21 protein-coding genes are annotated in these 53,767 nt (G+C 70.8%); 10 read left to right on the top strand and 11 right to left on the bottom strand.

Annotated elements, in window-relative coordinates:
- Both EEJ42_RS49745 and EEJ42_RS50505 read right to left on the bottom strand, forming a co-directional pair.
- Window positions 1-1,233: ABC transporter ATP-binding protein (locus EEJ42_RS49745; RefSeq protein WP_148082257.1), on the bottom strand; the 1,233-nt coding region annotated here is incomplete at its 3' end.
- Window positions 1,230-1,436: a hypothetical protein gene (locus EEJ42_RS50505; RefSeq protein WP_148082256.1), complete on the bottom strand. Its 207-nt coding sequence runs from the start codon at window positions 1,434-1,436 to the stop codon at window positions 1,230-1,232. The genes EEJ42_RS50505 and EEJ42_RS49745, both read right to left, overlap by 4 nt.
- Before the next feature lie 1,294 nt (window positions 1,437-2,730).
- Between EEJ42_RS50505 and EEJ42_RS51590 the strand changes: the two genes are divergently transcribed.
- Both EEJ42_RS51590 and EEJ42_RS49730 read left to right on the top strand, forming a co-directional pair.
- Complete coding sequence (locus tag EEJ42_RS51590; protein WP_184503646.1) at window positions 2,731-3,579, top strand: DUF4097 family beta strand repeat-containing protein; 849 nt, start codon at window positions 2,731-2,733, stop codon at window positions 3,577-3,579.
- A 654-nt stretch (window positions 3,580-4,233) separates the two neighbouring features.
- Window positions 4,234-4,749, top strand: a complete 516-nt coding sequence (locus tag EEJ42_RS49730; protein ID WP_123108738.1) for a hypothetical protein — start codon at window positions 4,234-4,236, stop codon at window positions 4,747-4,749.
- Window positions 4,750-4,806: 57 nt separating this feature from the next.
- Here the strand turns inward: EEJ42_RS49730 and EEJ42_RS49725 are convergent, their stop codons facing one another.
- The 6 genes from EEJ42_RS49725 to EEJ42_RS49700 form a co-directional block, all read right to left on the bottom strand.
- The gene (locus EEJ42_RS49725) at window positions 4,807-6,003 is read right to left on the bottom strand and encodes an NAD(P)/FAD-dependent oxidoreductase (RefSeq protein WP_123108737.1); all 1,197 of its coding nucleotides are present in this window, start codon (window positions 6,001-6,003) and stop codon (window positions 4,807-4,809) included.
- A 9-nt stretch (window positions 6,004-6,012) separates the two neighbouring features.
- A complete protein-coding gene (locus EEJ42_RS49720) occupies window positions 6,013-7,206 on the bottom strand; it encodes a cytochrome P450 (RefSeq protein ID WP_123108736.1) in 1,194 nt (397 codons plus the stop codon).
- Between the two features lie 41 nt (window positions 7,207-7,247).
- Complete coding sequence (locus EEJ42_RS49715) at window positions 7,248-8,444, bottom strand: cytochrome P450 (RefSeq protein ID WP_221179515.1); 1,197 nt, start codon at window positions 8,442-8,444, stop codon at window positions 7,248-7,250.
- 157 nt (window positions 8,445-8,601) lie between these two features.
- Window positions 8,602-9,795: a cytochrome P450 gene (locus EEJ42_RS49710; RefSeq protein WP_123108734.1), complete on the bottom strand. Its 1,194-nt coding sequence runs from the start codon at window positions 9,793-9,795 to the stop codon at window positions 8,602-8,604.
- On the bottom strand, window positions 9,792-28,259 hold the full coding sequence (locus EEJ42_RS49705; protein ID WP_123108733.1) for a non-ribosomal peptide synthetase: 18,468 nt from the start codon (window positions 28,257-28,259) through the stop codon (window positions 9,792-9,794). The genes EEJ42_RS49710 and EEJ42_RS49705 overlap by 4 nt, the downstream gene beginning before the upstream one ends.
- A complete protein-coding gene (locus tag EEJ42_RS49700; RefSeq protein ID WP_148082255.1) occupies window positions 28,256-34,303 on the bottom strand; it encodes a non-ribosomal peptide synthetase in 6,048 nt (2,015 codons plus the stop codon). Before EEJ42_RS49700 ends, EEJ42_RS49705 begins: the two co-directional genes overlap by 4 nt.
- A gap of 427 nt (window positions 34,304-34,730) precedes the next feature.
- Here EEJ42_RS49700 and EEJ42_RS49695 point away from each other — a divergent pair, with 427 nt between their 5' ends.
- From EEJ42_RS49695 to EEJ42_RS49670, 6 genes are read left to right on the top strand one after another with little or no spacing between them, the layout of a single operon-like run.
- Window positions 34,731-35,060 (top strand): cupin domain-containing protein, encoded by a 330-nt coding sequence (locus EEJ42_RS49695; RefSeq protein WP_123108731.1) that lies wholly within the window; start codon window positions 34,731-34,733, stop codon window positions 35,058-35,060.
- 16 nt (window positions 35,061-35,076) lie between these two features.
- The gene (locus tag EEJ42_RS49690; RefSeq protein WP_184503645.1) at window positions 35,077-35,616 is read left to right on the top strand and encodes a prephenate dehydratase domain-containing protein; all 540 of its coding nucleotides are present in this window, start codon (window positions 35,077-35,079) and stop codon (window positions 35,614-35,616) included.
- A complete protein-coding gene (locus EEJ42_RS49685) occupies window positions 35,613-36,359 on the top strand; it encodes an RraA family protein (protein ID WP_184503644.1) in 747 nt (248 codons plus the stop codon). The genes EEJ42_RS49690 and EEJ42_RS49685 overlap by 4 nt, the downstream gene beginning before the upstream one ends.
- Window positions 36,360-36,385: 26 nt before the next feature.
- Window positions 36,386-37,357 carry a quinone oxidoreductase family protein gene (locus EEJ42_RS49680; RefSeq protein WP_123108728.1) on the top strand — a complete coding sequence of 324 codons (972 nt, stop codon included), beginning with the start codon at window positions 36,386-36,388 and terminating at the stop codon, window positions 37,355-37,357.
- A 51-nt stretch (window positions 37,358-37,408) separates the two neighbouring features.
- The gene (locus EEJ42_RS49675) at window positions 37,409-37,684 is read left to right on the top strand and encodes a chorismate mutase (protein WP_184503643.1); all 276 of its coding nucleotides are present in this window, start codon (window positions 37,409-37,411) and stop codon (window positions 37,682-37,684) included.
- Window positions 37,681-38,949, top strand: coding sequence for a 3-deoxy-7-phosphoheptulonate synthase (locus tag EEJ42_RS49670; protein WP_123108726.1), 1,269 nt, complete (start codon window positions 37,681-37,683; stop codon window positions 38,947-38,949). The genes EEJ42_RS49675 and EEJ42_RS49670 overlap by 4 nt, the downstream gene beginning before the upstream one ends.
- Before the next feature lie 81 nt (window positions 38,950-39,030).
- Here the strand turns inward: EEJ42_RS49670 and EEJ42_RS49665 are convergent, their stop codons facing one another.
- The 3 genes from EEJ42_RS49665 to EEJ42_RS49655 all read right to left on the bottom strand — a co-directional run bounded on the left by EEJ42_RS49665 (window position 39,031) and on the right by EEJ42_RS49655 (window position 42,903).
- Window positions 39,031-39,807 (bottom strand): thioesterase II family protein, encoded by a 777-nt coding sequence (locus EEJ42_RS49665; protein WP_246098067.1) that lies wholly within the window; start codon window positions 39,805-39,807, stop codon window positions 39,031-39,033.
- Between the two features lie 31 nt (window positions 39,808-39,838).
- Window positions 39,839-42,496 carry a non-ribosomal peptide synthetase gene (locus EEJ42_RS49660; RefSeq protein WP_123108725.1) on the bottom strand — a complete coding sequence of 886 codons (2,658 nt, stop codon included), beginning with the start codon at window positions 42,494-42,496 and terminating at the stop codon, window positions 39,839-39,841.
- A 164-nt stretch (window positions 42,497-42,660) separates the two neighbouring features.
- Window positions 42,661-42,903: an MbtH family protein gene (locus EEJ42_RS49655; RefSeq protein ID WP_123108724.1), complete on the bottom strand. Its 243-nt coding sequence runs from the start codon at window positions 42,901-42,903 to the stop codon at window positions 42,661-42,663.
- A 473-nt stretch (window positions 42,904-43,376) separates the two neighbouring features.
- Between EEJ42_RS49655 and EEJ42_RS49650 the strand changes: the two genes are divergently transcribed.
- Together EEJ42_RS49650 and EEJ42_RS49645 are read left to right on the top strand one after the other, a co-directional pair.
- Entirely contained in the window at window positions 43,377-51,581 is an 8,205-nt protein-coding gene (locus EEJ42_RS49650; protein ID WP_184503642.1) for a non-ribosomal peptide synthetase, read from the top strand.
- Window positions 51,582-51,595: 14 nt separating this feature from the next.
- A partial coding sequence (locus EEJ42_RS49645) for a beta-ketoacyl synthase N-terminal-like domain-containing protein (RefSeq protein ID WP_148082252.1) occupies window positions 51,596-53,767 on the top strand: 2,172 nt, incomplete at its 3' end.

Raw genomic sequence — 53,767 nt, 5'->3', positions numbered from 1 at the left:
GCAGCGGCGGGCGGGGGGCGGCACGTCGGCGCGGGCGTGCCCGGCGAACGCCGGCGCGGCGCACACCAGGACCGTCAGAAGCACGCCGGGCAGGGCGGCGAGCCCGGCCTCCGCGACGTGCGCGGGGAGCAGCGGCGCCGCGGCAATGACGGGCAGGACCTCCCGCCACAGAGACCTGCTGTCGCGCAACTCCTTCCCGCGCGGGGCGTCCGGCGGGTGCGCGGCACGGTCGCTGGGCCGCGGCGGGTCCTGGGAACCGCTGTCAACGAGCGCTGCGAAGACGTCCTCGAGTCCGGGACTGTGCACCGTGAGTCGCCGGGGTTCCACGCGGGCGTCCTCCAGGACGTCGAGGACGGCGCGCATCAGGGCGACGCTGCCATCGCCGGGGATCTGCAGGCTGAGCGCGGTGTCGTCCCGGACGACGGTGTGCATGCGAAACGGCGCGGCGGCGGCGGCGAGTTCGGCTGTGTCGGCGAAGTGCAGACGGATGTGACCGCCAGGGACCAGCCGCAGCAGTTCGTCCTGCGTGCCCTCGGCGACGAGCCGACCTCGGTGCAGGACGCCGATCCGGTCGGCGAGCCAGGCCGCCTCCTGCGGCGAGCAGGTGGTGAACAGGACCGTGATGCCGTCGGCGACGAGATCGCGCACCACGTCCCGCACGATGCGGCGGCCCACCGGGTCGAGACCCGCGGTGGGCTCGTCCAGCAGGACGACGCTCGGATCCCCGGCCAGCAGCATCGCCAGGTCGAGCCGACGCAGCGTACCGCTGGACAGGGCGGCCGCGGGCTCGGTGGCGACCCGTGGCATACCGAGCCGTGCCAGGAGTTCGGCCGCCCGCGACCTGCCGTCGGGGGTCGGCAGCCGGCACAGGGCCGATGCCAGAAGCAGGTTCTCCTCGGCCGTGAGGCGGGTATCCACCCCCGTGGCCCGGCCGAGAAGTCCAACGGCGGTGCGTACCGCGTCGGCGTCCGTGGACAGGTCGTACCCGGCGATGCGTACGTCACCGCCGTCGGCGGCGGTACGCGCCGAGAGGATCCGCACCGCGGTGGTCTTGCCGGCGCCGTTGGGCCCGAGCAGGGCGAAGACGGTGCCGTGGGGAACGTCCAGGTGGAGGCCATCGACGACGGTCGTCCTTCCGTACGACTTCCGCAGCCCCCGGACCTGGATGGCCGAGGGGCCGCCCGGGCCGGGGAGCGGGCGGTGCGGCCCCGTGGCGGCCGCTGCCCGGCTCATGGCGCCCCCTGCTCGGCGCGCGGCCCGGTGCGGAGCGACAGGATCCGCGGTCCGGACACCTCCGGCGAGGGGCCGTCGGGGCCCGGCAGGAAGTGCCGGTTGGTGACGGAGCGGAACGCGCCCGGAGCGGAAAGGGTGTTGAAGGTTCGGGGATATCCGTGGATGTTCCGCACCCCTCGTTCTCCCGATCGCGGAGCAGTCATAGCGCCATGATGACATCATGTGGCGCCATGTCTACCGCCGACCCGCGCCACCCTGGCGCGCACTGCACGGCACCAAGGCGCTGGACGCCCGACCCCCTCTCCGTATCGTGGCTGTGACCTGTGGATACGCCTCGATCGCAGGGCGGTACGGTGAACCGGCCATAGCCTTACGTTGGCTGGAAGACATCGGTGCTCCACCGTACCTGCGGGGCGGCCGAGGTGGAGCTTGGTGACGCCATCGTGGGGCCGTGCCATGCGGGGATGGCGCCGCCGGGGCCCGTCGCGGAGAGCAGACACGAGACGCCCCAGGTCCCGTACGGAGCGGACCCCGGGTCGTCGGGCGACGTGACCAAACCGGTGCGGCCTCAGCCCCCTTGCCGCGCGATCATTGTGGCGTCGTCACCGATGTACATGCCCTCGTCGCGAACCAGGACGGAGTCGCGGCCGTTGACGACGTGAAGCACCGGGTTGTGACACGGAGATGGCACCCCCGTCCGGGTCGACGGCGGAACCCGAGGATCGCCCAGTTGCTCCGGCAGACCGGCACCGGCGCCACCAGGCCACCTCCCCGCCGGACGACCTGACTTTGGCGTCATCGCATCGCCCGATGACACCCAGGGCCTATTCGCTTCCCTCGAACTACCGGGCAGCGCACGAATGCCGCGGGCAATCGACTACCGGGCCGCCGAGACCTATCGGTACACCTCCGGTCCGCCGCTGGACCGCCCTCTGTCTACCCCCACCTGGGACGATGGCCCCCACGTCGCCCCGGCGGAGGCGTGTGACCGGGCTGCCCCACGCCGCGGGAGTGCTCGAACCGACGGTCTTCCCCGGCGGGCACTCCTCCCTCAACTTCCAGGGCGAGGCCCATGCGTCCTTGACCGATTCCGTTCGCTCACAAGGAGTTCCAACCCCCCGCTCGGCGCGGGCATCCCGCTTTTTGGCGCTAATCTGGCACCACATGGCGTCAGCGGAGAATTGCGCCCCGAACTGCGGGGCGCCCCCCACCGGTTCTCTCCCGGCCAGTGCCGGAAGGAGCCCGGACGGTGGGCGACAAGAGACAGACAGGCACAGAACGCGCAGTCCGACGCGACGCGCGCACGGCGAAGGGCGAGGTGCCCGACGTGGCGAGGCTGGGCCAGGATCCGCTGTGCCCCCGCCGGTACGGGCCCGTGTCCCGGTGGCTCGCGCCCCGAGGCCGGAGACGAGCCCCGCGACGAAGCGTGGACCTGTGTCGTTCCGGCTGCCGTCTGCACCAGACCGGCGGCCGCAGACATCCCGAAGGCGGCTCGCCATGCCGACGTTCGACACGCCCGCACCTGTCCGGGTGGTGCTCAGCCTGGTGTTCGGCCAGGTCCGGATCGTCGCGAGTGACCGCGCCGAGACGATGGTCGAGGCGTATCCGCGCGACAGCGACGACCAGGACGACGTGCAGACCGCCGAGCAGCTGCGCGTCGACTACGCCGACGGCCGGCTGCTCGTGAACGTGCCGGAGCCGGGCGGGAGCGGCGGCGCGATCATCGTAGTGATAGCGGTGCCGACCGGATCGAGCCTGCACGGCCGGGGTATGGCGGCGGACTTCCTCGGAGTAGGAGAGCTGGGCGATTGCCAACTCAGCACGGGCCTGGGGCACATCCGGCTCGACCGTACCGGCAGCCTGCAACTGGCCGCCTCCCTCGGAGACATTACGGTCGACCGCGCGGCCGGCACCGTCGAGGCCACCGCGGACCGTGGCGACGTCCACCTGGGACAGGTCGAGGGCGGGGCCACGATCAGCGCGAAGGGCGAGGGCGACGCCACCGTGGGAGAGGTGCGCGGAGTCGCCCGCCTGCATGCCGAGAAGGGGGCCATCAGGATCAGCCGGGCGCACGCCGACGTGGAGGCCCGGACAACCCAAGGCGACATCGACGTCGGCGAGGTGGTGCGGGGGTCCGTGGTCACCGCCACCACGTCCGGCAGCATCCGGATCGGTGTGGCCGAGACCAGCAGCGCCCGCCTGACGCTCGACTCCACCGCGGGCACCGTCTACACGTCCCTCTCGCTCCTGGAGGCGTGCGATCACGCCGACGAGGTCGTGCGCGTCCAGGCCCGGACCGTGATCGGCGACATCGTGGTGAAGCGTTCCGGCGTCGGCGCGGGATGAATCCGATCGCAACCGGGGCACCGCGCTTGCGGCGGCCGGCCTGCTGTCCTGGCGCCGCACAGGACAGCCCACGGCGCGTTTTCTCGGTCGCCGCTGAGGCGGAGGGCGAAGAGGCAGCACTCCGGCGCGGCGGCTGACGGCACCACCAGCTGAGCACTGGACACGATCATGGCACCGATGCCGTCACCGTCGGCTCATCGGTGCCGCCATCGCGGGCTCCGGAGAGGAATCCCCCGCTCTCCGGGGCCCGCGCCTCCACATGGAACGCCGGCGTACGAGGCGGCCCCCTCGTACGCCAGGCCCTGCGCCACACCCCGTCCGGCATTCCTTGTGGTGATCTGGTGGCACTTGTCGGCGTGGACGTCGGGCTCCTCATCGACGGCTGTCGAGTGACTGCGGTTGATCTGTGCGCCGCGGTGATATTCACCGATGGCGCTCCGCGCATGGCGCATAGCTTGGCTCCTCTATGGCGCCATTACGGGCCGCCATGGCGACAGATCACTCGAACGTGCCCGCGTCCAGCAGCCCAATGGGCGCGCAGAGCTGCGGCTGGCCGATCAGAATCTCACTCGTTTCACCTGACCAAAGGGGTCGCGTGCGAATGTCGGGCCGGACAGGTGCCGCGCGGCGCAATGAGTGTGCCATCATGGTTCCATGGAACTACGGGAGTACGTCGAGGCGCTGCGCGACGAGCTGGTGACAGCGTCTACAGCAGGAGATGCCGAGACCCGCGCGGTTGCCGAGCGGCTCATCGCTCCGCTGGAGTCGGCCGTCCGGCTCACGTTGCTCAAGGTTCTGTCGGCCGCCGCCGACGAGATCACCCGGGACCTGTCACCTGGCTCGGTGGACCTGCGCCTCCGTGGGATGGAGCCCAGTTTTGTGGTGACTCCGCCCTCGGACGACGACGGCGGCCCCACCGAGGACGCCACCGACGAGACCGGTGACGCGGCGAGCGACTGGTCGGCCGGCGCACTCAGTGGCGCCGTGGGCGGTGCCACAGCTCGGATCAATTTCCGGCCTCCGCAGGTGATGAAGGAACAGATCGAGGAGGCGGCGTCCAGGCAGGGCATTTCGGTCAATGCGTGGATGGTTCGAGCCTCCGCCGCGGCGCTGGCCAACAGTCGGCGAGCCCCCCGCGGCAAGCAGCAGTTCAACGGCTGGGTGCAGTAACACGTCCACAGGAGACACTGTCATCCACCGATCCCGCCGGACGCCGCTGTGCCCCCGTCACGTCGACGCCAGGAGGTCGAGCAGCTCCGGCGTGACGAACTCATCTGCCGGACAGGCGCCCGACATCGCCGAGAAGTAGCGATCGGTGAATTCGGCGCTGCCCGCGATCACCCGGAGCAACTCGATCTGGTGCCTGCTGGCCGCCAGCGCGGCAGTTGTGAGTGTGTTGCGGTAGTCGGTTATGAGCATGTCATTGCGCTGCACGCCAAACCTGTTGAGCGCACGACTGAGCCACTGCGGGTCGTGCAGTCCGTCACCGACGCAGTCGACGAGCAGCTGAACCTGGCGGAAGGCATCCGTGATGCCCCGTGCGGTGATGGAGTCCTTGTGGTGCCCGGCATCCCCCACCAGCACCCACCCGGGGCCGGCAGCCTTGCGGAAGAAGTTGCGCTGGTCGCCCGTGCCGTGCAGACGCTCGAGCATACGGCCGCCGGCCATCTGCTCACGCAGCTCCGGTGCGGTGTGCTGGACCGCGGCGAGCAACGCACCGAGCCCGTCTCCGCGCAGCTGCCCGAACCGCTGTTGCGGGAAGTACGCACCGACCAGCGTCGCGCCGTCGTTGGTCGGGATGGTCCCCACCCAACTCCCGGGCGCCTCGTGCAGCCGGAACCGCTGCGGCAGGTCGGACCAGTACGTGTAGTAAGCACACGTCAGCTTGGGGTCTTCGATCTCGACGGGCGCGCCGACCTTGGCGGCCACTGTGGACCGCATCCCGTCCGCGCCGATGACCAGGGTGGCACGCACGGTGTATTCGGTTCCGCCCGACCGCACCCGTACCCCGGTCACCCGGTCACCGTCGAAAGTCAGGTCAAGCACGGTGGACTCGTCGCGGAACTCGGCGCCCGAGTCGACCGCGGCCTGCGCCAGGATCGAGTCGAGGAGGTGCCGACGGGGTGCGAACGCGGTCCGCACCCCGTCGACGGCCCAGGAACACCCGTCCAGCCGGACATCCGCCACGGTGTAGCTGGCCCGGTCGATCGGCGGGCACCCGGTGGCAACCACACCGGGCAGCACGCCCCACCGCTTGAGCAGGGCGGCCCCGGGCTGGTGGATGAGCAAAGTGGACAGGGTGTCCCGGGGGAAAGACCCGCGTTCCAGGAGCAGGACCCGGTATCCGGCGCGCGCGAGGAGCATGGCGGCCGGAGATCCGGCAACGCGGGCGCCCACCACGACGACGTCGTATGTGTCGTTCATCGCGGACGTCTAGCGACGCGTGCGCAGCGGCAGGGTCCACACACCGGTGAAGTCCGGTGAGGTGAGGAACTCCGGTGCACGGTCGTGGTCGACACGCAACTCGGCGAACCGCTCGAGCAGGATGTTCAGCGCGACTCGCCCTTCCAGCCGGGCGAGCGGGCCGCCGAGACAGAAGTGGATGCCGTGGCTGAACCCGAGGTGCGGGTTGGGGGTGCGGGAGATGTCGAAGGTGTCGGGATCGGTGAACTGGCGAGGATCCCGGTTCGCGGCCGCGAGCCACACCTCCAGCATCTGGTCCTTGGGAATGCGTGTGCCACCCAGTTCCACGTCGACGTTGGTCGCACGGTAGGCGGAGGCGAGCGGGCTCAGGTAACGCAGCGACTCTTCGATCGCGAGCGGCACCAGGGCCCGGTCCTCACGGACCCGCGCCATCTGGTCCGGATACGCGTCCAGGCACAGCAATGTGTTGCCCAACAGCATGGTGGTGGTGATGTGCCCGGCGAAGAACAGCAGGCTGGCGAAGTTGACCACCTGGTTGTCGGTGAGCCGGTCGCCGTCGACCTCGGCCTGGATCAGGCTGGTCAGCAGGTCTTCCTTGGGGTTCTTGCGCCGGTCGGTGACGTGTTCGAGCAGGTAGTCGTCCATCTTCCGCTGGTCGTCGCGCTGGCTGGCGATCGAGCGGGCCTGCTCGCCATCTTCGTCCTTGGTCTTGATCTGGCCGCGTTCGGCGAGGCTGTCGTCCGCCCACTGCTTGATCAGGTCGCGGTCCTCCCGGGGCGTACCGAGCAGGTCGGCGATGACAATCATGGGCAGCGGGTAGGCAATGGCGTCAACCAGGTCGAACTCGTCGGTGTCCAACTCGTCGATCAACCCGTTGGTCACCTTCGCGATGCTCGACTCCAGATCGGCGACCATCTTCGGGGTGAACGCCCGGCTGACCAGGGTGCGCAGCTTCTTGTGCTCCGGCGGGTCGAGCTGGGTCAGGTTGCCGTCGAAGTCCCACTGGTCGGCTCCGGGCACGAACCTGCGGGCGACGTCGGACGAGTAGGTCGCCGGATCACCCAGCACGCTGACCGCCTCGGGATACCCGTAGATGTGCCACATGCCCGTCTCGTCATCGAACTCGACCGGCTGGCTCGGTCGCTCACCGTGCAGCCACCGATGGCGCGGGTGGACGTTCCACAAGTCAGTGGTGGCGTTCATCGGACTCTCTTCCGCTCGGGAGTTGGTTGGGGGTACGGCGGTCATCCGGTGCGCAGCGGCAGGGTCGCGACCCCGATCGCGTCGGGCAGTGCCATGAACGTGGGCGGATCCGCCGGGTCGATGGAGAGTTCGGGGTATCGGTCGAGCAGCATGTTCAGCGCGATGATGCTCTCCAGCCGGGCCAGCGGGGCGCCGAGGCAGAAGTGGATGCCGTGGCTGAACCCGATGTGCGGGTTGGGGTCACGGGCCGGGTCGAAGGTCTCGGGATCGGTGAACTGGCGAGGATCCCGGTTGGCCGCGCCCACCCAGACCCGCACCAGTCGGTCCGCGTCCACGTGGTGCCCGTCGAGCTCGAACTCCTTGGTGGTAGCCCGGTAGATCGCGGCGACCGGGCTCAGGAAGCGCAGCGACTCCTCGACGGCACCGGGCACAAGGGACCGGTCCGCACGCACCCGCGCGGCGGTCTCGGGGTACGCGTCCAGGCACAGGACCAGGTTGCCGAGCAACGCGCTGGTGGTCGCGTGGCCCACGACGAGCAATTCGTTGGCGAAGTTGAGCACCTGCGCGTCGGTCAGCCGGTCGCCGTCGACCTCCGCCTGGACCAGACTGGTCAGCAGGTCGTCCTTGGGGTTCCTTCGCCGCTCGGCGACCTGTGCGGCCAGGTACTCGTGCATCTCGGGGACGTAGCGGTTGGCGGCCGCAACATCGACATTCTCGTCGTCGACCTCGTCGTCGAGCAGAGCGCTCGCGCTCTGCTCCATCCGGTCGACCCACTTCTTGAACAGGTCACGATCGCTCGCCGGCACGCCCAGGAGCTCGCAGATCACAATCACCGGCAGCGGGTAGGTCAGGGCCCCGACCAGCTCCAACGTGCCCTGGTCGCCCGCCTGGTCGAGCAGCTCGCGGGTGAGCGCGACGATCCGTGGCTCCAGGTCGGCGATCGTCTTCGGCGTGAACGCCCGGCTCACGAGCTTGCGCAGCTTGCCGTGCGCGGGCGGATCGGACTGTAGCAGGCTGCCTTCCTGGACCTTCTCGTCAAGGTCGACACCTTCGTCAAGGAAGAGCCTGCCCACGTCGTTGGAGAAGATCTGCGGGTTGGTCAGCACCTTCACCGCTTCGGGGTAGCCATAGATATTGACACTGCCGTCCTCGTCGAATCGGACGGTGTGTTCCGGCCGCTGTCCACGCAACCACGTGTGGTCGGGACGGATGTCCCAACGGTCAGCGAGAGTGGCCACAGTGCTCCTTGGAGGTTCTGAGTCGGATCTCGTCTGGTCTGGCGTGAAGTCGGGGGACGCCGCCTCCCCTGACGACCCCACGCCGCCATGATGCCATGTTGGCGCAATCATAAAGGCGTTGTTTGCCACAAATGGCGCCAGCTTGGCTTGAGTGGCGTCACCCAACGGCGACAGGCAGGTCCCGGACGCTGATCAGGTCGTGTGAGGGGATGAACGTCGGTGGCGCCTGCGGGTCGAGGCCGAGCACGGGATAGCGGTCGAAGACGATGTCGAGTGCGACGCGGCCCTCCAGCCGGGCCAGCGGGGCACCGAGGCAGAAGTGGATGCCGCGGCCGAAACCGATGTGCGGGTTGGGGTCTCGCGTGACGTCGAAGTTGTTCGGGTCGGTGAACTGGCGGTCATCCCGGTTGGCCGCGGCGCACCAGACCATCACCATCCGCTCGGCCGGGATCCGCTTGCCGGCGAGCTCGGTGTCCGTGCTGGTTGCCCGGTAGACGGCCGAGACCGGCGTCATGAACCGGTGGACCTCCTCGAACGCGGTGGGCACCAGCGAGCGGTCGGCCCTGACCTTGGCCTGCTGGTCGGGGAAGGCGTCCAGGCACAGCACCGAGTTGGCCAGCAGCATCGCCGTGGTGGTGTGCCCCGCGACCAACAGCAGATTGCCGATCTTGGCGATCTGCTGGTCGGTCAGCCGCTGCCCGTCCACCTCGGCCTCCACGAACCGGGTGAGCAGGTCGTCGCGACCGCGCTTGCGGCGCTCGCCGGCGTGCTCGAGCAGGTACTCCGTGATCCGATCCGAGGCCTCAAGCTGGGCTCGAGCGTCCTGAGCCTGCTTCTCCGGGTCGTCGGACAGGTCGAACCGCCCGTTCGCGGCCATCATGTCGTCGACCCACTGCTTGAACAACGGGTAGTCGCCGGCGGGCACGCCGAGCAGCTCGGAGATCACGGTGATCGGCAGCGGGTACGCCAGGTCGGCCACCAGGTCGAACCGATCCCGGCCCTGGAGCTGGTCGATCAGCTCGTGGGTGATCTCGGCGACGCGGGGCTCCAGGTCGGCGACCACCCGCGGGGTGAACGCGTGTGCCGCCAGCTTGCGCAGCTCGCGGTGTTCCGGCGGGTCGAGCTGGAAGAGGTTGCCCTCGGCGAACTCCTCGCCGCCCTCCGGCGCGAACCGGCGGGCCGTCTGGGACGAGTAGACCTCCGTGTCGTTGAGGACTTCCAGCGCCTCCGGATATCCGTAGACGTGCCAGATGTCGGTGGACTCGTCCCGCCACACCGGATGCTCCGGCCGCTCGCCGCGCATCCAGAAGTGCTTGGGGTTCCCGGCCCACTGGTCCGCGAGCAAGGTCATCGGTTCTCCTCCATGGCTGAGATGGACTGAGCGGGCGCCAACGCCGCGGTGATGGCCCGGCAGATCTCGGCGACTGGTCCCGGCAGGTGCATGTCGATGTGCTTGCAGTGGATGTCCTGTTCGCTCACCGTTCCGGTGACGTGCGCCGGCCACAGCCCGGCGTAGGACCCGTCCTTGTCCTCGGTGGCGTTGCAGAACAACACATCGCCCTGGAAGACCGGTGACTGGAAGTCCTTCAGCATCCGCATGTGCTCGATCATGATCGCCGACGTACTGTCCACAAGGGACTGTTTGTCGCCGTTGGGCAACCCCGCCAGCGCGGGCAGGTGACGGCCGAAGAAGTACCGTGCCTCGTCCAGGTCGGGGACCTCGTTGTCGGCGAACCACGAGGCGGGAACGCAGTCGAGCAGGACGAGTGTGGCCACCTGATGTCCCCTGCGCTGGAGTTCGGCAGCCATCGCATGGGCCAGGGTGCCCCCGAGCGAGAGTCCGATCAGGGTGAACGGCCCATCCGGCTGCACGCGCAGGACCTGGGTCACGTAGTCGTCGACCATCTCCTCGATCGAGGCGGGGATCGGAACGTCGGTGAATCCCCTCGCCTGGATCGCGTAGACCGGCCGGTCGTCGGGCAGGTGGTTGATGTAGCCGAGGTACGCCCACGACAGGCCGATCCCGGGGTGTACGAACCACAGCGGCTCGCGGTCGCCGGTGGTGCGCAGAGGCAACACGACGTCGAAGGGATCGCTGTGGCCGTTGGTGTCCGCACCGGAGGTGAGCTGCTCGGCCAGCCCGGCGACGGTCGGTGACTGGAAGACCGCGTGAATCGGAAGGTCGACGCCAAGTGCGGCACGGATCCGGCTGATCAGTCGGGTCGCGAGCAACGAGTGGCCGCCGAGGGCGAAGAAGTCGTCATCTACCGCCACCCTCGGCAGGCCGAGTACCTCGGCGAACAGTCCGGCGAGGGCCTCCTGCCACGGCGTGGACGGCGCGCGCCCGCTGCCGGCAGCGGCGTAGTCGGGCGCCGGGAGCATCCGGCGGTCGAGTTTTCCGTTGGGTGTCAACGGCAGTTCGCCGATGGCCAGCACAGCGGCGGGCACCATGTACTCGGGCAGCCGCTTGCGCACGTGACCACGCAACTCGGTGGCGAGGGCGACGATCTGCCGGGCCCGCACCGGGTCGTTGTACAACGACCTGCCTGGGTCGCCGCCGACGACGGTGCCGGACACCGCCGGCTCCCCCACCGGTCCGGCGGGGAGCAGGACCAGGTCGAAACGCTCTGGCACCGCTGCGGGGACCGCCAGCGCGCTCCAGCCGTGTGCGGCCGCCCACTCGTACGCGTCCGCCGGATCGACGTCACCACCGAAGCGGGCATTCGGCAGCCCGGTGATCCGCACCGGGCCATCGGGCTGCCCCCGGCGGAACCGCTCGGCGTCGGCGAAACCGTGCCAGGGCCGGCTGGGTGCGTCGGCCACGTCCTGGGTTCGCGCAGTGTGCAGCACGACTTCGTAGCGGTGCCGAGTCAGCTCGTTGTGGTGGTGGCCGGGCTTGAGCCGGATGTCGGCCCCCATGTCGTGGGCGCGTGCCCAGTCGTCGAACCAGTCGGGGGCGACCACGAGTTCCCGCTCGGTGAGCACGGCCCGGTCGACCGCGGTATGCACCGCCGACTCGGCCGCCCCCGGGGTGCGGACCCGTGCCACCTCGGCGTGCAACGTGCGCAAGGAGTCCGCGTTGCGCACGTCACCGACCACGATCCGGCCGTTGGGGCGCAACAGCGTGGTGATCTTGTCGAGCACGGTCCGCAGGTACTCGACGTTGGGGAAGTACTGCACCACCGAGTTCAGCACCACGACATCGAAGTGGTCCGTGGGAAGGCCGTCGGTCTCGTCGGCGGCCAGGTCGAGCAGCCGCACGCGGTCGGCGAGCCCGGCACCAGCACACTGCGCACGGAGGCGGTCGATCACCTCGACCGAGAGGTCCGTGCCCCAGAACTCGTCGACGTGGGGTGCGATGCGCGACAGCAGCAACGCCGAGCCGACACCGATCTCCAGAACCCGTCGCGGCGACGACCGCAGCACCTGCTCGACCGCGGCATCCCGCCAGGCCGACATCTCGGCGAGCGGGATCGGCTCCCCGGTGTAGGCGGACTTCCAGAGGGCGAAGTCCTCGCCCCACTCGGCCTGCGTCGACTCCTCGACCGTATAGGCCCGGTCGTAGACCTGCCGCCACTCCTCCACCTGCTCGGCCGCATCGACAGCCGCGCCGGCGGTTTCGGCCGGGACGATGTAACCGACAAGGCGACGGTCGCCTGGCTGGTCCTCCCGAGCGATCACGGCGGCCTGCGCAACGCCCTCGTGCGCGCTGAGCACGGCCTCGATCTCGCCCGGTTCGATCCGGAAACCACGGACCTTCAGCTGGAAGTCGGCGCGGCCGACGTAGTCCAGTTCACCGTTCGCCCGCCGGCGGACCAGGTCACCAGTGCGGTACATGCGGTGGCCGGCGGCGAAGGGATCGGCGATGAACCGCCCCGCGGTCAGCCCTGGCCGACCGAGGTAGCCGCGGGCCAGGCCGAGACCCGCGATGTACAGTTCGCCGACCACACCCGGCGGCACCAGCCGCAGGTACTGGTCGAGCACATAGACCTGGGTGTTGGCAATGGGTGCGCCGATCGAGGGTGCCGAGTCGGTGACCGCCGCACTGGTCGACCAGATGGTGGTCTCCGTTGGGCCGTACAGATTGGTGGCACTGATTCCGGCCGTCCGCAGCACATCGGCGAGCGCGGGCGGCAGCGCCTCGCCCCCGACGAGCAATCGCAGGCCGCGCAGCGCCTCCAGGTCGTGCGCGACGAGCGTCTGCCACAGCGACGGAGTCGCCTGCATGATCGTGACCCCGTGCCGGCCGATGAGGTCCAGCAACGCGCTCGGCTGGGTCACCGACTCGGTGGGCACCATGACGACGGCGGATCCGGCCAGCAGCGGCAGGTACATCTCCAGTCCGGCGATGTCGAAGGCGGCGGTGGTAACCGCGAGCAGCCGATCGTTCGGTTGCAGCGGGAACTCGTGTGCCATCGCCCCGAGGAAGTTCACCAGCGCGACGTGGGGTATGACCACGCCCTTCGGTGTCCCCGTGGAGCCGGAGGTGTAGATGACGTACGCCGCGTTGTCCGGCGCCAGGCCGACGTCTGGTGCGGTGGTGGGGAACCCGGAGAGATCCAGCGCAACGGTCTCGGCATCGACCACCAGCGCCGGGTCGCAGTCGCCGACGATGTAGTCGACGCGGGCGGCCGGGTGCGCCGGGTCGACCGGGACATAACTGGCCCCGGACTTGAGCACGGCGAGCAAGGCCACCGGTAGGTCGAGCGACCGCGGCAGCATCACGACAACGCGGCGTTCGGCGCCGGCACCGTTGCGGATCAGGTAGTGCGCCAACTGGTTCGCGCGGGCGTCGAGCTCGCGGTAGGTCAGCGTGGACTCACCGGAGATGATCGCGACGGCATCCGGCGTCGCCTCCACCCGCTGCGCGAACATCCCGGGCAGGGTGAGCTCGGGCACCGGTCGTTCGGTGGCGTTGTAGTGCCGTAGCAGCAGTTCCAGTTCGTCCGGTGCCAACAGCTCCAGCGACCGCAGGGGTTCCTCCGGTGCGTCGGCCAGCTGGGCGAGCACGCGGCCGAGCCGGGCCGCGATGTCCGTGACCACCTCGCCGCGGAACGCGGAGTCCTGGTATTGCAGGCCGACGCGGAGCACGGGATCAGCGGACGCCACGACGACCAACGGGTAGTGGGTACCGCTGAGCGGGCGGATACCGGCGACGGCGATGCCCGCGGCGTCGGTGGCCTCGCTGATGCCCGCGCGGTCGATCGGGTACGACTCGAACAACACGAGGGTGTCGAACAGCGTGCCCGCCCCGGTGGCGCGCTGGATGTCGGCCAGCCCGTGATGGTGGTGGTCCATCAACGCCGTCTGCCGCTGCTGCAACGTGGTCAGCACACTGGCGAGGGTGTCCGCGTTGGTGGTACGCACCCGGACCGGGATGGTGTTGACGAAGAGGCCGACCATCGAGTCCACGCCCTCCACCACGGGCGGCCGCCCGGACACGGTGGCGCCGAAGATGACGTCGTCGCGGCCGGTCAACGCCGACAGCAGCACCGCCCACGCCCCTTGCACCAGAGTGTTCATCGTGATGCCGAGCTCGGCGGCGCGTCGGGCCAGCTTCCGCGCCCGCTCCGTCCCGAGCGGCACCTCGACCTGCCCCAGCCCGGACTGTGTGTGGTCCTCGCCCGCGGCCAGCAGGGTCGGCTCCGTGACACCCCTCATCTCCTCGGCCCACTGGCGGGCCGCCGCCGCACGATCCTGAGCGGCGTACCAGGCGAGGAAGTCGCGGAAGGGCCGGACCCGGTCCAACGCGCCGGGATCGCCCGAAGACTCGTAGAGCCGCAGCAGGTCGCGCATCAGCAGCGGCAGCGACCAGCCGTCGTAGAGCACGTGGTTCGCGGTGAACACCAGCTCCGAACGCTCGGACTCCATCCGTACCAGCGACATGCGCAACAGCGGTGGCCGGGCCGGGTCGAAACGGGTGGCGTGGTCCTCGGCCAGGAGCTTCTCGAACGCCTCATGCCGCTCGTCGGCGCTGAGCGAGCGCAGGTCGACTTCGGTCCAGGGCAGATCGACGTCGTCGACCACGAGCTGAAGCCAGCCACTGTCCGCATGGGACACGAAGGCGGCGCGCAGGTTCGGGTACCGGTCCAGCAGCGCCTGCCCGGCCCGGCGTAGCCGTTCGGCGTCGACGGATCCGCTGAGGTGGAACACCAACTGCATGTGGTACGCGTCGAACGTCGATTGCGCGAGCATGCTGTGGAACAGCAGCCCCGACTGCATCGGTGTCAGCGGCCATACGTCGCGCAGCCCCGGGTAGCGCCGCGCGAGCAGGTCGATCGCGTGCTGGTCGAGCGAGACCAGCGGCAGGTCCGACGGCGTGAGCCCGCCTGCCCCGGGGTCAGCGACGTGGCGCGCGAGCCCGGCCAGCGCCTCGGTCCACAGGTCGGCCAGCGCAGCCACCTCGGCCCGGGAGAGCAGTCCGGTCGGGAACGCGAACCGGGCGGCGAGCGTCGGGCCGGCCGCGGTCTCCACCACGTACGCGCTGATGTCCACCGTGGCCATGGCCGGTTGGTCGGCGTCGAGATCGGCGAGCAGGCCGAGCGCGTCACCCGCCACCGCCCAACCGGTACCGGATACCTCGCTGTCGGCGGCAACCCTGCCGAGGTAGTTGAACCCGATCTGCCCCACCGGCAGCCGGCTCAGCTCCCGCTCGGTGTCCGGGTTCAGGTAGCGCAGCATGCCGTAGCCGATTCCCTTGTCCGGCAAGGAGATCAGCTGTTCCTTGACGAACTTCACCAGCGCGCCGGCCGTGGGGCCGCCGGCGAAGGCGTCGGTGACGTCGATACCGGTGAGATCGAGCCGGACCGGGAACATGCTGGTGAACCAGCCGACCGTGCGGGACAGGTCGGCGCCGGGAACAACCTGTTCCTCCCGCCCATGCCCCTCGAGGCGGATGAGTGCCGACGGTTCCACGACCCCGCGATCGGCCCGCCACCTGGTCAGTGCCAGCGCGAGCGTGGCGAGCAGTCCGTCGTTGACGCCACCGTGGAACGCGGCGGGCACACGGTTCAGCACCGCCTCGGTGGCCTCTGCCGAGACCTCGACCACCACGCTGTCCACAGTGGCCATGGTGTCGACCGCTGGGTCCAGCGCGCGGGCGCCGAGCAACGGGTCCGGGCCGTCGAGGATCTCCTGCCACAGCGGCATCTCCCCGGCCCGCTCGGCCGCCGCGTCGACCAGCGCATGCGCCCAGCGCCGCACCGAGGTACCGACCCTGGCGAGGACCGGGGTGCGGCCCGCGTGCGCGGCCTGCCACGCGGTGGCGAGGTCCGGCACGAGGATGCGCCAGGACACACCGTCAACCACGAAATGATGCAGGACGATCAGCAGCCGGTCCTTGCCGTCCGCCCGGTCGAACCACACGAACCGGGCCATCTCGCCGGCGACGGGGTCGAGTTCCCCGGTGGCGGCGTCGAGCTCGGCCGTGGCGAGCAACCGCCAGGCGTCGGTGTCCCATGCGGACTCGCACGGCACCCGGCGCAGCAGCGGCGCCGGGTCGACCGAACCCGGTTCGCCGATCACCATGCCGTCGTCCACGAACCGGGACCGCAGTACGTCGTGGCGGTCCAGCACGGCGCGCAGCGCGGCGACCAGCTCGTCCGCCACCACACCGTCGGGCAGGTCCAGGATGACCGACATCGCGAACCTGTTGCGGATGCCGCCGAGCTCTTCGAGGTACCTGGCCACCGGTGGCAGCGGGAGCGGGCCGCTGGCGCCTCCCTCCAGCTCGGCGAGTACGGGCCGCTGTCCTGTACTGCGACGGACGGAAGCGGCGACCGCGAGCTCGGCGACGGTACGGCACTCGAAGACATCCCTCGGGGTGATCTCCACCCCGAGGGCGCTCGCCCGCGCAACCACCTGGATCGAGCGGATGCTGTCCCCGCCGACGGCGAAGAAGTCGTCATCCGTGCCGACCTGGCCGAGGCCGAGGACCTCGGCGTACACCCTGACGAGGATCTCCTCGTCCGACGAGCGCGGGCCGCGGTACTCGGCGGCGACGAACTCGGGCTCGGGCAGTGCGCTCCGGTCGAGCTTCCCGTTGGGGCGCAACGGGAACCGGTCCACAACCATGATCGCGGCAGGCACCATGAACTCCGGCAGCCGGGCGGCGACGAACCGGCGCACCTCGTCACGGGAGACACCGGAGACCAGATCGACATCGGCGTCGAGATCGTCTTGGTGCACTCCTTCCGGGATGACGTAACCGACCAGCCTGGGACGGCTCTGGCCGGCGCCGTACACGGTGACCGCGGCCTGGGCGACGCCGGGATGGGCGGCCAGGGCCGCTTCCACCTCGCCCGGTTCGATGCGGATCCCGCGTATCTTCATCTGGGCGTCACCCCGGCCGACGTACTCCAGGGCGCCGTGCTCGTCCCAGCGCGCGAGATCGCCGGTGCGGTACATCCGGCTCCCCGGCGGCCCGAACGGGTCGGCCACGAACCGGCCGGCGGTCAGCGGTGTCCGTCCGTGGTAGCCACGGGCGATGTCCCCGGCCACGTACAGCTCGCCGACAACCCCGACCGGCACCGGGCGCAGGCCGTTGCCGAGCACGTACGCGCGCATGTTGCCGAGCGGGGAACCGATGCGTATCCCGTCGCCGAGCACCGGGAACGCGGTGGCGTAGAAGCTCTCGGTCTGCCCGTACGTGTTCACCACGCGTACGCCCGGGATCGCCTCGCGCACCTTGTTCACCAGGGCCTCCGCCAGCGGCTCGCCCGCGAAGACGACGGCGCTCAAACTGATCTTCTCCGGCACCTGCTCCAGCAACTCGGCGAACACCGAGGGCACGGAGCTGACGACCCCGCCCGTCCATCCGCCGCGCTCGCCGATCACCAGCACATCGCGGGCGACTTCGACGGTGCCACCGGCGAGCAGCGTGGCGAAGATCTCGAACACCGAGACGTCGAAGTTCACCGAGGTCGCCGCAAGCATCCGGGTGGTCGAGTCGATGCCGACGGCGTCGATGAGCTGGGTCAGCCCGTTGACCACGCCCCGCTGGGTGATGGCGACCCCCTTGGGGGTACCGGTGGAGCCGGAGGTGTACATGACGTACGCGGTGTTGGCCTGCCGCGATGCCACGATCACGCCCGCGCCGTTTGGACGGGGCTGGTCCAGGTGGATGCGGGGGCAGTCGATCGCCGGGAGCACGTGCCCGGTAGCGGTGTCGGTGATCACCAGTGCCGGCCGGGCATCACCGAGGATCAGCTCCAGCCGCGCACTCGGGTACCGCGGGTCGATCGGGAGGTAGGCGCCGCCGGCCTTCCACACCGCCAACAGCGCGACGACAAGATCCGCCGACCGCGGCAGTGCGATGCCGACGACGGTCTCCGGACCGACACCGTGGCCGGCCAGCTCCGCCGCGAGCCGGCTTGCCAGGCTGTCCAGCTCCCGGTAGGTCAGCACGACCTCGTCGCAGTCGACGGCGACCGCGTCGGGGGACAGCGCGACCTGGCGTTCCACCAGCTGCGCAACTGTCAGGTCCGGGACCGGCACGGACGTGTCGTTGAAGGCCACCAGCACGCGGTCCAGGCCGGCGGGTCCCATCAGATCGACGGCACCGACCGGCTGCTCGGGGGCGGCGACGAGGCCGGAAACGAGCCGGACGAAGCAGTCGGCGATGCCCTGGGCAGTGCTTCGGTCGAACAGGTCGGTCGCGTACTCGAGCGCGCCGACGACACCCCGGCCGGGCAGGTCGGCCATGCTGACGAACAGGTCGAACTTGGCCGTGCCGGTCCGTACGTGCTCGAAGCCGACGGTGAGCCCGGGGAAGGTGAAGTCCTCGCGTGTGAAGTTCTGCCAGGCGAACATCACCTGGAACAGCGGTTGGTACGCGGTGGACCGCTCCGGCTTGAGCAACTCCACCAGCCGCTCGAACGGGATGTCCTGGTTCTCGTACGCGGAGAGGGCCCGGTCCCGCACCTGGCGCAGGAGGCCGAGGAAGGTCGGGTTGCCGGACAGGTCGGCGCGCAGCACCCAGGTGTTGACGAAGAAACCGACCAGATCGGTGAGCTGCTCGTCGGTGCGGTTGGCGATCGGCGAGCCGATCGTGAGGTCGTCGCCGCCGCCGAGCCGGGACAGCAGCACCGCCAGCACGCCCTGTAGCGTCATCGCGACGGTGGCGTCGTTGGCCCGGGCCAACGCTTCGACCCTGCGCATCGTGTCCCCGTCCACCGCGAACTCGACGACATCGCCGCGGTGGCTCGCCTTGGGCGGGCGCGGACGGTCCGTCGGCAGTGGCAACGGCTGTGCGATCCCGGCGAGTTCGGCGCGCCAGTAGGAACTCTGCGCCGCCATCAGGCTGTCCGGATCGGACTCGTCGCCGAGCAGTTCGCGCTGCCACAGCGTGTAGTCGAGGTACTGGACCGGCAGGTCGGCCCAGTCCGGTGCCACGCCGTCGAGCCGGGCCTCGTAGGCCGTGGCCAGGTCACGGGCCAGCGGCGCCATGGACGAACCGTCGGTGGCGATGTGGTGGATCACGAGCACGAGTACGTGTTCGTCCGGCGCGGACCGCAGCAGGCACGCCACCACCGGAATCTGGCGTGCCAGGTCGAACCGGTGGTTGGCGGCCGCCACGATGGCGTCGTCGACGTCCTCGGGCAGCACGTCGACGACGGGCACGTCGACGCGGACCCCGGACGCGGGCAGCACCCGCTGGTGGGGAACGCCGTGGGCGTCCTCGACGAAGATCGTGCGCAGGCTCTCGTGGCGTACGACCACGTCCCGCACCGCGGCCCGCAACGCGGCGGGTACCAGCTCGCCGGTCAGCCGCAGCGGGAACGGCGCGTTGTAGGTGGCCGACGGTCCTTCGAACCGGTCGATGAACCACAGCCGCCGCTGGGCGAACGACAGCGGCGCTCGCTCGGGCCGGCTGGCGGCCCGGCGCAGGGCGGGCCGGACCCGGGTGTCCGCCGAGAGGTGGCCGGCCAGCTCGGCGACCGTGGTGGCCTGGAAGACCGTGGAGATCGGGATCTCCACGTCGAAGGCGGTACGGATCCGGCTGACCAGCCGGGTGGCCAGCAGCGAGTGGCCGCCGAGCCGGAAGAAGTCGTCGTCGATGCCCACCCGGTCGAGACCGAGCACGTCCGCGAACAGTGCGCAGAGGAGCTGCTCGCGCGGGGTGCGGGGACCGCGGCCCGACGCCTCACCCGCCTGGTCGGGCACGGGCAGGGCCCTGCGGTCGACCTTGCCGTTGGCGGTCAGCGGAATCTCTCCGACCGCGATCAGGGTGGCCGGCACCATGTACTCGGGCAGCTGGGCCCGCAGGTGGTCGTGTACCTCGGCGACGAGCGCACCGATCCGACGTGCCCTCGCCGGGTTGTTGGCCAGGGTCGGGCGGCCGGCGGGGACGAACCCGCCGGCCAGGGCGCGCCCACGGGCGATGTCCCGGGGGACCAGGACCGCGTCGAAGCACTCCGGTGCCGCGGCCGGGACCAGCGCCACGCCCAGGTCGTGCTCGGTCGCCCACTGCGCGAGGTGCTCGGGATCGACCGCCGCTCCCCCGGCCAGGCCCGACGCTTCGACGTCCCCGGTGAGCCGGGCGTTCGGGATGCCGCTGATCCGCAGCGGACCCCCGTCGTACTGGCGGGCGAGCTCGTCGATCCGGTCCACTTGGTGGCCCCACCGCAGCACCGGCGCGGCGCCGAGGTCGACCACGTCGTCAGCGGCCTTGTGCAGGGTGACCTCGAAGCGGTGCCGGGTCAGCTCGTTGTGCGCCGGCCCGCGCTTGAGCCGGATGTCGGCGACCGCGCCGTGCCGGGTGGCCCACGTGTGGAACCACTCCGGGTCCAGCACCAGCTCCTCGTCCAGCAACACCGCGCGCGCGACGGCCGCGCGGCGGGCGGTGAGCGGCTCTTCGGGATGGCGGGCGTACCGCACACCGGCGTGGAACAGCGACAGCGACGCCGCTGACCGGACGTCCCCCACGATGATCCGCCCGCCGGGGGCGAGCAGGTCCACCGCGTGGGTGAGGACGGCATCGAGGTAGCCGGCATCCGGAAAGTACTGGACGACCGAGTTCACCACGATCGTGTCGAAGTGGTGGGCCGGCATCTCGCCGAGCTGGTCGGCGGCTGCCGCGCGCAGCCGCACCCGGTCGGCGAAGCCCAGGCGCCCGACCTGCTCGGTCAGCCGGTCGATGACGGGCGCCGAGAGGTCGGTACCCCAGAACTCGTCGACCTCCGGCAGCAGCTGGGACATCAGCAGGCCGGAACCGACACCGATCTCCAGCACCCGCCGCGGCGACCAGGCCAGGATCTGATCCACCGCGGCCGCCCGCCACTCCCTCATCTGCGGCAACGGGATGGGCGCCCCGTCGTAGCTGGAGTTCCACCCGTTGAAGTCCTCACCCCAGACGACGTCCGTGTCCGCGTAGAGGTCGTCGTAGAGCTGCTGCCACTCGTCGACCTGTTCGACGGCACCGGCCGCGTCGCCGTCGGCGTCCCCGGGAACCAGGTAGCCGACCAGGCGCCGGTCACCGCCCGCATCCCCGCTCCAGACCACGACGGCCTGGGCGACCTCGCCGTGGGCGAGCATCGCCGCTTCGACCTCGCCGGGCTCGATCCGGAACCCGCGGATCTTGACCTGCGCGTCCACCCGGCCCCGGAACACCAGCTCTCCGCCGGAGCCCCGGGTCACGATGTCGCCGGTCCGGTACATCCGGCCGCCAGCGGGCCCGAACGGGCAGGTCACAAACCGTTCGGCGGTCAGGCCGGGGCGGTGTGCATACCCGCGGGCCAGCCCGGTGCCGCCGATGTACAGCTCGCCCGGCACCCCCGGCAGCACCGGGCGCAGCGCGGCGTCCAGCACGTGGACGTGCATCCCGTCCATCGGTGCGCCAATGGGCACCGGGTCGCGGACGTCGCCCAGCGAACGCATCGGGTGGCAGGTGGCGAACGTGGTCGTCTCGGTGGGGCCGTAACCGTCCACGACGGTCAAACCGGGGCAGGCCCGCATGACCCGCTCGATCGCGGCGGGCTGCACCACGTCACCACCGGTCCAGACCTCGCGGACGCCCGTGAGGCAGGCCGGGTACTCCTCCGCGACGACGCTGAACAGTCCGGCGGTCAACCACAGCGCGGTCACCTCGTGCTCGGCCACCAGCGCCGCCAGCACTGCGGTGTCCAACCGGCCGGGGGGTGCCACCACGACCCGCCCGCCACCCAGCAGCGGGGCCCACAGCTCGTAGGTCGAGGCGTCGAACGCCTGCGGCGAGTGCACCAGCACCCGTTCGTGGGCACCACCGCGGTAGTGCCGGTCGTCGGCCAGCCCGACGACCGCCCGGTGCGGCACGGCGACGCCCTTGGGGACACCGCTCGACCCGGACGTGTACATCACGTACGCCTGCTGGTCCGCGTGGTACTCCTGCGTGGGCAACGGCGCGGCCAGCGCAATCCGCTGCGCCGCGGCGGGTTCGTCCAGCAGCAGCGTGGGACGGTCCCCCTCGGTGAAGAGCCCGGCGAACTCGGCCACCGTGACCACGAGCGCGGGCCGGGCGTCGCGCAGCATGAAGGCCAGGCGGTCGGCCGGGTAGTCGGGATCCACCGGAAGGTACGCGCCACCTGCCTTGAGCACGGCCAGCAGGGCCACGACGAGGTCGGGCGACCGCGGTAGCGCGACCCCGACCACTGTCTCGCGGTCCACGCCCTGCGCGGCGAGAACCGCCGCGAGCCGATCGGACCGAGCGTCCAGTTCTCCGTAGCTCAGCGCGGTGTCACCGAAAACGACGGCGACGGCGTCCGGGGTCGCCATGGCCTGCGCGGTGAACCGCTCCGGGATCGACTGCCCCGCGTCGGCGTCGGCGTCGGCGGTGTCGGTGACCTCGCCGGTCACGTGGCCGTACTCCGCGGTCCCGGGTAGGTCGACCTGGCCCACCAGGGTGTCCGGGTCGGCCACGAGCTGCCCGAGTACCCGCGACACGAGGGCCGCGAAGGTCTCCACGGTCCGGCGGTCGAACACGTCGTGCTGGTATTGCAGGCCAACGCGCAACCTCGGGTCACCGAACGCCATCACCACGAGCGGGTAGTGGGCACCGCTGAGCGGGCTGACCCCGGTGACCCGGATGCCCGCGGCGTCGTTGGCCTCGGCAAGGGCGACTGCGTCGATCGGGTACGACTCGTAGCCGACCAGGGTGTCGAACAGCACGTTCAGTCCGGTCGCCTGGTGGATGTCGAGCAGCCCGTGGTGCTGGTACGCCAGCAGCGCGCCCTGGCGGCGCTGTAGCTCGGTCAGCAGCCCGCGCAGGGTCTGCGCCGGGTGGCATTCGACCCGCACCGGCAGTGTGTTGATGAACAGCCCGATCGTCGAGTCCATGCCGGCCACCTCGGGGGTCCGGCCGGACACCGCGGCGCCGAAGACCACGTCGGAGCGCCCGGTCAGGTAGGCGAGCACCAGGGCCCAGGCACCCTGCACCACGGTGTTCATCGTCAGGCCGAGTTCGCTCGCCAGTCGTTCGAGAGCCTGCGCCCGGTCCGCGCTGAGCGGGACGTCGACCTGGCCGATGCCCGAGGTGGCGGGCCCGTCGGCCGGCTGGGAGACGAGCAGGGTCGGTTCCTCGATGCCGGCCAGTTCCCGTGCCCAGGCCGCCGCCCCGGCCTCGTGGTCCTGCGTGACCAGCCACCGCAGGAAGTCGCGGTAGCCACGCACCCGTGGCAGCCCCGAGCCGTCCCCGCCGGACGCGTAGAGGTGGAGCAGATCCTGCATCAGCAGCGGCACGGACCAGCCGTCGAAGAGCACGTGGTGCGCGGTGAGCACCAGCTCGGACCGGTCCGGGCCGATGGTGACCAGGGTGAGCCGCAGCAGCGGAGCCGCCGCGAGGTCGAAGTGCGTGGCGTGCTCCTCGTCGAGCAGCGCATCGAGGGTCGTCCGGCGCTCGGGCTCGGGGAGTCCGCTGAGGTCGACGTGCCGCCACGGCAGGTCGACCCGGTCCGGCACGACCTGCACCCGGTCCCCTTCCGCGTTGCGGGCGAACGCAACCCGCAGGTTGGGGTACCGGTCGAGCAGCGCCTGCCCGGCGCGACGCATCCGGGTGGGGTCGACGGGGCCATCGAGATGGAACACCAGCCGCATCTGGTACGCGTCGAAGCCGGCGCCCGCGAGCTGCGCGTGGAACAGCAGGCCGGACTGCATCGGCGTCAACGGCCAGACATCGCGCAGCCCCGGATAGCTCCGTTCCCAGGCGGTGATCTCGTGCTGGCTCGCCGAAACCAGCGACAGGTCCGATGGCGTCAGCCCACCGGCGTCGGGCTCGGTCGCGTGCCGCACGAGGCCGTGCAGGGCCTGCTCCCACAGCCTGGCCAGCTCATCGACATCGTCGCCGGTGAGGATCTTCGACGCGTAGTCGAAGCGCGCCAGCAGTGCCGGGCCTTCGGCGGTGTCGGTGACCAGCGCGTGCACGTCGAGCACCGAGAGCGCGGGCATGGCGGGATCGGGCACCGCGACCAGGTCCGTGGTGCCGTCGGCCTGCCGCCAGCCGAGGTCACGCAGGTCCTGGGGCATGTCGGTGGCCGAGTAGCGGCCCAGGTAGTTGAACCCGGCCTGGGGCGACGGGTAGCGCCGCAGGACCGACTCGGTGTCCGGGTTCAGGTACCGCAGCAGTCCGTACCCGATCCCCCGGTCCGGCACGGCACGGAGCTGCTCCTTCACCGTCCGAACCGCTTCCCCCGCCTGCTGGGCACCGGCGAACGCGCCGCGGAGGTCGATGTGGCCGAGGTCGAGCCGGACCGGGTGCATCGCGGTGAACCAGCCGACCGTGCGGGACAGGTCGGCGCCCGGGACGATCTGCTCCTCGCGGCCGTGCCCCTCGACGTTCACCAGCAACGAGGAGTCCGCCGAGTCGCCGCGGCCGCGACGCCACTGGGCCACCGCAATCGCCAGCGCGGTGAGCAGACCGTCCTGGACGTCACCGTGGTAGGCGGTGGGCAGCGTGGTCAACAGGTGTTCGGTGACCGAAGCGGGCACCCGCTGCCACACGTGGCCAACGGTCGCCATCACGTCGACCGCCGGGTCCAGCGGGCGGGAGCCGAGGGTGGTGTCCCGCGCCCCGAGGATCGCGCGCCACTTCGGCAGCTCAGCGACTCGCTGCGGGGAGTTGGCCTCCGTCACCAACGCGTGTGCCCATCTGCGCATCGAGGTGGCGACGGGCGGCAACGAGACCGTGTCGCCGTCTGCCACCTGCTTCCACGCGACGGCCAGGTCTGGCAGCAGGACACGCCAGGACACGCCATCGACGACGAGGTGGTGCAACACGATCAGCAACCGTCCCGCCCCCTCCGACGGGGCGAACCAGACGAACCGGGCCACGCACCCGTCCGCCGGGTCGAGCCTGCCGGTGGCGGCGTCCAGTTCCGCGACCGCGCGGTCGTGCCACTCCTGGCCCCAGGGGCCCTCCCAGTCGACCTTGCTGACCAGGGGCGCCACGTCGACCTCGCCCGGGGCGGTGACCACGAGGCCGTCCGGCACCAGCCGCGACCGCAGCGCGTCGTGGTGGTCGACGACCGCGGTCAGCGTGGCCAACAGTCCGTCCCGGTGGATACCGGCCGGCAGCTCGACGACCATCGACATGGCGAACCGGTTCACGTCGCCGCCGAGGTGCAGCACGTGCCTCGCCACCGGCGGCAGCGGCAGCCGGCCGGTGCCGCCGCCCTCGAGCTCGGCCAGCACGGACCTGTTCTCGATCACCGCGCCCGCCGCCCTCGCCGCGAGTTCCTCCGCCGTCCGGCACTCGAAGACGTCCCTCGGCGTGATCTCCAGGCCGAGTCCCTTGGCGCGGGACACGATCTGGATCGAGCGGATGCTGTCCCCGCCGAGGGCGAAGAAGTCGTCGTCGACGCCGACCCGTTCGAGCCCGAGCACCTCGGCGTAGAGGCCGGTGAGGATTTCCTCGCCGGGCGTGCGCGCAGCGCGGTACTCCCCCGTGCCGAACTCGGGTTCCGGCAGCGCCGCCCGGTCGAGCTTGCCGTTCGGAGCCAGCGGAAGACGATTCAGCAGGACGAAGACCGACGGGACCATGAACTCGGGCAACCGCTCGGCGGCAAACCGGCGCAGGTCCCGCGCGGAGAGCGTGGCCGTCAGGTCCACGTTCAGGTCGCCGAGGCTGTCCACGTCGCCGAACCCCTGGTCGCCGGCGGCGACCGGGACGACGTAGCCGACGAGGTGCTTGCCCGACTCACCCTCGTAGGGCGTGACCACGGCCTGCGCCACCCCCGGGTGTGTGGTGAGCGTGGCCTCGACCTCGCCGGTCTCGATGCGCACGCCGCGGATCTTGACCTGGGCGTCGTCGCGGCCGACGTACTCGTGGACACCGTCGTGGCCGGCCCGGACGAGGTCGCCGGTCCGGTACATCCGCGCACCGGCCGGGCCGAACGGGTCGGCGACGAACCGGGAGGCGGTCAGGCCACCGCGGCCGTGGTAGCCGCGGCCGATGAGACCCGCGACGTAGAGCTCACCGACGACGCCGGGGGGCACCGGCCGGAGACCCGGGCCGAGGACGTAGCACCGCATGTTGCCCAGCGGTGACCCGATGGGGACGGCGGGTCGCTCGCCCGGCTCACCGGTCGCGGTGAACGTCGTGGCGTAGAAGCTCTCGGTCTGCCCGTACGCGTTGACCACCCGCGCCCCCGGCGCCGCGGCGCGAACCCGTCGCACCAGGGAGGTCGGCAGCGCCTCGCCGGCCAACACGATGGTCGCCGCGTCGATGCCGTCGGTCACCTGGTCGAGGACCTCCGCGAGGACCGACGGCACGGTGCTGATGACGTCGCCGGACCAGCCGCCGCGCTCCCCGATGACGAGTCCGTCGCGCACGATCTCGACGCAGCCGCCGACGGAGAGCGGGGTGATGATCTCGAACACTGACACGTCGAAGTTGACCGACGTCGCGGCGAGTACGCGCGACCCCGTGCGCACACCGATGACGTCCGCGAGCCCTCGGACACCGTTGATCACCCCGGCGTGCGTGATCACCACGCCCTTGGGCGCGCCGGTCGACCCGGACGTGAACATGACGTACGCGGCGTTGTCCGGGCCGGCCGAGTCGATCGGACCGTCGTCCGCGGTGTCGACGTCCCGGTCGAGCAGCATCACCGACACGTCCGCCGCGGGCAGCACCGACGCGGTCGCGCTGTCGGTGAGAACCAGCCGCGGCCGTGCCTCGGCGAGCACCGCGCCGAGTCGCCTGCTCGGATACTGCGGGTCGATGGGCACGTAGGCGGCACCTGACTTGAGGATGCCGAGCATGCCGACCACGAGGTCGGCCGTCCGGGGCAGCGCGATGCCCACCAGGTCCTCCGGCCCGATGCCTCGGCCGGCCAACGCGTTCGCCACCTGGTTCGCGCGTGTGCGCAGCTCGCCGTAGGTGAGCGACACGCCCTCGCTGATCACGGCCACCGCGTGGGGATCAGCGTCGGCCTGCGCGTCGACGAGGCCGGGGACGGTGAGTGCGGGGACGGGGGACGTGGTGCCCGCGAACCGCTCGAGCAGCCGGCCGCGCTCGGCAGCGGTCAGGGTGTCCGCGAGGGCCACCGGCAGGTCCGGATCCTGGGTCAGCTGCTGAACCAGGCGCAGGTACCGCGTCACGATGCCGGCCGCGGTCGCACGGTCGAACAGGTCGGTGGCGTACTCGAGATAGCAGCGCAGGCCCCCGGTTTCCGGGTCGGGGAAGAGGTTGAACTCCAGGTCGAACTTGGCCGTCCGGGTTTCGAGCACTTCCAGCCGCGCGGTCAGGTCCGGCAGCTCGATGTCGATCTTGAAGTCGTCCTCCCAGGTGAACATCACCTGGAACAGCGGGTGATACGCGGTGGACCGCTCCGGATCGACCAGCTCGACCAGGCGCTCGAACGGGGCGTCCTGGTTGTCGTACGCGCTGAGGGCCTTGTCCTTCACCAGCTCCAGCAACTGGCCGAACGACGGGCCGCCGGACAGGTCGGCCCGCAGCACCCAGGTGTTGACGAAGAACCCGACCAGGTCGGCGAGCTGGTCGTCGGTGCGCCCGGCGATCGTCGACCCGATGGCAACGTCGGTGCCCGCGCCGAGGTGCTGGAGCAGGGCCACCAGGCCGGCCTGCATCACCATGGGCAGGGTCACCCCGTGCGCCCGGGCCAGTGCTTCGACTGCCGCCAGTTCGGTGCGGCTCAGCGAGCCGTCGACCAGGTCACCGCGGTGGCTGGGTACCGGCGGCCGCGGCTGGTCGAGCGGGAGCCTGGTCGGCTGGGGAATACCGGCCAGTTCCTGGCGCCAGTACTCGGCCTGTCGCGACAGGAGGCTGTCCGGGTCCGTCTCGTCGCCCAGCATCTCCCGTTGCCACAGGGTGTAGTCGACGTACTGGACGGGAAGTTCCGGCCAGTCCGGCGCTTCGGTCCGGACCCGCGCGGTGTAGGCGGCGGCCAGGTCGCGGGCCAGCGGCGCCATCGACTCGCCGTCGCTGGCGATGTGGTGGATCAACAGCACCAGCACGTGCAGGTCCGAGCGGACGCGGAACAACGTCGCCCGCAGCGGGAGGTCCACCGCGATGTCCAGTTCCTGCTCGGCGGCTGACGAGACCGCCGCCTCCAGATCCGGTTCGGCCACGTCGACAACGGGCAGGTCCACAACCGCCCGGTCAACGGGAAGTACTTCCTGGCACGGCACGCCGGCGTCGTCCGTCACGATCAGGGTGCGCAGACTCTCGTGCCTGGCGACGACGTCGTGCAGGGCGGCACGCAGCGCCGGGGCGTCGAGACGTCCCGCCAGGTTCAGTCGAAACGGCACGTTGTAGGTCGCCGACGGGCCCTCGAACGTGTCGACGAACCACAACCGGCGCTGGGCGAACGACAATGGAATCACGACTGGTCACTCCTGTTCATCCGGCGCAGACCTGGCCTGGTGGACTCGTTGGCTTCCTTGACCGCGCGCGCCAGGTCGACGATGGCGGAGGACTGGAAAATGGTCCGGATCGAGATGGTGACGCCGAGCTCCTTGCGGATACGGCTGCTGAGCCGGGTCGCCAGCAGCGACGTCCCGCCCAGTTCGAAGAAGTCGTCGTCGATGTCGACGTCATCGACCTCGAGTACCTCCGCGAACAACGCGCACAGTGCTTCCTCGTGCCGGTCGCGCGGCTCGCGGTGGACGCGCTCCGCCCGTTCCGCCGAGGACAGCGCGGACACGTCGACCCTGCCGTTCGGCAGGCGAGGGATGTACGTCAGCAGGACGACGGCATCCGGGACCATGCAGCGCGGCAACCGATCGGCGGCGAACTCAGCCAGTTCGCCGGTGTCCACACCGGCACCCACCACATATGCGATCACGTGCGGAAGACCGTTTTCGATCCCCGTCACCACGGCGACCTCAGCCACCTCGGGGTGCTCGGCCAGCGCCGATTCGACCACGGGCAGGCTGATCCGCACGCCGCGCACCGTCACCTGTCCGTCGGTACGGCCAACGCGCTCCAGACCGCCGTTCCGCCCGCGACGCACCAGCTCGCCGGTGCGGAACATGCGAGACGCACCCGGACGGAACGGATCCGGGACGAACCACACCGCGGTTGTCGCGGGCCGGCCGTGATAGCCGAGTCCGAGCGCCGGGCCGGCGACGTACAGTTCGCCGACAGCCCCGGGTGGCGCAGGTTGGAGGGTGCTGTCAAGCACGTAGAGCCTCACGCCCGGTAACGGTGGGCCCGGCGAGACGTCATCGGACACCTGCTCATCGGAATCCAGCGAGGGTGTGTTCGTGCAGCCGGTCTCGCTCGCGGCGTACGCGGCTGCGCTTTTCGTCAGATCACCCTGCACGCCGGGCTCGGCGGCGATCTCGACGCCGCCGCCGGCGCACACCGCGCCGAGCACGTCGGCCAGCCACAGGCCGAAGTCGCCGGTGAAGCCGGTGAGCAGGCCCGCTTCCGTCGCGGCCTGCTCGATGCGTGCGGCGAGACCCTCATGGCTGACCGCAACGGTCCGGCGGCCGTCCGGATATCCCCAAGTCGGCAGCAGCGCGGCGACCCGCCCCGGGTGTACCGGTTTCGGTTCACCTGCTCCGGCCGCCGGCGCGGGCAGGTCGGCGAGCACCATGTCCCCGTCGTCGTCCGCGGCCACCAGGCAGCCGCCCGCGCGCAGCACCGCCACCAGTGCGATCACGACATCCAGCGAGGGCGACAGTCGAAGCGACACCGTGGTTTCCGGTACAACACCACGGTCGGTCAACGCCCGCGCCACCGCCGTGGCCCTGTGGTCGAGCTCCCGGTAGGTGAGCGAGTCCTCGGCGCACCGCACCGCGACGGCGTCCGGTGTCCGCGCCGCCCGGGCGGCGAGCAGCGCGGAGACCGTCTTCCCGACGGGTGCGGGATCCTCGGCGACCGGGATCGTCCGCTCGGCCGCGAAGAGGGCGTCCACCGCACCGGAGCGCATCACCGGGTTTTCCGCGATCTGGCGCAGGATCTGGGCGAACCTGGCTGCGATGTCGGCCGCCGCCGCCCGGTCGAACACGTCCCGCCGGTACTGCACGCAGGGCCGCAACGGACTGTCGGGCTCGGCGAACACCATGAGGGCCAACGGGTAGTGGCTCACCGTGAAGGAGCGGATTCCCACCACCTGCAACCCGGCCACATGGCCCGCGGCGGCGATGCCGGTCCGGTCGAGCGGGAACGACTGGAATCCGACCACCGTGTCGAACAACGCTGTCAGGCCGGACGCCTGGTGCAGCTCGCTGAGTCCATGGTGGTGGTGATCGAGCAACGTGGCCTGCCTGCGTTGCAGGTCGGTGACCAGTTCGGCGAGCGTGCGGGCGGGATCGCAGTCCAGGCGGACCGGCACCGTGTTGAGCAGCATGCCCACGATCGCGTCCACGCCGGGCACCACGGGCGGGCGTCCGGAGACGACGGCTCCGAACAGGACGTCCCGCCGGCCGGTCATTTTGGACAGCAGGAGCGCCCACGCCGTCTGGACGAGGGTGTTCACCGTTACCCCGAGCCGCGCGGCACACGTGGTGACCGCCTCGGTCTCCGCCCCGGAGAGCGTCACGTCCACCTGGCCGATGCCCTCGCCGCCGTCGGTCCGGCGTCCGCCGCCGACCAGCGTCGGCTCGTCGACCCCGTCGAGTTCACGCGCCCATGCGGCTCCCGACTCGTTCGGGTCCTGCTCGGCACGCCACTTGAGGAAGTCCCGTTGGCTGCGTGCCCTGGGCAGTCCCGCGGAGCCTGAACCGTAGTGCAGCAGCAACTCCCGCACGATCAGCGGAATCGACCAGCCGTCGACGACCGCGTGGTGTGCGGTGAGCACGAGGTCCGCCACCTCGGGTCCGCTGTGGACGAATGTCATCCGCAGCATCGGCGGCACCACGGGGTCGAAGTGTTCCCGGAGGTCGTCGGCGAGGAGCCGCTCGAACGCGGTCATGCGCGCGGCCTCGTCCATGTCGCCGAGGTCGACCACGCGCCACGGCAGCTCGGCGTCGGCGAGGATGAGCTGGACCATCTCCCCGCGACCGTCGGGGGCGAACACCGACCGCAGGCCCGCGTGGCGTGCCAGCAGTCGCTGCCCGGCCGCGCGCATCCGCGCGGGATCGATCGGCCCCAACAGCCTGAGCACGTACTGCACCTGGTAGGCGTCGAAGCCCGAGTCGACCACCATGCTGTGGAACAGCAGGCCCGACTGCAACGGCGTCAACGGCCAGACGTCCATCAGGTTCGGGTGCCGCTCGGCCCACCCGTCCAGGTCGGCCTGGGTGACCGACACCAGCGGTACGTCCGAGGGCACCAGCCCACAGATGCCCGGGGTGGCCGCGTGGCGAGCCAGTCCCGCCAGCGCGGTACGCCACAAGTCCGCGACTTCCTCCACCTCATGGCGGGCCAGCACGCCCGAGGGGGCGGTGAACATCGCGCGCAGTTGCGGACCCTGCTCCGTGTCGACGAGGCTCGCGTTGATGTCCAGCTCGGCCGGCGCGGGCATCCTCGGGTCCTGACCGGCGTCCAGCTGCGCGAGCTGGGGCACGTCGACCCGGCTCCAGTCACCGGCGTCCGCCGGGGCGAAGCGACCGAGGTAGTTGAAACCCACCTGCGCCATCGGATACTCGTCGAGCACCGCCGCGGTGTCGCCGTTGAGGTGGCGCAGCAGCCCGTACCCGATGCCCTTGTCGGGGACTGCCCGCAGGCGCTCCTTGGCCAGCATGACGGCCCGGCCCGCGGCCGGGCCCCCGGCGAGCGCGTCGGTGACGTCGATGCCGGCGAGATCAAGACGAATCGGGTACACGGTGGTGAACCACCCCACCGTCCGCGACAGGTCGGCTCCCGGTGCCGCCCCCTCCTCCCGGCCGTGTCCCTCCAGCCGGATCAGCACGGACGATTCGGCATCCCCCTTGGCTCGACGTCGCGCGATGAGCGCCAGTGCCAGCGCGGCGAGCAGGCCGTCCATCACTTCACCGCGGAACACCGACGGCACCGTGGTCAGCAGCGCCTCGGTGACCAGGACCGGTACTGTCACCGGGATGTCGACCACGGTGCCGACCACATCGGCCGACGGGTCCAGCCGACGCGTGCCGAGCAGCGGGTCCGGTCCGGCCAGGATCGACCGCCACAGCGGCAGTTCGGCCAACCGTCGCGGATGACGCGCCTCGTCGGCCAACGCGTGTGCCCATCTGCGCATCGAGGTACGCACCTCGGGCAACTCCGGTTTCTGTCCCCTGCGGACAGCGGCCCACGCACTGGCGAGGTCTGCCTGGAGGATGCGCCAGGACACACCGTCGACAACATGGTGGTGCAGAACCACGAGCAGCTTGCCCGGCCGGCCGTCGAACCATACGAAGCGGGCGACGGCCCCCGAGGAGGGGTCCAGGCTCGCGGCTGCCCTGTCCAGCTCCCGCGCCAGTGTCCGGTGCCAGGCCGGGTCGGATTCGTCGACGCCGTCGACCCGGTCGATGGCAGCCGAAACCGTACCGGCGGACGCCACCACGATCTCGTCTCCCACCAGACGTGCCCGCAGCATGTCGTGATGGTCCAGCACCGCCAGCAGGGTTGCGGTCAGGCCCGCCTCGTCGATCCCCTCGGGCAGGGACAACACCATTGCTTGCAGGAAGCGGTCGAATCCCGGGCCCCAGCCCCGGATCCACCGCGCGACCGGCAGCAACGGCATCGACCCGGTGCCGCCACCGTCGAGCTCGGCCAGTGCGGTGGCCGGCGGTGCCGCCGGCCGCGTTGCGGCGAACTCGGCCAGGGCGGCCACCGTCCGCAGCTCGAAGATGTCCCGGGCGCTGATCTGCACGCCGCACTCCCGCACGCGCGAGACCACCTGGATCGACTGGATGCTGTCGCCGCCGATCGCGAAGAAGTCGTCGTCGACGCCGACCTCCTCAAGCCCGAGCACCTCGGCGAACCGCTGCGCGAGCGCCGCTTCCGTCTCGTCGCGTGGCGCCTGGTACGCCACCTGCCGCTGCCGAGGCGCCGGCAGTGCCGCGAGATCGGGCTTTCCGTTGGGGGTGAGGGGGATCCGGTCCAGCGGCACGAACGCCGCCGGGATCATCGGGGCGGGCAGCAGCCGTGCCGCGAACGCGCGCAGGTCGCCGGCTGAGAAGGCCGGCAGCAGTGCGAGGGTGCCGTAGGAATCGCTCGACACACCGGTCGACCGCTCCGCTCGCTCCTCCGGTACGACGTACGCGACGAGCTGCTTGCTCGACCGCGTCTCGCGGGCGACGACCACCGCGTCGGCGACGCCGGGGTGCGCGGCGAGAACGGCCGCCACCTCGTGGGTCTCGATTCGTACGCCGTGGATCTTGACCTGGGTGTCGGCCCGGCCATGGAACACGAGCGTGCCATCCGCCGACCAGGCCGCCAGGTCCCCGGTGCGGTACATCCGGGCGCCGGTCGGCCCCGACACGTCCGGGACGAACCGGGCCGCGGTCTCCCTCGGGTTGCCCAGGTAGCCGCGGGCCAGCAGGGGGCCGGACACGTACAGCTCGCCGACCGTGTCCGGCGGGACCGGGCGCAGCGCGGCGTCCAGGACATGGACCTGTGCACCCGTGATGGGGCGGCCGATGGTCGGCATCCGGCCGTCGGCGATCAGCGGGTCGCTCATGGTGGCGCACACGGTGGTCTCGGTCGGCCCGTAGGCGTTGATCATCTTCCGGCCGCCGGCCCAGGTTTCGACGAGGGTCGGCGTGGTCGCGTCCCCGGCGACCACCAGGCACTCGACGGCGGGCATCGCCCCGGCCGCAAGGGTGGCCAGCACGGGCGGCGGCAGCGTCACGTGGGTGACCTGGCGGGTCGCCAGGGTCTCGGCCAGCGGGCGGCCGGGAGCGAGATCCGCGTCGTCCGCCAGCACCAGCGTCGCGCCGGAGAGCAGGGCCATGCACAGCTCCCACACCGAGGCGTCGAACCCCGGGGAGGCGAACTGGAGCACCCGGCTGCCCTGGGCGACGCCGAGTTGGCCGGCGTGGGCGGCGGCCAACCCGGCGAGTCCACTGTGGGTGACCACCACGCCTTTCGGCCGACCGGTCGAACCCGAGGTGTAGATGACGTAGGCGCTTTGCGTCGGCCGTGGGAACCCCGGCACCGGGACGTCCCCGCCGAGCTCGTCGAGGCTGAGGATCGGCACCGCCACCTCGGGCAGCTCCGTGTTGGCGGACCGGTCCGCCACCACGAGTGTGCAGCCCGACCCATTGGCCATGTATGCGAGGCGCTCGGCCGGGTGTGCGGTGTCCAGCGGGAGGTATGCCGCGCCCGCGCGGAACACCCCGAGCAGCGCGGTCACCCAGTCCACCGACCTGCGCAGGGCAACCGCGACAACGGATTCGGCCCGCACTCCGGCCGCGAGCAGCCCACGCGCTACCTGTTGGGCTCGTTCGTCCAGCTCCCGGTAGGTCAACGACGCGCTGCCGGACTCCACGGCCACCGCGTCAGGCGACGCCGTCACCCAGTGGTCGAACAATTCCGGAAAAGATCGTGCGCCACCGTCAGCATTGGCGCCCAGTTGTCCCACGTTCCCTCCCCCCACGGTGCCTCCCTCAACGATGCAGTGCGGGAATCTCCACGGATTCCCGGTTGACGCCCTGGCGGAGTAGTGAACTCAAACCGTGCAAGTTGACCGCCGAACCCGCTTTACCTAGCGTATGAAAACGACCGCTCAGGCTGTCAAGGAATGCACACCAACGTCCGCCGGTTAGCCAGCGGTTGGCCCCGAAAAGCTTGCCGGGTGTCCTGTTGCCAGGACACCCGGCGGTACGCTTCCCTCATGAATCTGCGGGCGGCACACGCGACCGGGATTACCAGTGCACATCGGGTCGCACTTTCGTCCGCCCATTCTGGCCGTACCACACCTCACCGACCACAGGAGTAATGGAATGGCAGTGACGAAGCACCGTTCGGGCACGTCGGTGATTACCGACATATTCCCGAAGGGGCAGGCCGAGTTCATCCACGGCGACACAATGACGGTCGCCCTCTGGAAGTTCGACCAGGACGGCGGCGTGCCGTCCCACCAGCACCCGCACGAGCAGATCACGCATTGCCTCGAGGGCACGTTGGCGGTGACGGTCGACAGCGAGGTCATCGTGCTCGAGGCGGGCGACTCCGTGGTCATCCCCGGTGGTGTCGAGCACGAGGCACATGCGCGGACCGCCGCCCGGGGATTCGATGTCTTCCACCCGGTACGCGAGGATTACCGACTCTGAAGTGAAGGGAATAGTCGTGTCCAGCAATGATCGCCAGCTACAGGTACACACATTGGGACCGGCCGGGACAAACTGCGAAGCGGCCGCACACTACTACCTCGAACAGCACCACCACAAGCAAGGCCGCGTTTTACTCTACGGCACCCTCGAAAACGCGGTCGATGGCGTGATGACGAACCCGGCCGACAGCGTACTGCTCGGCTGTGTCGTCTACCCGAAGCTGAACGAGATCGTCTTCCGGAACCTCAAGTCGATGTCGTTGCACGAATGTTTCATGATGCCGACCCATCGAATGGTGCTCGCCGCGCGCGACCGTAGTCGGATTCGGACAGTGGTGAGCCACCCCGCGCCGGTCGACCTCATCGAGGACCTCGGCTACGACATCCGGCTCGTGACGAGCAACGCCACGGCAGCGCTGGAGTGCTCCACCGGTGGAGCGGACGCCTGCATCACGACCAGTGTCGCCGCCGAGGCGAACAACCTCGAGGTTATCGAGGACTTCGGCCCGGTGCAGATGGGCTTCAGCATCCACGTACCGCACGGGACCACGCTGTGACGGCGGACACCGACGTCCAGCGGGCAGGCACCAGGGCACCGCTCGACGATACGTACAGCCTGGTTGCGAAAACGGTGCATGAGCACGGCATCTCCACCCCCACGATCGCGGACGTGCTCGACGCGTTGGGAATCACCAACCGCGTGCTGGACTCGCGGCTGCACCGCGTATCAGGGGATGACCGGATGTTCTTCGGCGCCGCGTACACGGTCAGCTGGGTGGCGGTGCGCAAGGGGCCGAGCATCGTCGTCGCCTCGCCGAGCACATGGCAGGAGGTCCGTGACTTCCTGGTGCCCCAGGTCCTCGACGGGCGAGGAATGGTCTACGTCGCGGGCTCCGGGCCGCTGGTCACCGACGCCGCGCTCGCGGGCGGACTGTCCACGACCTATCTGCTCGAACAGCTGCGGTTCGAGGGGATCGTGCTGGGCGGCGCCATCCGCGACCGGGACGTCGTCGAGCAGAGCACCGGTTCGGTCGTCGCGAGCAACTTCGTCCCGACCGACACCCAGGGTGCGTACCGCGTCGAGGCGGTCGGCAGCACATGCCTGATCAACCACGTGCTGGTGCACACGGGCGACTGGGTTTTCTCCGACGGCAACGGCACGGTGGTGGTGCCGGCGGCACGGCTGCACGAGGTGCTGGCCGCGGCCACGGCCACCGGACGCACCGAACAAGACGTCCTGCGGCGTATCCGGGCCGGCGAGCGACTGCCGGCCATCATCGACGAGGTCGGCACCATCTAGCCCCGACACCCAAGAAGGAGGCCGCAATGCGTGCGGTCGCGGTATACCGGCATGGCGGTCCCGAGGTGCTGACACCGACCGAGTGGGCCACGCCGGTCGCCGGTCCCGGCGACGTGCTCATCGACGTCGCCGCCATCGGCGTCAACTATCACGAATCCTACGAGCGAAGCGGGCTCTATCCGCGCGAGCTGCCCTACGTCCCCGGCCATGAGCTGGCGGGCACCGTGGCCGCTGTGGGGGCCGACGTCACCGGCCTCGCGGTCGGTGACCTGGTGGCCTCGGCTGACGTGCCGGTGCCCGGCGCCTACGCCGAACAGGTGGCACTGCCCGCCGACCGCGTCATCCGGGTGCCCGAGGGGGTGAGCGCCGAACTGGCCGCAGCGGTGCTGCTACAGGGGCTTACGGTCCACATGCTCACCCAGGACAGCTATCCCGTACGTCCGGATGAGACGGCCCTGGTGCACGCCGCGGCCGGCGGTGTCGGGCTGCTGCTCACCCAGGTGCTGCGGTCGCTCGGCGTCCGCGTCATCGGCACCGTGTCCACCGCGGCGAAGGAGGAGGCGGCGCGGCAGGCGGGGGCGCACGAGGTCATCCGCTACACGGAGGTCGATTTCGCCGCCGAGGTCAAGAGCCTCACCGACGGCGGTGGCGTGGATGTCGTCTACGACGCGGTCGGCAGGACAACCTTCGAGGGAAGCATCGCCTCGCTGCGTCCACGGGGCACTTTCGTCCTCTACGGACAGTCCAGCGGCAAGATACCGCCCATCGACCTGAGCACCGGCACCCGCGGCTCGATCAAGCTGACCCGCCCGTACCTACCGGACTTCATCGCGACCCCCGACGAACTACAGGCTCGAGGCGCCGCGGTGTTCTCCTGGATACGCCGGGACAACCTCAATGTCCACATCGGACGACTCTATCCACTGGCCGACGCCGGCACCGCACAGACGGACCTCCAGCAGCGCCGCACCATCGGCAAGCTGCTGCTGACACCCTGACCGAGAACCGTGCACACATCTGACCTAGGCAGCAACACAAGGGGGCACAGCGTGTTGGACTCAGGGACCGGAGCACCTGCGGGACTGGACATCCGACTGTCCACAGGACAAGCGCGTACCGACATCGACAACCTCGACCTCGGCATCATCAGCTTGTTGCGGATGCGTCGTGAGGTGTCCCAGCGCATCCAGCAGGCTCGCGTGCAGGCGAACGGGCCGAAGACCGACTCCGATCGGGAGGCCGACATCGCCCGGGTATACCGGTCCTGCTTCGGGGACAGCGGCGACGAAGTCGCGGCCGCCGTCCTCCGGGTCTGCCGGTCGTGACCGCCTCGACGAACACCGCGCTCAGCGGTGCCAACCCACTGCATGTGCCCGTGGAGCACCAGCAGCCGCACTGGCCCGACCCGGACGAACTGGCGGATGTGGTGCGCACACTGGGCAGCCTGCCCGCGCTGGTGTCACCGAGTGACTGCGACGAGCTCCGGCGGCGCCTGGCCGCGGTGGCCCGAGGTGAGGCGTTCCTGCTCCAGGGCGGCGACTGCGCGGAGCTGTTCGCAGGGCCGCTGATCGAGCCGACGAGGGACAAGCTGCGCTGCCTCGCGGACATGGCCGCGGTGCTGGCCTCCGGGTCCGGCCTGCCGTCGCTCACTGTGGGCAGGCTCGCCGGGCAGTACGCGAAACCGCGCTCGATGGGCACCGAGACCAGGGGCGACCGGGTACTGCCCGTCTACCGGGGCGACGCCGTGAACGACCTGCGCTTCGACGCCGAGGCTCGTACCCCGAACCCACAGCGCCTGCTCGCCGCGTACCGGGCCGCGGACCGCGTCCTGTCCGACATCCGGCGGCTTCGCACCAGGAGCCACGCACTGTTCACCGACCTGGGCGGCGACTTCTTCACCAGCCACGAAGCGTTGCTGTTACCGTACGAGACCGCGCTCACCAGGTCAGACCCGGCTTCCGGGCGGAAGTACGGCCTGTCCGGTCACCTGCTGTGGATCGGCGAGCGGACGCGGCAGCTCAACGGGCCGCACATGGCCTTCGTGGCGAGCGTGCACAACCCGGTAGCGGTCAAGATCGGGCCCACCGCGACCCGCACGGACATCGCGGAACTGATCGAACTGATCGACCCGCACCGGGAGCCGGGCCGACTGACATTCATCACCCGCCTCGGCGCGCATGCCGTGCACGACATGCTGCCCCCGCTCGTGGACGAGGTAGTCACTCGGGGTTCACCGGCGACCTGGGTGTGCGATCCGGTGCACGGCAACACCTTCACCGCCGCGGACGGCATCAAGACTCGTCAGTTCGAGGCGATCTGGGCGGAGGTCCGTGGATTCATCGAGGTCCACCGGGCGCTGGGTACCCACCCAGGCGGTCTGCACCTGGAGTTGACCAGCCGCAACGTGACCGAATGCATGGACAACCACACCCCTGTGCACGAGCGGGATCTCCACCTGCGATACGAGACGGCCTGCGACCCGCGCCTCAACGGCGGCCAGGCGCTGGAACTTGCCCGGTTGGCCGCCCCACTGCTCCGGCCGGGTGCTCAGAGCGTGGACCTGCTCCAGGACGCCGCCACGCTTGGCTGAACACCTCGTACTGTCCAGCGAAAGACGCTGCGCGGGCGGATCGCCCGTGCAGCGTCTTCGTTGGTTCCGGTTCGTCAGCGGCTACGCCCCCAGCAGGACCTGGCCGACAAACCCCGGGACATCGTTGCCTTCTTCGGTCAGGTAGAAGTGACCGCCGGGGAAGATCTCGGTCGTGAACGGCGCCGAGGTGTACTCGCTCCACCCCTCGACGGTTTGCAGCGGGGCCCGCCAGTCGGACTGCCCGACCAGCGCGGTGATCGGGCAGTCCAGTCTGGGCACGGTGGCGACGCGGTGGCGCTCCCAGAGCTGGAAGTCGGCGAGGACCACCGGTACCAGCTCGTCCATGACCTCCTGGTCCGCGCTCACCTCCTCGTCGAATCCGCCGAGGCTGAGCACGGCGGCGTGGAACTCCCGCTCCGGGAGGTCGTGCAGCTTCGGCCCGGCCCAGACCACTTCGGGCGTGGACTGGGCGGACAGGAACAGCCGGGCCGGGCTGGGGCCGCCCTTCAGCTGAAGCATCCTCGCCACCTCGAAGGCCAGCAATGACCCGCAGGAGTGCCCGAAGAAGGAGAACGGACCGGTGAGCGCGGGGCGCAGGTCCGCGACGATCTCCTTCACCAGTTGGCCGACGTCCGTGGCCGGTTCCTCGGCGATCCGGTTCTGCCGGCCCGGCAGCTGCACGGCCGCCAGTTCGATGTCCTCCGGCAACCTGCGCGCCCAGCCCGCATACGCGTTGGCGCCGCCGCCCGCATGGGGGAAGCAGACAATCCGGTGCCGTGCCTCGGGCCGCCGCGCACGCCACAGGTATCGGTTCTCGGGAACCAGACGTCCCTTGAGGCCAGGTCTTTGTGTGCGCACGATGCCCTCCGCGAATGTGGAACCAGCACGATCAGTCAACAGGTGCGGTGTCCGCTGCCGCCTCGTCGCTCAGCGCCGCGATGGTCTGCAAGCGGAACAGGGCCTTGGCCGAGATCGGCACACCCGCCGCCCGAGCCTTGGCAACGACCTTGATCCCGAGGATGGAGTCGCCGCCGAGCTCGTAGAAGTTGTCGGTCACCCCGACGCGGTCGATGTCGAGCACGTCGGCCCAGATGTCGGCGAGCACGCTCTCGTCGTGCGTTCGAGGCGCGACATAGTCCTCGGTGTCGGCAGTACGCTCCGGGGCCGGCAGCGCAGCCCGGTCGACCTTGCCGCTCGGGGTGAGCGGGAACTCGGCGAGCAGCACGACGACCGCGGGCACCATGAACTCCGGGAGTCGGTCCCCGACGAAGTCCCGCAGCGCGGCCGGCTCGGGCCAGCGTCCCGGCCCGGGGCGCACGTAGCCGACGAGGCGTTTGTGCTCACCGTCGTCGCGCGCGATCACCACTGCCACTTCGACGTCCGGGTGTTGCTGGAGCACGAGCTCGATCTCGTTCGGCTCGATCCGGAAGCCGCGGACCTTGACCTGGCGGTCGATCCGGCCGACATACTCCAGCGCGCCCTCCGGCGACCATCGCACCAGGTCACCGGTGCGGTACAGCCGGTCCCCCGGTGCGGTGCCGAAGACGTCGGGCAGGAAGCGTTCCGCGGTAAGACCCGGACGAGCCAGGTACCCTCGCGCGACCCCTGGGCCGCCGATGAACAGCTCGCCGACCACACCCATCGGTACCGGGTTCAGCCGTTCGTCGAGCACGTGAACGCTGGTGTTCACCACCGGACGGCCGATGGGCACCGTGCGGTGCTCGTCGACCCGCTCCACCAGGTGCCAGGTGGAGACGGTGGTCGTCTCGGTGGGCCCGTAGCTGTGGATCAGGCGCTGCGGTGGACCCGCCGTCAGCACCTGCGCCACCCGGTCCGGATTGACTGCCTCACCGCCGAAGAGCAGGTGGCGCAGCGTCCTGAACGCATCGGGCTGCGCGGCGACAACCTGGTTGAACACCGCCGTTGTGAGCACGAGTGTGGTGATGCGATGCCGAGTCAGCGCCCCTATCAGCGCCCTCGGGTCGAGCATCGTGTCCTTGTCGATGACCACCATCCGGGCGCCCGCGGCCAGCGGCGCCCAGATCTCGAAGGTCGCCGCGTCGAACGTCGCATCGGCGCCCTGGGCGACGACGTCATCGGGCCGCAGCGGGATGTAGTCGGCGTCGCAGAGCAGAGCGGTGATCGAACGGTGCTCGATCACTGTCCCCTTTGGCCTGCCGGTCGAGCCCGAGGTGTAGATCAGGTACGCCCCGTCCCGCCCGGAGACGGGGATGGCGGGCGGCGCAGTGGGCTGGGCGGCCAGGTTCTGTCCCTGTTCGTCAATCGAGAGGACGTCGGCGTCGGTCGCCTCACGCACCTTTCCGACCAGCGCGCTTTCCGTCAGGCACACCGACACGTCGGCGTCGGCGAGCATGAAGCTCAGCCGCTCAGCCGGGTACCCGGGGTCCAGCGGCAGGTAGACGCAGCCGGCGCGAAGGACGGCAAGCAGTGCGGTGACCAGCCCCGGGCCGCGCGGCAGGCACACGGCGATGACCTCGCCCCGCCGAACCCCGGCAGACACCAGCAGATGGGCCAGTTGGTTGGCCGTGGCGTCCAACTTCCCATACGTCATCGTCTCCGTGCCGGCGACGACCGCGACCGCGTCGGGCTCCAACCGGGCTCGCGTGCCGACCAACTCGTGCACGCACGGCCATGCCCGCAGGTCCATGTGGTGGACGCCCCACTCGTCGAGCAGTGTGTGCCGCTCCGCCTCGTCCAGCAGGGGAAGGTCGCCCACCGGCCTCGCCGGATCCCGCACGGCGGCGGTCAGCAGCACCACCAAGTGCCGGGCCAGCCGCTGGATGGTGGCCACTTCGAACGATCCCGGGTCGTAGGCGAGGGAGCCGGCAAGCTCGCCCGTACCGGTCAGCCGGCAGTCGATCGTGAGCTCGAACGGCTGAGGCGCCTCGATCACGTCAGCGTCTCGCAGTACCACCAGCACCTGTGTGGGGGGAGAGCCGCCATCGGTCCCGTGGGGCGTCAACGCGTCGACAAGCCTGGAGAAAGGCAGGTCTGCGTTGGCCACCGCGTCCGTGACGAGCTGGGCGTTCTTCTCGATCAACCGCGTGAACGGGTCGTCCGGCCGGACTGTCGACCGCAGGACGATGACATTGGTGAAACGACCGTCCGGTTCGTCGAGCGTGCGGCCGGTCGCCACGGTGGCCAGAGGGATGTCGCGCTGCCTGCCGTAACGGGAGAAGAGCACCTGGGTTGCGGCGAGGAGGACGGTGAACAGCGTCCCGCCGGCTCTGCTCGCCAGTTTGTCCGCCCTGTCGACGACCTCCGCCGGTACCCGGAACTCGGCGGCGGCGCGCGCCGTGCCGGGCACAGCCGGCCCCGGCCGGTCGGCCGGCAGCCGCAACCCCGGAAGGTTGTCGAGCTGGTCGAGCCAGTAGCGCTGCTGTTCGGCGAGGTGAGTCTCGGTGAGCCGGTCGCGTAACCGGGTCCCCTCGTCCGCGTCAGCACCGTGCTGACCGTCGTAGAGCAGACCAGCACCTACGTCGTTGGTGTGAGTCGATGCATCGGATTTGAGCAGGCCCTCGGACATGTCACTGTTTTCCCTTCGCGTTCCTTGGCTGCGACAAGCCCTACGCGCAGCGCTGGGGCAGCCGTCCGTGAGTTCCACGGTTTTCCGATGCCCCGACAACGTCACGGTTGGACCCGCTCTTCGGACCTGCGGTCAACGACGTTCTGCCACTGATCCAGCAGCACTCAGCTGGAAGACGTCGCGTTCTGCTTGTCGTCCGCAGCCATGGCCTCGCGCAGGCTTCGCGGACGGAGGTCGGTCCAGTGCTCCTCGATGTAGTCGAGGCACTGCTGCCTGCCGTCCTCCCCGAAGACGACCCGCCACCCCTCCGGCACCGGCGCGAACGTCGGCCAGAGCGAGTGCTGCTCCTCGTCGTTCACCAGCACGAAGAACCTGCCGTTGGCGTCATCAAATGGGTTGTCACTCACTGGTCATTTCCTTTCTCGATGGTGACTGACGTCGTATCGATGTTATCTAATTCCGGTTGATCACCGTAGCGATCCGATCATGATCGATCAACCAAAAACAACGCCGTCAGGTGACCCGCCACCTGTCCCGTCGACAGGACAGGCGCAGGAACTCGACTGAATACTTGACGGCCCTGTGCCCCCGTGCCACCGTCGAGAACCGGCGCATTCCTGCACCGGTTCCCTTTTTCCGGAAGCGTCATCGCCGTTCACTCAGCCACAGCTCGCATGCGATCGGCGCCGAAATTCAAACGTTGCATCAGGTTGTCAACACGTCGATTGAATTCCGCGTGCGGCTCATGAGAAATCTATGCTCTTGCGATGGTCCCCGCAGTTTCGGTTTCTTGCTCGCGCTGTGAAGAATTTACTGCCGTAACGAACGGGCCTTGGCAATGGATCGCTGCCGCGGGAGCCGAGTCATGCGGAGGCGTTTGGTGTCGACAGGGACGTTTTCTGAGCTGTTTCAGCGGCAGGTCGCTGCGACGCCCGACGCGCTCGCGGTGGTGTGCGGCACCGCGAGGCTGACGTACCGCGAACTCGATGCGCGGGCCAACCAGCTGGCGCGGGAGCTGATCGGGCGCGGGGTTGGCCCGGAGTCGGTGGTGGGAGTGGCGCTGCGGCGCTCTCCTCAGTGGCCGGTGGCGGTCCTCGCGGTGCTCAAGGCGGGCGGCGCCTATCTGCCGATGGACTCCGCCTACCCGGCGGAGCGCCTCACTTTCATGGTCACCGACTCCAGGGCCGGTCTGGTGCTGGCGGACGCGGCGACCGCGGCCGAGCTACCCGATCTGCCCGCCGAGATCGTGCGGCTGGACGAGGAGGCGTTCGCCGCCGCGGTGGGCGCGCAGGACGCGGCGCCGGTCACCGCCGCCGAGCGAGCCGGGGCGCTGAGCGCGGCCGGCGCCGCGTACGTCATCTACACCTCCGGATCCACCGGCCGCCCCAAGGGCGTCATCGTCAGTCACCTCGGGCTCGCCTCCCTGCTCACCACCCAGCGGGAACGCCTGGAGGTGAGCCCGGCGAGCCGGGTACTGCAGTTCGCCTCGCCCAGCTTCGACGCGTCCGTCTGGGAACTGGTCATGAGCCTGTTGGCGGGAGCGGCCCTGGTCCTCGCGGACAAGGAGCAGCTCGCGCCCGGCGCCCCGTTGGCGGAGACGGTCGCCCGGCACAGCGTGACCCATGTGACACTGCCGCCCCCTGTACTGACCGCGCTCCCCACCCGGGCGCTGGAGAGCGTACGGACCCTGGTGGTCGCCGGTGAGGCAACCTCGCCGGAACTCGCCGCCACCTGGTCGGCGGGACGGCGCCTGATCAACGCGTACGGCCTCACCGAGACCACCGTCTGCGTCACCATCAGCGACCCGCTGCCGGGCGACGGAACCGTGCCACCGATCGGCACGGCCGTCACCAACGCAGGCGTGTACGTCCTCGACGGTGCCCTGAAGCCCGTCGGGCCCGGTGTGACAGGGGAGTTGTACGTCTCCGGTCCGGCGCTCGCCCGCGGCTACCTGGGCCGCCCGGAGCTGACCGGCGCGCGGTTCGTGGCCTGCCCGTTCGCCGCCGAGCCGGGCGCACGCATGTACCGCACCGGTGACCTGGCGGAGTGGAACGAGGACGGGCAGCTGGTCTTCCACGGCCGCGCCGACACCCAGGTCAAGATCCGCGGATTCCGTGTCGAGCCCCGTGAGGTCGAGGCTGCCCTGGAGACTCACCCCGGTCTCCTCCACTGCGCCGTCGTCGCCCACGAGAGCCCCGGGTCGGGAAAGCGGCTGGTGGCCTACGTCGTCGCGGCCCGTTCCGGGACCGCTCCGTCCGTCGCCGAGCTGCGCGACCATGCCATGCGGCGCCTGCCCGACCACATGGTCCCCGCGGCCTTCACCGTCCTGGACGAACTGCCGCTGACCCCCAACGGCAAGCCGGACACGGCCAAGCTGCCCGAGCCGGAGTTCCGCGGCGCCGCGTACCGGGCCCCGCATACCCCGACCGAGGACGCCCTCGCCGCTCTCTTCGCCGAGGCTCTGGGGCTCGACCAGGTCGGCATCGACGACGACTTCTTCAGTGCGCTCGGGGGCGACTCGTTACTGGCCATGCGCGTCATGGCACGGGTGCGGGAGGCGCTGTCGGCCGACCTGCCTGCGAGCACCCTGCACCGGACCCGGAACGTCGCGGCCCTCGCCGCGGCGGTGGACACAGCGGACGGCATCGCACCCGTCGGCTCCGACGCGCCCGCGCAGCACGGTGACAGCCTGGTGCCGTCCTACGCCCAGCAGCGCCTGTGGTTCCTGGACCGGTTCGAAACCGGCCCCGCCTACAACGTCAGCGGCGCGCTCCGCCTGACCGGAGCCCTGGACACCGACGCCCTCGCCCAGGCGCTGGCCCGGCTCGCCGAACGGCACGAAGGGCTGCGCACCACCTTCGCCATGGTGGACGGCCGCTGCGTCCCGGTCGTCCGTCCACCGGCCCCGGTCCCGCTCGCGCACACCGACCTGTCAGGGCTTCCCCAGGCCGAACGCGAAGCGGAGGCCGACCGGCTGTGGCGCGCGAACGTGGCCGAACCGTTCGACCTGGAGACCGGCCCGCTGCTTCGCCCCCACCTGGTCCGTCTGGACGGCGCCGAGCACCTTCTGATCCTGACGCTGCATCACATCATCAGCGATGAGCGGACGTTCGAGGTGCTGACGACAGAGCTGGGCGCCTTCTACACCTCGGCCGTCACCGGCGAGCCGGACCGCCTCCCCCAACGCACCGCCCGCTACACCGACTACGCCGCCCAGCAGCGCCGACGGCTGGAATCGGGGCTCGTCGACGAACAACTGATCTACTGGCGCGACCAGTTGGACGGGGCGACCCCGCTGGAGCTGCCTACGGACCGCCCCCGGGGCGACGCGGGCCACGGCCCTGCGCGGCTGGAGCGCCGCACCATCGACGCTCGCACCACCCAGGCACTGCGCCGACTGGCCCGGCACAGCGGCACGACGCTGTTCGCGACCCTGCTCGCCGCCTGCGACGTGGTGCTCTCCCGCTGCACGGGCCGGAAGGACATCGTCGTCGGCGTCCCCGCCTCGGGCCGCGACGAGGTGGCGTACGAGGACGTCGTCGGCTGCTTCATCAACACGCTCGTGTTGCGCTCGACCGTGACGGAGGACACGACGTTCACCGGCCTGGTCGGCTCTGTCGGAGACACCATGGCGGGTGCCCTCGCCCACGCGGACCTGCCCTTCGACCGGCTGGTGGAGGAGCTCGCGCCCTCGCGCAGCCCCGGCCGCACCCCCTTCGTCGACGTGATCGTCGGCATGGGAAACGCCCGTTCCCGCACCGCCGGGTTCGCGGGCCTGGCCGTCGCCACGGCCGACGCACCCCCGGTCACCACCGCCTTCGACCTCGACATCCGCTTCCGCGAGAGCGGCGGGGGACTGCGCGTCCATTTCCACTACCGTGCGGACCTGTTCGACGGACGGTTCATCGCCCGCCTCGCCACCGCCCTGGCCGATCTGCTGGCCGAGGTCGTCCACGCTCCCGACCGGCCGCTGCGCCGGCTGCCTTCGCTGCCCGAGGCCGACACGTCCCTGCTCGCGCAGTGGAACGCCACCGTCCCCGCGCCAGCCGAGGCGGCCTGTGCCCACGACCTGTTCGCGCAGCATGTACGCCTGCGGCCCGAGGCGCTCGCGGTCACGTACGGCGAGCTGCGGTTGACGTACACCGAGCTGAACGCGCAGGCCAACCGCCTGGCCCACGATCTGGCCGCGCAGGGCGTCGGCCCCGATGTCCTGGTCGCGCTCGGCCTGGAACGCGGAGTGGACCTCACCGTCGCCGCCCTCGCGGTCCTCAAGGCGGGCGGCGCGTTCCTGCCGCTGGACCTCGGCCACCCCCGAGCCAGGCTGGCTGTCACACTCGCCGATGCCGCCCCCCGGCTGCTGGTGACGAGCCACCAGGCGCACCGCTCGCTGCCCGCCGTCGAGGTTCCCGTCATGCGCCTCGACGGCGAGACGGAGCGCACGCGCATCGCGCGCAGGCCCGCCACCGACCCGCACACCGGCGTACGACCGGAGAACCTCGCGTACGTCGTGTACACCTCCGGCTCGACCGGTCGCCCCAAGGGTGTCCAGTTGCAGCACGACGGCCTCACCAGGCTCGCCGCCGACAGCCTGCGCAGCGTCGGCCTCGGCCCGGGCAGCCGGATGCTGCAACACCTGTCGCCTGCCTTCGACGTGGGCCTGTGGCAGTTGATCATGCCGCTCCTGACGGGCGCGGCCGTGTGCTTCAGCCTGCCCGGCGAACGCGAGGACCCCCAGGCCCTGGCCGAGCGCATCCGGCAGGACCGGATCACGCTGTTCCTGCTGACCCCCTCGATCCTGAGCACCCTCGACCCGGCCCGGCTGCCCGCCCTGGAGCTGGTCTGCGTCGCCGGCGAGGAGTGCCCCGTCTCCCTGGCCGAAGCCTGGGCGGCCAGGCACGCGTTCGCCAATCTGTACGGACCCACCGAGGCCACGATCTATTCCACCTTCCACGCCGTGCCGCGCGGCACCCCACCCGCCGGGCGGTCCCGCGTCCCCATCGGCGCCCCGGTCGCCGGCGTACGCCACCACGTACTGGACCGGTGGCTGCGCCCCGCGCCGATCGGCGCACCCGGCGAGCTGTACCTGGCGGGTCCGTGCCTGGCGCGGGGTTATCACGACAGGCCCGGGGAGAGCGCCGCGCGTTTCACCGCGGACCCGTTCGGCCCGCCCGGCAGCCGCATGTACCGCACCGGCGATCTCGCCCGCTGGGACGCCGACGGCGACCTCACCTTCCTCGGCCGCACCGACGACCAGGTCAAGATCCGCGGCTACCGCGTCGAAACCGGCGAGGTCGAGGCGGAACTCCTCACCCATCCGGACGTCGCCGAGGCGCTGGTGACCGCGTGGCCGGACCACCAGGGACGGCAGCGGCTGGTCGGCTACCTCGTACCCGAGCCCGGACACGAGCTCCCCCCAGCCCCGGAACTGCGCGCCCACCTCTCCCGGTCCATGCCCGCGCCCATGGTGCCCTCGGCCTTCGTGCCGCTGGCCGCGTTGCCCCTGAACAGCAGCGGCAAGGCCGACCGCAGGGCCCTGTCGCCCCTCGCGCCGACGGAGGCAGTCCACAGCGTGTACGCGGCCCCGGCCACCGGCGTACAGCGGACCCTCGTGGAAGTGTGGAGCCAGGTCCTGGGCGTCGGACGGATCGGTCACCAGGGCCACGACCGGGAACGGATCGGCATCGACGACGACTTCTTCGAGCTCGGCGGGGACTCCGTCGCGAGCATGCTGTTGGTCGCCGCGGCCCGCGCGGCGGGGCTCGTCCTGACGCCGAAGGACGTGTTCCAGCGGCCCACCATCCGGTCCCTCGCCGAGGTGGCGACCCCCGTCGGCACGCCCTCCGCGCTTGAAGCGCCGCCCTTCTCCGAGACGCCCGCCGCACCGGCCGCGCCCGGCTCCGGCGTACCCGAGCTCCATCCGCTGACGCCCCTGCAGACCGGGCTGCTGTACCACTCCCTGGCCGGACGCGCCACCGACGAGGTCGGCGGACACGATATCTACCTGCGCCGCACCACCTTCACGCTCACCGGCATACGCGCTCCCCAGACGCTTGCCAGGGCCTGGCAACACGTCGTGGACCGGGTGCCCGCGCTGCGCAGCAGCGTGCACTGGGGCGGCGACGGACCGCCCGCGCAGGCCGTGCACCCCGCCTTCACCCTGCCGGTCAGCCATCACGACTGGCGCGGAACCGACGCCGCCGCGCACCGGGACGCACTGCGGGCGCTCATCGACGCGGACCGCGCGAACGAGCCCGACCCGCGCTCGGCCGTCCCGATGCGCGTCATCCTCGCCCGCACCGCCGACGACGAGGTCATCGTCCTATGGACCTTTCACCACCTCTTCCTCGACGGCTGGAGCATGGCGCAGGTCCTCACCGACGTTCTGACCGCCTACGGCGCACTCGCCGACGGCCGCACGCCGCAACTGCCCGCCCGCAGGCCCTTCCAGGAATACGTGGCGTGGCTGCACCGCCGCGACCACAGTGCGGCACGCGCCCATTGGGCCCGCGTCCTCGCCGGATTCGACAGCCCCACCCCGCTGCCGTACGGGCGGGTGAGCGGGCCGTACCACCGGCCGGGCCCACCCGCCGAGCAGCTGATCACGCTCCCCGGAAACAGTGTCGACCGGCTGAGCACCTTCGCGCGCGGCAACCGGCTGACCGTCAACACCCTGGTGCAGGCCGCCTGGGCTCTGCTGCTGTCACGGCACGCGGGCAGCGGCGACGTGCTGTTCGGCGCCACCGTCTCAACCCGCGACGCCGACTTCGACGGGGCGGGTTCCGTCATCGGGCTGCTCATCAACACGCTGCCGGTACGTGTCCGCGTCGATGAACCCGCACCGCTCGTGCAGTGGCTGCATCGTCTCCAGGCGGAGCAGGTCGAGGCGCGCCAATTCGACACCTTTCCGCTGTCCGGCCAACTCGCGGTCAGCGAACTCGACTGCGGAACGGCCCTGTTCGACACCGCGATCGCCTTCGAGAACGTCCCCTTCGACCCGGTCGCCGCACATGCCGCAGGCATCGGCATTTCGGACCCCGACACCAGCAACACCACCAATTACCCGCTGTCCCTGGTCGCCCACACCATCGGCGGACTCGTCCTCCGGCTGAGCTACGACACCGTCCTGTACGAAGCGGAGGAGGCCGCGGAGCTCGCCGCGCAGCTGCGCACCCTGCTGGAGGGCATGGCAGGAGCGGCGCACCGGCCGGTGGCCGGCCTGAGCGCCCTACGGCCGGACCAGCACCACCGCGCCGTACGCCAAGTGAGCGGAGCCACGGTCCCGGCCCCGGCGCCCGCGTGCCTGCACCAGCTGTACGCCCGGCAGGCCGCGGTCACCCCCGACGCCACCGCCCTCAGCTGCGACGACGGCACCTTCCTGACGTACCGGCAACTCGACGAGCACGCCAACCGGCTGGCGCACCTGCTGACCGCATACGGTGTCGGCCCCGAGGTCCTCGTCGCGGTGGCGCTGCCGCACGGCGCCGGTCAGATCACCGCCCTGCTGGCCGTGCTCAAGGCCGGCGGTGCCTATCTGCCGCTGGACCCCGCCTACCCCGCCGACCGGCTGGCGTGGATGACCTCGGACTCGGGTGCGGCCCTGCTCCTCACCGGTGAGGAGGCCGGGGCCCCCTGGAAGCCGGCCGCCGTCCGCGCCCTCGCCCTGGACGACCTGGACGACGCCCTCATCGGTCTTCCGGCCACCGCGCCCGAGATACCCGCGCGGCCGGACCACACCGCGTACACCATCTACACCTCCGGATCCACCGGGCGCCCCAAGGGGGTCGACGTCTCGCACCGCGGAGCCACCGGACTGCTCGCCGCCGTACGCGGCACCGGGGCCGGACCCGGCGGCCGCGTGCTGCGTTTCGCCTCGCTCGGCTTCGACGCGGCGCTGTGGGAGATCGGCATGGCGCTGCTGACCGGCGCCACCCTGGTGATGGCCGCGCCGGAGAACCTGAGCCCCGGCCGGCCGCTCGCCGATACCCTCGCCCGGCAGCGCATCACCCACGTCACGCTGCCGCCCGCGGTCCTCGCCATGCTGCCTGCCGACGGCGTGCCCATCGGTACGGCCGTCATCGCCGCCGGTGAACGGCTGCCCGCCGACCTGGCCGGATCCCTGGCAGCCGAACGGCCGGTGCACAACGCCTACGGGCCCACCGAGAACACCGTGTGCGCGAGCCTGACCGGCCCACTGCCGACACGCGGGGAGCCACCTCTGGGCGCACCGGTCCCGGGTACGGCGGTGTACGTGCTGGACGCCGGGCTCCACCCCGTGCCGTTCGGCGCCATCGGCGAGCTGTACCTCGCCGGCCCGGCGCTGGCCCGCGGCTACCGAGGCCGGACCCCGCTGACCGCCGCACGGTTCGTGGCCTGCCCCTACGGGCCCCCGGACAGCCGGATGTACCGCACCGGCGACCGGGTACGCCAGCAGGCCGACGGCACCCTGCATTTCGTCGGCCGCAGCGACGACCAGGTCAAGGTCCGCGGCTTCCGGGTGGAGCCCGGCGAGATCGAGGCCGCCCTGACCGCGGATCCAGCGGTGCGGCAGGCCGCCGTCACCGCCGACGGCGCCCAGCACCGGCGGCGCCTGACAGCACACCTGGTGCTCGCCGAGGACGGCACCGTCGCCGACGTACGCGCCGGCCTGACTCGCCGACTGCCCGGCCACCTGGTGCCCTCGGCCTTCGTCGTCCACGACCGACTGCCCCTGACGTCCAACGGCAAGATCGACCGGCGTGCGCTGCGCGCCACCCCGGCCGTCCGGGACACCGCGGTCCAGGGGCCGCGCAGCGACGCGGAACGCCATGTCGCCAACCTGTGGGCCGAGCTCCTGGACCGCGACGTCATCGACGTCGTCGGAGAGAAGTTCTTCGAGGCCGGAGGCACCTCACTGACCCTCCTCGAACTGGCCGGCCGCCTACAGGCCGCAGGCCGGCCCGAGATCCCGTTGGCCGCCCTCTTCCAGCACTCCACCGTCGAGGCCATGGCCCGCCTGGTGGAGGAGCGCGATCGTCACAACACGCCCACGGCGGTGGGCGGACCGGCCGCCGCAGACCAAGAGCAAGCAGAGGACTGGGAACTGTGACGCAGGGGAGCGACATGATTCAGGACGCCATCGCGATCATCGGGGTGGCGTTCGTGCTGCCCGAAGCGGACCACCTGAGCGCGCTGCACGACAACCTCAGCGCGGGCCGCGTCAGCGTGCGACCGCCGGCCGCCGGCCGAATCCGCCACGCGGGAGGCGACCCCGACGCCGCCTACGCCACCTGCGCTTACCTCGACCGCATCGACATGTTCGACCACGCCTACTTCGGACTCTCGCGGCGCGAAGCGGAATTCATGGACCCGCAGCAGCGCATCGCCTTGCAGCTGAGCCACCAGGCCATCGAGAACGCCTGCTACGCGCCGGGCGATCTCAGGGGTTCCCGCACGGCGGTCTTCCTCAGCGCTCCCTACCCGCGCTATGCGAGCCTGTTCACCGAGCCGGACCCGCAGCAGATCCTCGGCACCATCCCGTCGGCGGCCCCGGCCCGCATCGCCTACCTCCTCGGCCTGCATGGCCCCGTCCTGAGCGTGGACTCCGCCTGTAGCAGCAGCCTGGCGGCCGTAGCCATGGCCGTACGCGAACTACGCAGGGGGGAGACGGACCTGGCCCTGGCCGGCGGAGTGAGCCTGCACACGGTGCTGCACCCGCGCGACAGCGTCGACGAACTGCCCGGCGTCCTGTCCCCGAAGGGCCGGTGCCGCCCCTACGACACGGCCGCTGACGGCTCCGTCGCCGGCGAAGGCGGCGGCGTGGTCCTGCTCAAGCCACTGGGCCGGGCCCTGGCGGACGGCGACCACATCCATGCCGTGCTGCGCGGCGTGGCCGTCAGCCACAACGGCTACCGTGCCACCAGCATGAGCGCCCCCAGCCAGGACGGTCAGGCCGACACGATCACCGCCGCCTGGCAGGACGCGGGCATGCCCCTCACCAGTGCCGGCTACTTCGAGGGACACGGCTCCGGCACCCCTCTGGGCGACTTGGTGGAAATCGCCGGCCTACAGCGCGTGCTGGACGGCGCGAGCGCCCAGGCCCCCTACTGGCTCGGCGGAGTCAAGGGCAACATCGGACACCTCGACCACGCGTCCGGCATGGCGGGACTGCTGAAGGTGCTGGCCGGGCTGCGCCACCGCACGCTGTACCCGACCGCCCACTTCACCACCCCGCACGCCTCGATGCAGAGCGACAGCACGGTCCGGGTCAGCGACGTACCGCGCCCCTGGCAGCGGCGCGAGGCCGAGCAGCCGCGCCGCGCGGGAGTCAGCTCCTTCGGGCTGACCGGCACCAACGTGCACGCAGTCGTGGAGGAAGCGCCGCGGTCGGCCCGCCCCGCACCCGCGGGGACACGCGCCGAACTCGTCACCGTCTCTGCCGCGAGCCCTGCCGCGCTGGAACGCTACACGCGGCGGCTGAGCGACTTCGCCGCGACCACCGAGCACCGTCTGCCCGAGGTGGCCCATGCCCTCAACCGGGGCCGGGACGACCGCCGTTACCGCCTCGCGGTCGTCGCCCGCAGCATCACCGACCTGTCCGAGGCGCTCGCCGCGGCCACCCCACGCGAGCAGCCCGTGCCGCCCACAGCGCCGCCCGTAGTGCTGCTGTTCTCCGGCGACAGCACCGTCGCCCGCGTCGACGACGCGGCCTGGCAGCGGCTGTGTACGGAACTGGACGCTACCGACGGCACCCCCGGCACCGCCGGGGATGGGGCTGCCGCCAGGCTGCTGCGCCGCCAGCACGCCCTCCACCAGATCCTCGACGCGCTCGGCCTCGACACCGGCCGGCTCGTCGGCAGCGGACCGGGCAATCTCGCCGTGCGCGTCGCCCGAGGGCGCATGTCGCTGACCGAAGCGCTGGAGAAGACGGCGGGTGAAGACCTCACCGACACCGTCAACGACGAAGGGCTGGGCCGCGCCGTCCGAGGCTTCACCCGAAGCGGCGCCATTCTGGTCGAGGTCGGGGGCGACGGGGTGCTCTCCCGGCGCATCCGCGACCTCGAGCCCGACCTGCCGATCGTGCCCCTGCCCGCGGACCAGGGACGCCACGGCGTGCTCACCACCCTGGCCCGCCTGTACGAACTGGGCGCCGCCATCGACTGGAACTGCGCCTACGCGGACAGCGGCATCGCCCGCATCGAAGCCCCCACCTACCCGTTCGAGGAGACCTCCTGCTGGTACGGCCCCCAGCCCGGCCCGCGCGGTGCGGCGGGGCCGCGCCCCGACGCCCGGCCG

Source organism: Streptomyces botrytidirepellens (genome assembly GCF_003721215.1).
In the GTDB taxonomy this organism is placed as follows: domain Bacteria; phylum Actinomycetota; class Actinomycetes; order Streptomycetales; family Streptomycetaceae; genus Streptomyces; species Streptomyces himastatinicus.
Note: the sequence above shows the minus strand (reverse complement) of the source record. Positions and strands in the feature narration are given on the sequence as shown.

What these genes read in the sequence shown, in the direction of transcription:
- EEJ42_RS49730 (WP_123108738.1), top strand. Translation starts at nt 4,234, where the DNA reads ATGGAACTACGGGAGTACGTCGAGGCGCTGCGCGACGAGCTGGTGACA.
- EEJ42_RS49680 (WP_123108728.1), top strand. Translation starts at nt 36,386, where the DNA reads ATGCGTGCGGTCGCGGTATACCGGCATGGCGGTCCCGAGGTGCTGACA.
- EEJ42_RS49725 (WP_123108737.1), bottom strand. Translation starts at nt 6,003, where the DNA reads ATGAACGACACATACGACGTCGTCGTGGTGGGCGCCCGCGTTGCCGGA.
- EEJ42_RS49695 (WP_123108731.1), top strand. Translation starts at nt 34,731, where the DNA reads ATGGCAGTGACGAAGCACCGTTCGGGCACGTCGGTGATTACCGACATA.
- EEJ42_RS51590 (WP_184503646.1), top strand. Translation starts at nt 2,731, where the DNA reads ATGCCGACGTTCGACACGCCCGCACCTGTCCGGGTGGTGCTCAGCCTG.
- EEJ42_RS49710 (WP_123108734.1), bottom strand. Translation starts at nt 9,795, where the DNA reads ATGACCTTGCTCGCGGACCAGTGGGCCGGGAACCCCAAGCACTTCTGG.
- EEJ42_RS49660 (WP_123108725.1), bottom strand. Translation starts at nt 42,496, where the DNA reads ATGTCCGAGGGCCTGCTCAAATCCGATGCATCGACTCACACCAACGAC.
- EEJ42_RS49720 (WP_123108736.1), bottom strand. Translation starts at nt 7,206, where the DNA reads ATGAACGCCACCACTGACTTGTGGAACGTCCACCCGCGCCATCGGTGG.
- EEJ42_RS50505 (WP_148082256.1), bottom strand. Translation starts at nt 1,436, where the DNA reads ATGACTGCTCCGCGATCGGGAGAACGAGGGGTGCGGAACATCCACGGA.